This is a genomic window from Marinomonas profundi (genome assembly GCF_020694005.1).
In the GTDB taxonomy this organism is placed as follows: Bacteria; Pseudomonadota; Gammaproteobacteria; order Pseudomonadales; family Marinomonadaceae; genus Marinomonas; species Marinomonas profundi.
In genome coordinates, this window is the sequence record NZ_CP073013.1 from 2823696 (window position 1) to 2881366 (window position 57671).

General features: G+C 46.3%; 55 protein-coding genes, 1 pseudogene and 1 riboswitch (2 of these 57 cut by a window edge). Of the genes and pseudogenes, 47 read left to right on the forward strand and 9 right to left on the reverse strand.

The genetic code is table 11. The annotated features are described in order from the left end of the window. Positions 1-134: the 5' end (the start) of an AAA family ATPase gene (locus tag J8N69_RS13185; protein ID WP_168823053.1), read on the reverse strand. The gene continues 835 nt to the left of window position 1, outside the view; the window shows 134 of its 969 coding nt (coding positions 1-134); it begins with the start codon at positions 132-134; its stop codon lies beyond the left edge, outside the window. A gap of 129 nt (positions 135-263) precedes the next feature. Between J8N69_RS13185 and J8N69_RS13190 the strand changes: the two genes are divergently transcribed. From J8N69_RS13190 to J8N69_RS13265, 16 genes and pseudogenes are all read left to right on the forward strand, one after another. Further along, positions 264-485 (forward strand): DUF2835 domain-containing protein, encoded by a 222-nt coding sequence (locus J8N69_RS13190; RefSeq protein WP_168823055.1) that lies wholly within the window; start codon positions 264-266, stop codon positions 483-485. A 38-nt stretch (positions 486-523) separates the two neighbouring features. Further along, positions 524-1564, forward strand: coding sequence for a quinone-dependent dihydroorotate dehydrogenase (locus tag J8N69_RS13195; RefSeq protein WP_168823057.1), 1041 nt, complete (start codon positions 524-526; stop codon positions 1562-1564). 120 nt (positions 1565-1684) lie between these two features. Continuing rightward, a complete protein-coding gene (gene rlmKL / locus J8N69_RS13200) occupies positions 1685-3853 on the forward strand; it encodes a bifunctional 23S rRNA (guanine(2069)-N(7))-methyltransferase RlmK/23S rRNA (guanine(2445)-N(2))-methyltransferase RlmL (RefSeq protein ID WP_168823059.1) in 2169 nt (722 codons plus the stop codon). Between the two features lie 117 nt (positions 3854-3970). Then, the gene (purU, locus tag J8N69_RS13205; RefSeq protein WP_168823061.1) at positions 3971-4828 is read left to right on the forward strand and encodes a formyltetrahydrofolate deformylase; all 858 of its coding nucleotides are present in this window, start codon (positions 3971-3973) and stop codon (positions 4826-4828) included. Between the two features lie 154 nt (positions 4829-4982). Beyond that, the gene (locus J8N69_RS13210) at positions 4983-5243 is read left to right on the forward strand and encodes a formyltetrahydrofolate deformylase (protein ID WP_168823063.1); all 261 of its coding nucleotides are present in this window, start codon (positions 4983-4985) and stop codon (positions 5241-5243) included. A 434-nt stretch (positions 5244-5677) separates the two neighbouring features. Continuing rightward, a complete protein-coding gene (locus J8N69_RS13215; RefSeq protein ID WP_168823065.1) occupies positions 5678-6289 on the forward strand; it encodes a LysE family translocator in 612 nt (203 codons plus the stop codon). Between the two features lie 430 nt (positions 6290-6719). Then, positions 6720-7327: pseudogene (locus J8N69_RS17220) on the forward strand (transposase); the annotation flags it as partial. A 329-nt stretch (positions 7328-7656) separates the two neighbouring features. After that, positions 7657-8712: an SH3 domain-containing protein gene (locus J8N69_RS13225; RefSeq protein ID WP_168823071.1), complete on the forward strand. Its 1056-nt coding sequence runs from the start codon at positions 7657-7659 to the stop codon at positions 8710-8712. Positions 8713-8895: 183 nt separating this feature from the next. Continuing rightward, positions 8896-9177 (forward strand): type II toxin-antitoxin system Phd/YefM family antitoxin, encoded by a 282-nt coding sequence (locus J8N69_RS13230; protein WP_168823073.1) that lies wholly within the window; start codon positions 8896-8898, stop codon positions 9175-9177. After that, on the forward strand, positions 9174-9473 hold the full coding sequence (locus J8N69_RS13235; RefSeq protein WP_168823076.1) for a type II toxin-antitoxin system RelE/ParE family toxin: 300 nt from the start codon (positions 9174-9176) through the stop codon (positions 9471-9473). Before J8N69_RS13230 ends, J8N69_RS13235 begins: the two co-directional genes overlap by 4 nt. Before the next feature lie 85 nt (positions 9474-9558). Next, complete coding sequence (locus tag J8N69_RS13240) at positions 9559-10053, forward strand: AAA family ATPase (protein ID WP_168823078.1); 495 nt, start codon at positions 9559-9561, stop codon at positions 10051-10053. 137 nt (positions 10054-10190) lie between these two features. Continuing rightward, positions 10191-10448, forward strand: a complete 258-nt coding sequence (locus J8N69_RS13245; protein WP_168823080.1) for a type II toxin-antitoxin system Phd/YefM family antitoxin — start codon at positions 10191-10193, stop codon at positions 10446-10448. Continuing rightward, positions 10436-10738: a type II toxin-antitoxin system RelE/ParE family toxin gene (locus J8N69_RS13250; RefSeq protein ID WP_168823083.1), complete on the forward strand. Its 303-nt coding sequence runs from the start codon at positions 10436-10438 to the stop codon at positions 10736-10738. The genes J8N69_RS13245 and J8N69_RS13250 overlap by 13 nt, the downstream gene beginning before the upstream one ends. Before the next feature lie 89 nt (positions 10739-10827). Continuing rightward, the gene (locus J8N69_RS13255) at positions 10828-11226 is read left to right on the forward strand and encodes a GFA family protein (protein ID WP_168823084.1); all 399 of its coding nucleotides are present in this window, start codon (positions 10828-10830) and stop codon (positions 11224-11226) included. Between the two features lie 492 nt (positions 11227-11718). Then, positions 11719-12204: a DUF3015 domain-containing protein gene (locus tag J8N69_RS13260; protein WP_168823085.1), complete on the forward strand. Its 486-nt coding sequence runs from the start codon at positions 11719-11721 to the stop codon at positions 12202-12204. A 118-nt stretch (positions 12205-12322) separates the two neighbouring features. After that, positions 12323-14203 (forward strand): Lnb N-terminal periplasmic domain-containing protein, encoded by a 1881-nt coding sequence (locus tag J8N69_RS13265; RefSeq protein WP_168823087.1) that lies wholly within the window; start codon positions 12323-12325, stop codon positions 14201-14203. Positions 14204-14397: 194 nt separating this feature from the next. Here the strand turns inward: J8N69_RS13265 and fdhA are convergent, their stop codons facing one another. Together fdhA and J8N69_RS13275 are read right to left on the reverse strand one after the other, a co-directional pair. Continuing rightward, a complete protein-coding gene (gene fdhA, locus J8N69_RS13270; protein ID WP_168823089.1) occupies positions 14398-15591 on the reverse strand; it encodes a formaldehyde dehydrogenase, glutathione-independent in 1194 nt (397 codons plus the stop codon). Between the two features lie 250 nt (positions 15592-15841). Further along, positions 15842-16774: a LysR substrate-binding domain-containing protein gene (locus J8N69_RS13275; RefSeq protein WP_168823091.1), complete on the reverse strand. Its 933-nt coding sequence runs from the start codon at positions 16772-16774 to the stop codon at positions 15842-15844. A gap of 107 nt (positions 16775-16881) precedes the next feature. Here J8N69_RS13275 and J8N69_RS13280 point away from each other — a divergent pair, with 107 nt between their 5' ends. After that, on the forward strand, positions 16882-17790 hold the full coding sequence (locus tag J8N69_RS13280; protein ID WP_168823093.1) for a DMT family transporter: 909 nt from the start codon (positions 16882-16884) through the stop codon (positions 17788-17790). Here the strand turns inward: J8N69_RS13280 and J8N69_RS13285 are convergent. Further along, entirely contained in the window at positions 17776-18378 is a 603-nt protein-coding gene (locus J8N69_RS13285) for a TetR/AcrR family transcriptional regulator (RefSeq protein WP_168823095.1), read from the reverse strand. The two genes, J8N69_RS13280 and J8N69_RS13285, sit on opposite strands and share 15 nt — an antisense overlap. A gap of 119 nt (positions 18379-18497) precedes the next feature. Here J8N69_RS13285 and J8N69_RS13290 point away from each other — a divergent pair, with 119 nt between their 5' ends. Further along, the gene (locus J8N69_RS13290) at positions 18498-20519 is read left to right on the forward strand and encodes an oxidoreductase (protein WP_168823097.1); all 2022 of its coding nucleotides are present in this window, start codon (positions 18498-18500) and stop codon (positions 20517-20519) included. 102 nt (positions 20520-20621) lie between these two features. Here the strand turns inward: J8N69_RS13290 and J8N69_RS13295 are convergent, their stop codons facing one another. Further along, on the reverse strand, positions 20622-21146 hold the full coding sequence (locus J8N69_RS13295) for a hypothetical protein (protein WP_168823099.1): 525 nt from the start codon (positions 21144-21146) through the stop codon (positions 20622-20624). 317 nt (positions 21147-21463) lie between these two features. On the opposite strand from J8N69_RS13295, the gene iscR reads away from it, so the two are divergent. The 21 genes from iscR to J8N69_RS13400 all read left to right on the forward strand — a co-directional run bounded on the left by iscR (position 21464) and on the right by J8N69_RS13400 (position 41767). Beyond that, on the forward strand, positions 21464-21952 hold the full coding sequence (gene iscR, locus J8N69_RS13300) for a Fe-S cluster assembly transcriptional regulator IscR (protein ID WP_168823101.1): 489 nt from the start codon (positions 21464-21466) through the stop codon (positions 21950-21952). Between the two features lie 74 nt (positions 21953-22026). Further along, a complete protein-coding gene (gene sufB, locus J8N69_RS13305) occupies positions 22027-23463 on the forward strand; it encodes a Fe-S cluster assembly protein SufB (RefSeq protein ID WP_168823103.1) in 1437 nt (478 codons plus the stop codon). A 31-nt stretch (positions 23464-23494) separates the two neighbouring features. Further along, the gene (gene sufC / locus J8N69_RS13310) at positions 23495-24262 is read left to right on the forward strand and encodes a Fe-S cluster assembly ATPase SufC (protein ID WP_211084887.1); all 768 of its coding nucleotides are present in this window, start codon (positions 23495-23497) and stop codon (positions 24260-24262) included. A 3-nt stretch (positions 24263-24265) separates the two neighbouring features. After that, complete coding sequence (gene sufD, locus J8N69_RS13315; protein WP_168823107.1) at positions 24266-25525, forward strand: Fe-S cluster assembly protein SufD; 1260 nt, start codon at positions 24266-24268, stop codon at positions 25523-25525. An 11-nt stretch (positions 25526-25536) separates the two neighbouring features. Next, entirely contained in the window at positions 25537-26754 is a 1218-nt protein-coding gene (locus tag J8N69_RS13320; protein WP_168823109.1) for an aminotransferase class V-fold PLP-dependent enzyme, read from the forward strand. 9 nt (positions 26755-26763) lie between these two features. Beyond that, the gene (locus tag J8N69_RS13325; protein WP_168823111.1) at positions 26764-27114 is read left to right on the forward strand and encodes a HesB/IscA family protein; all 351 of its coding nucleotides are present in this window, start codon (positions 26764-26766) and stop codon (positions 27112-27114) included. A gap of 4 nt (positions 27115-27118) precedes the next feature. Beyond that, positions 27119-27649, forward strand: coding sequence for a putative Fe-S cluster assembly protein SufT (gene sufT, locus J8N69_RS13330; protein WP_168823113.1), 531 nt, complete (start codon positions 27119-27121; stop codon positions 27647-27649). A gap of 115 nt (positions 27650-27764) precedes the next feature. Beyond that, complete coding sequence (locus J8N69_RS13335) at positions 27765-28190, forward strand: SufE family protein (RefSeq protein ID WP_168823116.1); 426 nt, start codon at positions 27765-27767, stop codon at positions 28188-28190. Positions 28191-28210: 20 nt separating this feature from the next. Continuing rightward, the gene (locus J8N69_RS13340; RefSeq protein WP_168823118.1) at positions 28211-29365 is read left to right on the forward strand and encodes an IscS subfamily cysteine desulfurase; all 1155 of its coding nucleotides are present in this window, start codon (positions 28211-28213) and stop codon (positions 29363-29365) included. A gap of 157 nt (positions 29366-29522) precedes the next feature. After that, entirely contained in the window at positions 29523-29930 is a 408-nt protein-coding gene (gene ndk, locus J8N69_RS13345; protein ID WP_168823120.1) for a nucleoside-diphosphate kinase, read from the forward strand. Between the two features lie 145 nt (positions 29931-30075). After that, on the forward strand, positions 30076-31191 hold the full coding sequence (gene rlmN, locus J8N69_RS13350) for a 23S rRNA (adenine(2503)-C(2))-methyltransferase RlmN (protein WP_168823122.1): 1116 nt from the start codon (positions 30076-30078) through the stop codon (positions 31189-31191). Between the two features lie 41 nt (positions 31192-31232). Further along, complete coding sequence (locus J8N69_RS13355; protein WP_168823124.1) at positions 31233-31958, forward strand: hypothetical protein; 726 nt, start codon at positions 31233-31235, stop codon at positions 31956-31958. 1 nt (position 31959) lies between these two features. Then, positions 31960-33042 (forward strand): RodZ domain-containing protein, encoded by a 1083-nt coding sequence (locus tag J8N69_RS13360; protein WP_227803895.1) that lies wholly within the window; start codon positions 31960-31962, stop codon positions 33040-33042. 8 nt (positions 33043-33050) lie between these two features. Further along, positions 33051-34163, forward strand: coding sequence for a flavodoxin-dependent (E)-4-hydroxy-3-methylbut-2-enyl-diphosphate synthase (gene ispG / locus J8N69_RS13365; RefSeq protein WP_168823127.1), 1113 nt, complete (start codon positions 33051-33053; stop codon positions 34161-34163). A gap of 9 nt (positions 34164-34172) precedes the next feature. Beyond that, complete coding sequence (hisS, locus tag J8N69_RS13370; RefSeq protein ID WP_168823129.1) at positions 34173-35447, forward strand: histidine--tRNA ligase; 1275 nt, start codon at positions 34173-34175, stop codon at positions 35445-35447. Between the two features lie 109 nt (positions 35448-35556). Further along, complete coding sequence (locus J8N69_RS13375; protein ID WP_168823131.1) at positions 35557-36198, forward strand: YfgM family protein; 642 nt, start codon at positions 35557-35559, stop codon at positions 36196-36198. After that, on the forward strand, positions 36198-37334 hold the full coding sequence (gene bamB, locus J8N69_RS13380; protein ID WP_227803896.1) for an outer membrane protein assembly factor BamB: 1137 nt from the start codon (positions 36198-36200) through the stop codon (positions 37332-37334). Before J8N69_RS13375 ends, bamB begins: the two co-directional genes overlap by 1 nt. 113 nt (positions 37335-37447) lie before the next feature. Continuing rightward, positions 37448-38785: a ribosome biogenesis GTPase Der gene (der, locus tag J8N69_RS13385; RefSeq protein WP_168823133.1), complete on the forward strand. Its 1338-nt coding sequence runs from the start codon at positions 37448-37450 to the stop codon at positions 38783-38785. Between the two features lie 197 nt (positions 38786-38982). Continuing rightward, positions 38983-39888: a 30S ribosomal protein S6--L-glutamate ligase gene (rimK, locus tag J8N69_RS13390; protein WP_168823135.1), complete on the forward strand. Its 906-nt coding sequence runs from the start codon at positions 38983-38985 to the stop codon at positions 39886-39888. Further along, positions 39888-40931: a succinylglutamate desuccinylase/aspartoacylase family protein gene (locus J8N69_RS13395; RefSeq protein WP_168823137.1), complete on the forward strand. Its 1044-nt coding sequence runs from the start codon at positions 39888-39890 to the stop codon at positions 40929-40931. Before rimK ends, J8N69_RS13395 begins: the two co-directional genes overlap by 1 nt. 239 nt (positions 40932-41170) lie before the next feature. Beyond that, a complete protein-coding gene (locus J8N69_RS13400) occupies positions 41171-41767 on the forward strand; it encodes a hypothetical protein (protein WP_168823140.1) in 597 nt (198 codons plus the stop codon). A gap of 143 nt (positions 41768-41910) precedes the next feature. Here J8N69_RS13400 and J8N69_RS13405 read toward each other — a convergent pair whose 3' ends face one another. Then, the gene (locus tag J8N69_RS13405) at positions 41911-44145 is read right to left on the reverse strand and encodes a YgiQ family radical SAM protein (RefSeq protein ID WP_168823142.1); all 2235 of its coding nucleotides are present in this window, start codon (positions 44143-44145) and stop codon (positions 41911-41913) included. Between the two features lie 145 nt (positions 44146-44290). Continuing rightward, positions 44291-44929 carry a thiopurine S-methyltransferase gene (gene tmpT, locus J8N69_RS13410; protein ID WP_168823144.1) on the reverse strand — a complete coding sequence of 213 codons (639 nt, stop codon included), beginning with the start codon at positions 44927-44929 and terminating at the stop codon, positions 44291-44293. Positions 44930-45100: 171 nt separating this feature from the next. Between tmpT and J8N69_RS13415 the strand changes: the two genes are divergently transcribed. Both J8N69_RS13415 and J8N69_RS13420 read left to right on the forward strand, forming a co-directional pair. Beyond that, the gene (locus J8N69_RS13415) at positions 45101-45256 is read left to right on the forward strand and encodes a DUF2496 domain-containing protein (RefSeq protein ID WP_168823146.1); all 156 of its coding nucleotides are present in this window, start codon (positions 45101-45103) and stop codon (positions 45254-45256) included. Between the two features lie 150 nt (positions 45257-45406). Next, entirely contained in the window at positions 45407-46648 is a 1242-nt protein-coding gene (locus J8N69_RS13420; RefSeq protein WP_168823148.1) for a leucine-rich repeat-containing protein kinase family protein, read from the forward strand. A gap of 100 nt (positions 46649-46748) precedes the next feature. Here the strand turns inward: J8N69_RS13420 and J8N69_RS13425 are convergent, their stop codons facing one another. Further along, the gene (locus J8N69_RS13425) at positions 46749-47240 is read right to left on the reverse strand and encodes a 6,7-dimethyl-8-ribityllumazine synthase (protein WP_168823150.1); all 492 of its coding nucleotides are present in this window, start codon (positions 47238-47240) and stop codon (positions 46749-46751) included. A gap of 118 nt (positions 47241-47358) precedes the next feature. Continuing rightward, a riboswitch (FMN riboswitch) is annotated at positions 47359-47520 on the reverse strand. A 200-nt stretch (positions 47521-47720) separates the two neighbouring features. Between J8N69_RS13425 and J8N69_RS13430 the strand changes: the two genes are divergently transcribed. The 6 genes from J8N69_RS13430 (at position 47721) to J8N69_RS13455 (ending at position 56333) form a co-directional block, all read left to right on the forward strand. Continuing rightward, positions 47721-48086, forward strand: coding sequence for an MliC family protein (locus J8N69_RS13430; protein ID WP_168823152.1), 366 nt, complete (start codon positions 47721-47723; stop codon positions 48084-48086). 118 nt (positions 48087-48204) lie between these two features. After that, complete coding sequence (gene cobJ / locus J8N69_RS13435) at positions 48205-48981, forward strand: precorrin-3B C(17)-methyltransferase (RefSeq protein WP_168823153.1); 777 nt, start codon at positions 48205-48207, stop codon at positions 48979-48981. A gap of 44 nt (positions 48982-49025) precedes the next feature. Next, a complete protein-coding gene (gene cobM / locus J8N69_RS13440; RefSeq protein ID WP_168823155.1) occupies positions 49026-49805 on the forward strand; it encodes a precorrin-4 C(11)-methyltransferase in 780 nt (259 codons plus the stop codon). Between the two features lie 15 nt (positions 49806-49820). After that, on the forward strand, positions 49821-50903 hold the full coding sequence (gene cobW / locus J8N69_RS13445; RefSeq protein WP_168823157.1) for a cobalamin biosynthesis protein CobW: 1083 nt from the start codon (positions 49821-49823) through the stop codon (positions 50901-50903). Positions 50904-51110: 207 nt separating this feature from the next. Beyond that, positions 51111-54992, forward strand: a complete 3882-nt coding sequence (cobN, locus tag J8N69_RS13450) for a cobaltochelatase subunit CobN (RefSeq protein WP_168823160.1) — start codon at positions 51111-51113, stop codon at positions 54990-54992. An 81-nt stretch (positions 54993-55073) separates the two neighbouring features. Beyond that, positions 55074-56333 carry a sirohydrochlorin chelatase gene (locus J8N69_RS13455; protein WP_168823161.1) on the forward strand — a complete coding sequence of 420 codons (1260 nt, stop codon included), beginning with the start codon at positions 55074-55076 and terminating at the stop codon, positions 56331-56333. Positions 56334-56406: 73 nt separating this feature from the next. Here the strand turns inward: J8N69_RS13455 and J8N69_RS13460 are convergent, their stop codons facing one another. Further along, positions 56407-57671: the 3' portion of a hypothetical protein gene (locus J8N69_RS13460; protein ID WP_168823163.1), read on the reverse strand. It continues 28 nt past the right edge of the window; the window shows 1265 of its 1293 coding nt (coding positions 29-1293); its start codon lies beyond the right edge, outside the window — the gene reads right to left on this strand; the stop codon is at positions 56407-56409.

Genomic DNA, 57671 nt, shown 5'->3' on the forward strand with positions numbered 1-57671 from the left:
GCAATCCCCGGCGGTCCTTCTAAAAGCACATGACCATTAGCGATTAAAGCGACGAGTAATTCGTGGGTTAAATCTGGCTGGCCAACAACGGCGTGATTTAGATGATCTTTTAATTGCTCAATTACAGTTACCATCGAACCTAGGTTCCTTATACTTCTGTCAAAAAAAGTGTCAACGCAATATAATAGTCTTCATCTTATCGGATTCAAATCTTTACGCACAGAGCGATCTTCGTAAGAGTAACGTAAGCACAGGACGAAAAAATGGCGAAAATTGTATTGAATGTGGCCTTGTCTGCGTTTAAATATGAAGCTATGTATACGGGGGCGGCAAAAAACCTCGTCGCGAGTAGTTTAGATGGGCGTAAAGTTCAGTTGCCTTTGTCGGCTTTTCAGCGTTTCGTGACTCACCAAGGCATTTACGGTTTTTTTGAAGTAGAATTTGATGATATGAATAAATTGATTGCTGTCACGAGAATTAGATAGCACATTTACCTGACTTTAACCGCCTAGGGGCCCTAACAATGTACCAACTTGCTCGCTCGTTACTTTTTAAATTAGACGCTGAAGTGTCCCATGAGTTGTCATTGGATCTTCTTGCGGCAAGCAGTCGGTTGGGGGTCAATAAGTTGCTAGGTGGGTTACCAGCCACCAAACCGGTCGATGTGATGGGCTTACGTTTTCCTAATGCCGTTGGTTTGGCCGCGGGTTTGGATAAAAATGCCGATGCTTTTGAGGCGTTGGGCGCGCTAGGTTTTGGTTTTGTTGAAGTCGGAACCGTGACACCAAAAGGGCAAGCAGGCAACCCTAAGCCGCGTTTGTTCCGTTTGCCTGAACATGAAGCCATCATCAATCGCATGGGTTTTAATAACAAAGGCGTCGATCATCTGGTTTCACGGATTAAAGCTCACCGCTATCCAGGCGTGCTGGGGGTTAATATTGGTAAGAATTTAACCACCTCGGTAGAAGACGCGGCAGCGGATTACTTGGCTTGTTTAGACGCCGTTATTCCTTACGCCGATTACATTACCGCCAATATCAGCTCGCCAAATACACCGGGCCTTCGTAGCCTGCAGTTTGGGGAAAGCTTGGCGCAATTGATTGCGCCCTTGGTTGTGGCGCGTGATCGTTATGAAGCGGAACATGGCAAGCGTGTGCCATTGGCGGTGAAAATAGCCCCAGATATGACAGACGACGAAATCAAAATGGTCGCCGATACCTTAGTGGAGCAGGGCGTTGATGGTATTATTGCCACCAATACCACCTTGTCTCGTGATGCTGTTTTAGGGCATCAGTATGAACACGAAGCGGGTGGTTTAAGTGGCGCGCCAGTTCGTGACGCCTCGACTCATGTGGTAAAAGTATTGGCGGAACATTTGAAAGACACGCTGCCGATTATTGGTGTGGGTGGTATTTCAAGTGGTGCTGATGCGGTAGAAAAACTGCAAGCCGGTGCGCGTTTAGTGCAGATTTATTCTGGCTTTATTTACCATGGCCCAGAACTGATAAAAGAAGCCATTACCAGCACAGACGCCTATTATCGAGAGCGTGATCTTGGTATTTAATCTTATCGAATTGAAAACAGTGCGCTGGTTTAAAGTGTACTCATAAGAAAGCGGAATGTAGGTTCCGCTTTCTTTTTACGTTTCGCAACATTCATTGAAATTTAAAAAAAGTATTTAAAAATGAGCACGATATTACAGACAACCGATTCAACCAGTCAGGTTTACGCATTAGAAATAACCTGTCCTCTTGGATTAGAAAATGTCTTAGAAAAAGAATTACATGGCGAAGGCCTGACACAAACACGATTGGGTGAGGCGCAGGTTAAGCTGACCACAAACCTAGAAGGCGTGTACAAAGCCTGTCTTTGGTCTCGCGTTGCGACCCGCGTTATGTTGCCGATTGCCAATTTTAAAATGGAATCTGCCGACGATTTATACGATGGCGTAAAAGCGATTCAGTGGTCAGATCACATGAAAGCCACCAACACCATGGCGATTGATTGTCACGGCACTAATCATCATATTCGCAATACGCAATTTGGTGCAGTACGCGCTAAAGACGCCATTGCCGATTATTTTGTCGCCTTGTCGGGTGAACGTCCTAACGTTGAAAAAGAGCAGCCAGAAGTTCGCATTGCCTTGCGCATTAAACGCGAAGTCGTGACGGTGAGTATCGACTTGTCTGGCGAAAGTATGCACCGCCGTGGTTACCGTCAACAAGGCGGCATGGCGCCGCTGAAAGAGAACTTAGCCGCTGGCCTTTTGTTACGCGCTGGTTGGGGAACGGATTGCGGCTTGACGCAGTTGATCGACCCTATGTGTGGTTCGGGGACGTTTCTGGTAGAAGCAGCGATGATGTCGTTGGACATGGCGCCAGGTTTGCGTCGTCAATATTGGGGATTCAAAGGCTGGAAACAGCACGATCACCGTATGTGGCAACAATTAATGGATTTTGCCAAGAATCGTAAAAAAGACCCTGCCACATTGGGGATTCGTTTCCAAGGTACGGATCGAGAGCAAAAAGCCATTGCGTCGGCACGAGAAAACATCAAGCGCGCAGGGCTAACCGATGTGATTGATGTCAGCATGTCGTCATTCCAAGAGCACGAATTTGATATTAACGCCGAGGCTCCGGGCTTGGTTATCACCAACCCTCCTTACGGTGAGCGTATCGGTGATGAAATGGCCTTGATTGCCTTGTATCGTCAACTAGGCGAGTGGGTGGTCAATCATGTACGTGGTTGGCAATTCATGATGCTCACCAGCAACGACCATTTGGCGCGTCAAATTCCGGTACGACCCGAGAAAAGCACGCGTGTGATTAATGGCGGCATTGAATGTCGCGCTTACCAGTTTCCATTGTTGGCGGGCAGCATAAAAGAAGACGTGGTCGCACAATCAGTGATGACACCGGGCGCACAAATGTTCGCCAATCGTCTGCAAAAAAATGCCAAAAAACTGAAAAAATGGGTCGAGAAGAACAAGATCCAGTGCTACCGCGTTTATGATGCAGACATGCCAGAATATTCGGTGGCCATCGACATATACCAAGATTGGGCACACGTTCAAGAGTATCAGGCACCCAAAAGTGTCGATCCAGAAAAAGCCAAACAACGCTTGTTTGAAGTCATGTCTGCGATTCCAACAGCATTGAACATCGCGGAATCCAAAGTCATTTTAAAACAGCGTCAAAGACAATCGGGTAAAGAGCAATACGAAAAGCTGGATCAGTCTAAACACGAAATGATCGTCGAAGAATACGGTTGTGAATTCATCGTTAACCTGAAAGATTATCTGGACACAGGATTGTTCCTTGATCACAGACCCGTGCGCAAACTGATCCAAGACAAAGCCAATGGTAAGCGTTTTTTGAACCTGTTTTGTTACACCGCGACCGCATCGGTTCACGCCGGGCAGGGCGGCGCACACAGCTCCTTGAGTGTCGACATGTCGAACACCTACACCGAATGGGCGCGTCGTAATATCGAGCTGAATGAATTCTCTGATCGTTACCATCAGGTAGAACGCGCAGACTGTATCGAATGGCTAAAACAAAGCCGCGACACCTTTGATTTGATCTTTATGGATCCGCCAACCTTTTCCAACTCAAAAAAAATGGCCGACATATTAGACATTCAGCGTGACCATGGTGAACTTGTGCGTTTGGCCATGGCGAGATTGGCAAAAGGCGGTGAGTTAATCTTCTCCAACAACTACCGTCGCTTTGTGTTAGATGAAGCGCTAGAGCAAGAGTTTGACGTGCAAAACATCACCCGTGACACGCTCGACCCTGACTTTGATCGCAACGATAAGATTCACCAATGCTATGTCATTAAACACAAATCATAAGTGACTAAGCATACGTGAGTAAATTCGGTATAATTCGCAGACATTTTAAAGGCTAGACGCGTTGTCTAGCCTTGTTTTTTTAGGTTTTATAAGTTTAAAGGTTTATAAGTTTTTAGTATGAAAAAAACATTTCGACTTGTGATTAGTTGCCCCGACAGAGTGGGCATTGTAGCGGCGGTGAGTCAGTTTTTGAACGAACGTCAAGGTTCGATTCTGGAAGCCAGCCATCACACAGATTTAGAGCAAAAATGGTTCTTCATGCGCCACGATATTGACGCAGAAAGCTTGTCGATTGACGTAGAAACCTTCCGCCAAGAATTCGCGCCGATTGCAGAAGAATTCAACATGCGCTGGTACGTGAAAGACAGTGAAGACCGTCCTAAAGTCGTCTTACTAGCGACCAAAGAATCCCATTGCCTAAATGACATCATGCACCGCTGGCACACCGGTGAACTGAACTGCGAAATCGTTGGCGTTATCGCGAACCACGAAGACCTACGTTCTATGGTCGAATGGTACAAAATTCCGTACTTCTGCATTCCCGTGCCGAAAGAAAACAAAATGCCCGCCTTCCAAGAAATTGAAGCCTGCATCGATGCGTCTGGCGCTGATACCATTGTATTAGCCCGTTACATGCAAATCTTCCCTGAATACCTGTGCGAGAAATACCGTCATAAGGTCATCAACATCCACCACAGCTTCTTGCCGTCTTTCATTGGTGCTAAACCTTATCACCAAGCCGCAGTGCGTGGTGTGAAATTGATTGGCGCGACCTGTCACTACGTCACCGCCGATTTAGATGCAGGCCCTATTATCGAACAAGACGTGATTCGTGTTCGCCACAGCCATGCTGCAGAAGACATGGTTCGCCTAGGCAAAGACATCGAGAAACTCGTCTTGTCTCGCGGACTGCGCTACCACCTAGAAGACCGCGTGTTAGTACACGGCAACAAAACCGTGGTGTTTGCTGAATAACGCCAGCACGACAAGGTTTATGCAAAGGGAAGGCCACGGTCTTCCCTTTTTTATTCGACATCTTAGAGCGGTAAAATTTTTGTTCTTGGAAAAAGTGTCTATAGTCTATAGTTAATAGAACAATCAAATTAAGAGACGGCTAGTGAGGTGACGAATGAAACTCAAATTAACGCCAACTCAAAACTTATGTGTTGGCTACCTAGAATCTGGTTTTAAGTTGATCCAATTGGGCGAACAATTCTACTTTATCAAAGGCGAACGCCGCCAAAAGGTATTACCCAAAACCCTAGACGCACTCGTCAACCGAGGCGCACTGGCGCATACCGAACAAGGCGACTACATGCTAAGCGACGCATTTGTAGCGCACCGCAAACGCATGCGCGAAATGAACGACCCAAAACAAACGCGACATTAAAAAGCCGAAAAGCTCATTATTCCCTCCCCTTATGTCTTCCAAGGGGAGGGCTAGGGTGGGGTTATTTGTTGTTATCACCTTTCCGCACTACCAAATTGTAGGCCTGCATAAGGGAGGCACGACCGCAATCAGGCGTTAATCATTGGCGTCCACATCATGCCTCTTCGAAGCGCTACATGACTTTCCGCGACCCTCAATTGTCATTATTCCCCCCCCTTATGTCTTCCAAGGGGAGGGCTAGGGTGGGGTAACAAACCACCTTTGAAGCCTGTAATAACAAGGGATTCTAGTTTCTTTGTGTTGTATATTAACTTAAAGTCTACGCCTTGATATCGGCTTTGCTGATACGCTTTTAAATGTCGAGAAGTCAATAAAAGAGGGTCAGCAGTCGACTGCTTTAAACTCATTTAGAAAGACTATAAGGTTTCCAATTAATGTTTATGTTTGCGCTAATATACGCCTCTGTGGTGATTATTCCTGGGCCTGGGATTATGACCGTTATTACACAAGCCGGGCGTCTCAGTCGTTCACGTATATTTTTTCTGATTGCGGGGTTTGTTGTCGGCGACCTGATTTGGTTTTTTGCCGCGCTACTTGGGTTAAGTGCCGCGCTTAGAGCGACTCCGATGTTACTGACGCCGATTCAGATTCTTGGTGCCGGTTATCTTATTCTCTTATCGGTTCGGCTCTGGAAGGAGGGCATCAGTCTCAAGCCGGTAGTGGGGGCTAAGAGTGCCGGTAGCTCCTCTCACACGTTGTTTTTCGGCTCCTTGCTGTTAACGCTGTCGAACCCTAAGGTGCTGATTTTCTATGTCGCCATTCTTCCGATTGCCTTAGATACTCAGGCTTTATCCGCATTACAAGTTTTTCAAGTAATAGCGATTATCGTGACGGTGCTTTCAGTAATCAAAGTGCTGTATGCGCTTGCTGGCTCCTATTTAGAAAAATACTTATCAGGTAAGCCAGTAGAAGTTTGGCTATATCGGTGTTTCAGTCTCTTAATTTTTTTGCTGTCAATCTCTATGTTGTATGAAGCGATAAGCTAAAGAGAATCAATGCTTTCCCCAAAAATAAACAAGCCACCCACCGTTGAAAGCCAGTTGTATCAAGGGGGTCGAGTTGCTGTCTACTAAATTGCACTTGAGGCACGGTATGCTACTACTGTGACTTTTCTGGAAGTTAAGAGGCCGTAAAGTGGGTGTCTTGATAGGCGCTTTGAGATAGCGCTTTTTCTACCGCTTGCACTTTAAATTCTTATGTAAATTTATGACCCATTTGATCCACCTCTTGTTAAAAATTAGAGGCGACAACTACTCTGACACAGGGGGTTGTTCCCTCCCCTTATGTCTTTCAAGGGGAGGGCTAGGGTGGGGTTATTGCTTTCATCCTAACTCGTCGAAAACCCAACATCCCCGTAGGCCTGGATGAGGAAGGAACGACCGTAATCAGGCGTTAGAAACTCGCAGTTACTGATGTCAACTAAGAGCGGCTTTTGGCGAAGGGTTACTTCCAGAGTTATCCCAAACGGAAGTGAGTCGGCTACTGAATGTTTTGATGCAAAAGCCTTGGGTGGTCTATTGTAAATCAGCGCTTGAGTATCGCTCATCATTAGTCAGTTACTTAGCGCGGTACAGTCACCGTATTGCCTTATCTAATAATCGTTTCCAAGTGTGGAATAACAATAAAATCAGCCTTCAATATCGAGACTATCGTTCCGGCAAGCAGTCTCTTTTAACACTCACGCCACAAGAGCTGGTAAGGCGCTTTTTACTCCATGTATTACCAAGGGGCTTGCGTCGCTCCTGAACATCCTGTTCCCGCGACATTCGTGCGTCCTGCACATCATGCGCATCCGACATTATGGCTGTTTGTCTAATGCCATAAGAGCCAAGGTGAAGAAGCGGGTAGATAAGCAGTTAGACATGTACGAGCCACGAACCAAGGAAGACAGTGAAAAGACAGCTGAATCAAGTTGTTCATGCCCTGCTTGTGGAAAGCGTGCCGTTGTTTATCTTGGCGATGTATCTGAGAGTAAAGTGACAAAACGGCTTTGCATTCTGCTGCCATGGGACAATGGTAGTTAGCGTTAGCACACGGTGAGATCAGAGTATAAAAACAGATCAGGTCATAAGGTCTGAGGGAATCGCTTGCCTCTTTGGTTAAATCGCGCTACAAAAGAGCAAATAAAGAATCAATATAGCGGCAATCAAAGACGATCTGAAGCGGCATAGTCCAAACAGGCTTTGATATCTAGCGAGTTATATAACAGGGAAGTCCTACCATGAAAAAAGCAAATCCCCTATATAGACAACGCAGCCGTTCAACAGTGGGTTATAACCGCAGCTACGCTGCCGTATAACCCTTAATTGTTAGATTCCTAGGCTCCTGCTAAGACGGAAGATCATATAGAACCATGGATAAAAGTATCGAAAATATCATCAATCCACCTTGGCTGGAGTCAATAAGGAAGATGGAAAAGCAATTGAGCCTTGCTGCTTCAGTGTTTCAGGAATCTGAAACAATACGAACAATAAGAAAGCTCAGTGAAACCACAAGGCTGGCATCCTTAGCTTTTAACGAAACAGAATTTATGCAATCCGCTCGGATTGCAGCCGACAGTAGCAGAATCGCTTCGCTTGCCTTCCACGAATCGGATGCCATGAAGTCTATTAGGCAATTCACAGAATCAAGTCGGCTGGCAACGTTAGCTCTACAAGAATCAGATGCTATGAGGTCTTTTAAGGCTGTAGCTGAATCGGTTCGACTATCCTCTCTAGCGTTTCAGCAGTCTGAAATTGCTAAGCAGCTGGAAAGTTTTGCAAAAACAAGCCAGCTTGCATCAATTGCCTTGCAGCAATCTGAAGCATTTAAACAAATATCTCAAATTAGTAACTTAGAGTCATTTAAGGCTTTAGCTAGTCTAGATAACAGCCCATTTCCGAAAAGTGCAGCCTTGGCCTTCGCCTTCGCATCGGAAATGGGTAGTACCGATATAGTAGATGATTCTCTTAAAGAGATAGATGCTCAAATAAGCGCAGAGATATATTCACAAACAGACTTTAATGCGCTATCTGAAAAAACTAAGAGCATCTTGCTCTATCTATATCACTATTATTTTTTGCCGATCTTACTAAGTTGCTTATCTGCTTACATGATGGCCAACGCCGTCCAAGCAAGAAAAGAGCTAGATTTAATATCTACGCCTACCGAAGTCAGGCAATTTACTCGCGCACCTAATCATAATTTTGATCGATCTTCGTTAAAAGGGTTTCGTGTCACAACAGTACAATCTCTTAATTTTAGAGAAGGCCCCAGTATGAAATCCGAAATAATAACGACTTTGCCTATCGGTTCGTTAGTTGAGGTAATAGATAAGTCACACCGCTCATGGCTTTTAGTCGAAGTAGAGATTGATGGAGTGCTTGAGCAGGGCTGGGTATCGAGACGCTATACAGCATACTTTAAATGAATCTAACAAACGGCTGCACCGGACAAATTTCCGCTGTCACCTTTCGTGCAAAAAGACGCACAAAAGTCGCCATCAAAAATTTGCTCGGTGAGCCGGGCGTTATGTTTACCAGTCCTTACCTTGCCCTCCCCCGGCTTCTGGCGTACGCTAAGCGGTACAAGTAAACGTACGCAGGTGCCCACCATGTCACGAGTCCATGTAGATGAAGATATACGCCCCCTCTCTGAGTTCAGAGCGGGCGTAGCCACATTTGTAAAACAGATCCATGAAACCCGCCGCCCCATGGTGCTAACGCAGAGAGGGCGCGGCGTTGCCGTTCTGGTCGATGTCCAGGTGTACGAGAGGATGCAAGAACGCCTGGAGGTACTTGAAGAGGTCTATAAAGCCGAGGAGCAAATTGCCAGCGGGGCAGGTATTTCCCATCAAGATGCAAAATCCTGGGTCCTGAGCAAGCTGTCCCGATGAAAATCGTCTGGTCTCCGCTTGCGTTGGAGCGTGTAGAAGATATCGCTCAATACATTGCCGAAGACAAGCCTGCTGCTGCAGTTGAATGGGTCGATGGGCTATTTGCCACAGTAGAACGCCTGGCGGACTTTCCGGAAAGTGGCCGCATGGTTCCTGAGGTGGGTGCACATCGCATCAGAGAGGTAATGTTTGGAGCGTATCGGGTTATTTATAGTGTTAGAGATCAGATTGATATTTTGACAGTGCGGCGCAGCAACCAGCTATTACGAGCCTCCGAACTTGATGATGAAACATAACAACTGGTTCAAATCGTTCGCTGCGCTCGCTAGGACGGGCTAAAGCCCGCCCCTTAACCAAACGTTATGCAATACGAGGTAATAAATGAATAAAGGCGTTCTGACGTTTTTCTGCGGGAAAATGGGAGCAGGAAAAACTACAAAGTCTCGTGAAATATCCCAAGAGCGAAACGCCGTACTACTCTCAGAAGACGAGTGGCTTTCGTCCGTGTATCCAAATTGCATCAAGACCTTAGATGACTACATTGAATATTCTGGCCGTCTTAAGCCTCAAATGAAGAAATTGGTTCAATCGATCTTAGCGTCTGGAACCAACGTGGTAATGGATTTTCCGGCAAATACAATTCCACAACGAGAGTGGTTTAAAAGCATTTTTTCAGAGATCCAGGCTCCACATGAATTAATCTATATCGACCAGCCAAATGAGGTTTGCTTGGGACGAATCGCACAAAGACGGATAGAAGAGCCTCAGAGGACGGCAACTGATACGGAAGAGATGTTTGAGCTAGTCACAAAGTACTTTGTTGCACCCACATCTGATGAAGGGCTCAATACAACTGTAATTGCGGCAAATGCATAACCAGGCGCAACCACTACGCAGCCTTCGGCTGCCGGACGCTCCCTTCGGGTGTGGCTGAGCGCAGCGTTAGCTGTGATTGACCCTCATTCAAAAAGTGATACTATAGTGGTACTTTTAGTCTGATTTTGGGTGAACCCATGAAAGTTGAGCTAGTTACGAACCTCAAGCGCCAAGCCACAAAGATTCTCGCAGATCTGCACTTGTCTAAAGAGCCGATACTGATCACGGAGCATGGTCAGCCATCCGCATATCTTGTCGATGTTCAGGATTACGAGTTCATGCAGCGTCGCCTTGAGCTGCTTGAGGGGCTCTCGCGGGGAGAGCGCGCTGTACTTGAGGGAAGAACGTACAGCCAAAGCGAGGCCAGGGAGAGAATGAGTAAATGGCTGAAGTAATCTGGACAGAGCCGGCCCTTCAAGAACTTGATGCCATCGCTGAGTACATTGCTCTGGATAATCCTGGTGCCGCAAGTCATCTGGTCCGGGAAGTTTTCGATAAGACCGAGCGTTTGGAAAATTTCCCCCAATCCGGGCAGATTCCTCCAGAGCTCCCGAATTCGGTATACAGGGAGGTAGTGCTTCCACCGTGTCGTATTTTCTATCGCGAGGATGAGAAGCGAGTTCTCGTCCTCTACGTCATGCGAGAGGAGCGGCAGCTTCGTGCGTACATGCTTGGAAACAGCTAACCAGGCGCGTCACTCGGATGCCTTTGTCTCCGCTTCGCTACGTCAAAGTCACCGGTGTGCTTCGGCCTTATCACTCAGGGAAATAAATTATGAAACAATCGGGAAGCTGCCTTTGTGGTGGTGTTCAGTACGAGATAACAGGGGCTTTGAGTGACGTATACAACTGCCATTGCTCAATGTGCCGCAAGCTCCACGCATCAGCTTTTCGAACCTGCGCAAAGGTACGAGTTGAGGGTTGGGAGACTGTCAAAGGGCAGGATCTGCTAACAAGCTATGAGTCCTCGCCGGGGGAGTACAAAGTTTTTTGCTCGGTCTGTGGCTCCAGTATTCATACAAGATTCGACGCAAAACCAGAACTGTATGCCTTTCCACTCGGAACACTCGATACTGATCCCGGCGTGCAAGTGGAACGCCATGTCTATGTTGGTAGCAAAGCCCCGTGGTTCACGATTACGGATGATCTACCTCAGTATGCTGAGAATGAATGAGGCTGTGATAACAAGGCCATCAAATTCGTTCCGGCCTTCGGCCTCCACCATTTATGCTTGAGAAAATAAACAAGCCACCCACCGTTGAAAGCCAGTTGTATCAAGGGGTTCGAGTTGCTGTCTGCTAAATTGCACTTGAGGCACGGTATGCTACTACTGTGACTTTTCTGGAAGTTAAGAGGCCGTAAAGTGGGTGTCTTGATAGGCATGTTGATAGGCACTTGTACTGATAAGCACCTGATGGATCAGGCTAGCCGAGAGTTTATCTTTGAAGCAGTACAATAAATAATCAATGGAACGTTTTAAGGCGTCAAAATAAAAAACTAAGCGTATCTTGCTTATTTTTTATGCTTTATTTGGCAATAACATGCGTTATTCGTCATTAATGCAATGGCCTAACTGTACTTCCGCTTAGATGCAATTATAATAAGAAAGTCTTAATCGACTTAATTCGTTTAAGTAAATACTTCAAATTATATAAAGGATATATATATGAAAAAGTTAGCATTATCAATTGTTCTTGCCGGTATGTCAGCAACCTCTTTTGCAGCAGGTGGTCATGGGCCAGCTGGTTGTGGTCTAGGTACTGAGTATGTTTTTAAAAACGCAGATGCTTGGTATGAACATGTACTGGCAGCAACGACAAACGGTACGTCTGGTAACCAGTCTTTTGGTATGACTTCTGGTACGCTGGGTTGTGAAGATGCAAATGGTCCATTGTCTGGTAGCCTTGCTGTATTTATGAACGAGAACCTTGAACCACTTGCTGTAGACATGGCAAAAGGTGATGGCGAAACATTGAATGCTCTTGCTGCGCTTATGGGCATTAAGTCTGAAGATAAGGCATTATTTAATACTGAAATGAAGCAGAATTTTGATAAGATTTTTGCTTCTGCGCAAGTTACTCCTACGACTGCGCATGAAGGTATTATGGATGTTATGTCTAATTCTCAAGAATTGACTAAGTACCTAGGTTAATTTTAATCGAATTATGTAAAATGAGAGTGAGCGTCTGTAAAGGGGCTCACTCTCATTTTTTTTATCTATAAAACGGTGATTTTGCAATTTCGTTCACCGACCTCAAAAGTAAGTTTCTATGCGCTTTTTAGTTCTTTTATGGCTTATGCTGTTATGTGGTTTCGCCTCTGCGGGTGATGTTAGGGTGATGTCTGCAAACGACGACAGTATGATCACAGAGTTGGCACAAAATTCGTCTTGGTTAGATCTTTTGCACTATCATCAAATTGGCGTTATATCGCCCTATGAAAGTCAAATTGATGACGCTGCGTTTTTCTTATCGCCTCTAGGACAGTCTGATCCTAAAGCTGAGTTACTCGCAACTATCGTGGCTTTTCAAACGCCTTATGAAGGAAATGACCTCAACCAAGCCGCACAATGTCTGTACCCTGCAAGACTTAGTTGGTTAAAAAAACAGTCTCTTGGCATCGATTTCATTGAGCCTGAATGCCCTGAGTTTCAAGATTGGTTCAATAGGATAAATGGCGAAAGTATTTATCTTGTTTTTCCTGCCGCCTACTTAAACAGTCCTTCCTCTATGTATGGGCACACCCTATTGAGGGTTAAAAAGAAAGGTAATGACTCTCCTTTATTAGATTACGCCGTGAATTATGCTGCGAACGCTAACCCAGAGGATAATTCGTTGGTTTTTAGCTATAAAGGCTTAACTGGTGGCTATCCTGGTGTGGTGTCCGTGACGCCTTATTATGAAAAAGTGAAAGAGTACAACTTTTTAGAAAGCCGTGATATTTGGGAATACAAATTGGATTTCACTCAGCAAGAGGTGAATCAATTTATCCGGCATGTATGGGAAGTCCGTAATACTTACATTGAATATTATTTTTTCTCAGAAAATTGCTCTTATCAGTTGTTGGCTATGTTAGATGCGAGTAGCGATCGTCTGAACACTACCAGAAACTTTAATTACTGGGCGATACCAGCAGATACGGTTCGCGAGCTGAAAGAGGCCGGTGTTTTATTGGAGGTAAGTTATCGTCCATCGGTAGTGGCGCAGATGGAGCATATGCTTGAATCACTTAATGACGAGCAAGTACGTGAAGTTAAAGCACTGGTGTTACATGAAACGCTTTCATTGGATGGCTTATCTGACTTTACCGAACATGAGCAAGCCCAAATACTGGAGGTGGCATATCAGTATAGTCGTTACCTTTCTGCTCGAGAGAAATCCACTCTGGCGTATTTGAATAATCGCTCTATCAGGCTTCTTTCATTACGCAGTAAGTACGATGCAACGAATGTATTTACGCCCGTTGATACGCCACAAATTAGAGATGATGAAGGCCATAAAACGCAGCGTATTGGTGTTACTTTCGGCGAGACCGAAGGGAATACTTTTGGTTTGCTTGAGTATCGTCCGTCTTACCATGATTTGTTGGACGCCAAAGGGGGTTACCTCGAAGGAGCCGAATTGTCTATGTTTAGTGGCAGCTTGGGAGTGAGTGAAGATAATAGCCTTCGTATTGAAGAGATATCTTTCATTAATATTCGCTCTTTAGCGCCGTCAAATGCGCTAGTAACACCGAAGTCTTGGCAGATAAATGGTTCCTTAATTAGAGATTTTGTTGTCGATGATGCGCTGGTTTTTCGCCTAAAAGGTGGGGCAGGGATGACCGAAAAAGTCTCGAACCATTTATTTACCCTGTTGATCAATGGCAGTGCTTCCGTTGGTGATCAATATCAAGAAAGCTACCAACAAAAATACAGGCTTCAGTTTGGTCCACAGTTGCAGTGGTTATATTCAGGCGATACCCATCGGGTGATGGCTTCCTACGAGTATTTGGATGATGTTGACCAACACGCCGCCACACTCAAAGTGGCTAAGATTGAATGGTCTTACTTGGTTGATCCTGATTGGCAGATTCGTGTCAAGCTTGAGCAACAGAAGCAAGACAGTATGAAACAAAATACGAGCCAAGTATCACTATTGCACTATTTTTAATTCGACTATAACGCTAGGAGTCCGTTAAAAAATGTCTAGGGTCTATTGGCTAAATTGCACTTGAAGCGCTGTGCGTCACTGCTGTGATTTCTTTGGAATAAGCGGCTAGAAAAAAGGCTTTGCCCTACTGAGTCAGTGAGGCAAGGCCTTTTTTGTGTGTCATTGCAGATTATAAATGTTAGCTGGTAGCGCTATTAACTTACCATTTTGTGTGGATCAATAACGAATTTCTTCGCCGCGCCACCGTCAAAATCGGCATAGCCTTGTGGTGCTTGGTCAAGTGAAATCATTTGCACGTTTACGGCTTTGGCGATGTCGATTTTATCAAACAAAATGGCTTGCATTAGGGCGCGATGGTATTTCATCACTGGGCATTGGCCGGTATGAAGCGAATGAGATTTCGCCCAACCAAGACCAAAACGCATGCTCAAACTGCCTTGTTTTGCCGCGTCATCGGTTGCCCCTGGGTCTTCTGTCACATATAAACCCGGAATACCAATTTGTCCACCAGCGCGTGTCATTTGCATGGCGGAATTTAACACCACCGCTGGAGATTCTTGATGGTGATTACAGCCACAAGCGTGGGCTTCAAACCCCACACAATCGACAAACGCATCCACTTCACGGTCACCAAGAATGGCTTCAATTTTATCTTGAATATCACCTTCTTGAGTAAGGTCGATTGTTTCGCAACCGAAAGAACGCGCTTGATTGAGACGATCTTCCACCATATCACCGACAATCACACAGGCTGCGCCCAACAAATGTGCAGAAGCCGCTGCCGCTAAACCAACCGGGCCAGCCCCCGCGATATAAACGGTAGAGCCTGGGCCAACGCCCGCCGTGACACAGCCATGGAAACCAGTAGGGAAAATATCAGATAGTAACGTGAGGCTTTGGATTTTCTCACGGGCTTGATCGGCATCGGGGAATTTAAGCAAATTGAAATCGGCGTAAGGCACCATCACATAATCCGCTTGGCCGCCAACCCAGCCGCCCATGTCCACGTAACCATAAGCCGCACCGGGGCGAGCAGGGTTAACGTTGAGACAAATACCGGTTTTGCCTTCTTTACAGTTACGACAGCGACCACAAGCAATGTTAAACGGCACAGACACCAAATCGCCAACCTTGATAAATTCTACATCGCGGCCGCACTCTATGACTTCGCCAGTGATTTCGTGACCTAGCACCAAGCCTTTTTCTGCGGTTGTACGACCCCGAACCATGTGTTGATCACTGCCACAAATATTAGTGGTAACGACTTTTAGAATAACGCCATGATCACAACGGCGCTTGCCAATAGCGAGCTCAGGAAAGGGAATGGCTTCTACCTTGACCGTGCCATTACCTTGGTAAATAACACCGCGATTTGCATATGTACTCATAAGACATCCTTTTTTGCTGTTGTTTTTGTTTTTAGCTATGTCTGGTTATTTTGTCACCAGTGGTAAAAAGAATAGTCCTTTATGCGACAGAAAGTCATGCTGAAAACGACTTCATGTAACAGATATTGATCCTTCCTTATTTTGTTCGTAATGTTGCGGTCAGGCGTAGGTGTTCATCAGCACACCTTCTCCACCGTATAGGTGACTTAGACATCGGTTGTGTTGTTTGCTGTATTTCATCGGAGGGTGTTTAGGGGAGGGATTTTGCTTCTTCTTTTAGCCAGTGCTTTAGGTGTCTGATGGCGTCTTCATTTTTGCGGCTTTCTTTGTAGGCGAGGTAGAAGCTGTCGCCTGTTTTGAAGGCTTTGCAGGGGAGTCTTTTGAGTGTGGTCTCTTCGTATTTTTCATTCATCATGTAGTCGTTAACTAGGGCGATGCCGAGTGAATGTTTGGCGGCTTCGCAGGCGAGCATGAGGTGGCTAAAGTGGTGGAACTGTGTGGTGCTGGGGAGCGGGTGGTTGAGATTTTCAAACCAGTGTTTCCAGTCTTCTGTGTGTTTGTCGTAGATGCTGTTTGAGGTGATGAGTGGAAATTGTGCGAGTAACTCGGGTGTTGTGTTGAGTTTGTGTTCTAACTCTTGATTCGATGTGGCGTTCAGGCGATTTTTTAAGGCATCAAAGTAGGCATGGCTACAAACCGGGAATAGCTCTTCTTGGTAGAGCGGTTCAAATGAAAAGCCTCTTTTCTGTTTTTCGACTGTGATAAAAAAGTCTGCAGTGCGATCCGATAGGTCAGGAGAGCCGTGGCTCATTTCAATGCTGAGCTCGAGGCTTGGGTGTAATCGCTTCAAATCAGGCAGCCTTGGTATAAGCCAATAGACGGCAAATGAGCTGTATACCGCTAATCGAATGTGAGTTTTGTGTTGGCCTTTTATTTGGTTGGTGGCGCTTTCTATTTGCAGTAAGGAATGGCTAATGGAGTCGAAGTAGAGTTTGCCTTCTTTTGTTAATTCAAGGTGTCGCCCTTGGCGGTGAAAAAGGTTTTCTCCTAGGTAGTTTTCTAGCATTCTTATTTGGTGAGAAATGGCACTTTGGCTAACACTGAGTTCGTTGGCGGCCAGTGAAAAACTGTTGAGTCGTGCGACGGCTTCAAAAACGGGCAGTGATTTTAGGGGTGGCAGCATTCTCTTTATCCAAATAACTAATAGTTAGGCTGAATATATCATTTTATCTAATGGATTAAACGGATTAATCTACTGCGAATTGTGTGTGTTTTATAAGGAGAGAGGCCGTGTCGGGACGTACCGTAAGCAGTGCTATTTTGATACTGGTGTTGGGCAGTTTTTTTGCCACCTTGTGTGATGTTTTTATTAAGATGGCCGGTGCCGATGTGGCTATTTTTCAGTTTACCTTTTTGCGGGCAATGTTTATGTGCCTTATTCTTTGCCCTATCGCGGTGACAAGATACCTTCGCTCTGCTCGTACGTCTGCTACGTTGGGCTTAAAGTTGCATTTTGTTCGTGGAAATTTATGGGTGCTAGCCGCCGTGCTTTTGGTGGTTTCATTGGCGGAATTGTCTTTGGCCACGGCCAATGCGGTCTTTTATACGGCGCCTATTTTTATCATGCTGTTTGGTGCGTTTTTTTATAAAGAGCGCTTGACGCTTGAGGTCGTGCTGGCGGCTTTGCTGGGTTTTGCGGGTATTTTGATTATTTTAAGGCCCACTGAGGTGACGTTCTCCATGATTAGTGCGGTGCTTTTTGCGGTTGTTTTGGCGGTGAACAGTTTGCTGATTAAAAAATTACCTCAAGAACAAAGTATGCTGTATGGGCTGTTTATGACTCAACTGTTTGCTTTGCCATTATCTGGGGTGTTGGCGTTTTGGGAAGGTGGCGTGTTTGAGGTCGAGGTGCTGATTTATGCGGCTTTGTCTTCTATTTGCTCGATTCTGTACAGTGTGTCTTGTTTGGTTGGTTATCGTTATGTGGCTTCTAGTCAAGTAACCAGCGCGGAATATTCGGGTTTGATTTTTGCCTTTTTGATGGGGTGGTGGGTGTTTGGTGACACGCCAGATTTAGGGGTATTTATTGGTTCGTTTTTTGTTATTGTGCCACTGTTGTATTTGAGTCATCGAGATATTAGAAGGCTGCGAAAAGAGCAGTTATTATCCAATACTCGATCCAATCTAGGGGCGGGTTGAGCTGAGGTTTTTGATCATTTGCTCTACCATGTCTGCGCGGTCTTCGGGGTCTAGATAAATGCCATCTAGGAACAGTCTGGTGAGGCCGTGAAGACTTGCCCAAGTTGTTTGTCCAATTCTTAGTGCTGTGTTGTTATCTGGCAACACGTTTTCCGCTTGCAACACTTCTACCCAGTCAATCCAAGTTTTAAAGGTTTGCTTGGCGGCTGTTTTTAATGAGTCGCTTGGTGTGCCGGCTTTCCATAATGTTCTTCCATACATGAGGTCGTAGGTTTCGCTGTGCTGGAGGGCATACTCAAGATAGGCGTAAACATAGTTTCTGAAGTTTTCTTCGGTGGTGTTGGTCTGTGCTTTTAATGCCTCCAGCCTGTCTTTTTGTTCACCAAAGCCTTTTTCTGCTAAGGCGCAAAGTAAGGCGTTTTTGTCTTTAAAGTGGTGATATGGCGCGGTTCTGGAGACACCTACCGTGTCTGCGAGTTTGCGCATGCTGAGGCTTTCTACACCTTCTTCTTTGATGATTAAGGACGCGGATTCGAGCAGGGATTTTGTGAGATCACCGTGGTGATAGTGTTTTTTTAGTGTCGACATTGGGCAATTAAATACTTGTATCTTGACAATGTCAAAATGAAAATCTATCTTGACAGTGTCAATATTGCGGGTGGGCAACCGCAAAAATAAAAAAATAACACATTAAAGTGGGTCACATTATGAATCAATCACCGTTTCCGCACCTTTTTCAACCATTGGATCTGGGCTTCACGCAGTTAAAAAATCGCATCATCATGGGGTCCATGCATTTGGGTTTAGAGGAAGTTAAGGGCGGTTTTCCTCGTATGGCGGCGTTTTATGCGGAACGTGCTAGAGGGGGGGTGGCTTTAATTGTCACCGGTGGTATTGGTCCGAACGCCGAAGGTGGTGTTTACGCTGGCGCGGCGTTGATGGTAAGTGAGCAAGATGTTGACAATCATCGGCAGGTAACAGAGTCGGTTCACGCTGAAGGCGGCAAGATCTGCATGCAGATTCTGCATACGGGGCGCTACGCGTACAATCCTAAGTTGGTTGCGCCATCGGCGTTGCAGGCGCCTATTAACCCTTTTTCTCCCCATGCTTTAACCGACGACGAAATCTCCCAGCAAATTGATGATTTTGTACGCGCGGCGGTGTTGGCGCAAAAGGCCGGTTATGACGGTGTGGAAGTGATGGGCTCGGAAGGGTATTTGATTAATCAGTTTGTTGTTTCTCGTACCAATCATCGTGATGATGAATGGGGTGGCGATTATGATAACCGTACGCGCTTGCCGCTGGAAATTGTGCGCCGTATTCGTGAGGCGGTAGGCGAGCATTTTATCATTATTTATCGTTTGTCTATGCTGGATTTGGTTGAGCAGGGCAGTACGCTGGAAGAAGTGATTCGTCTGGGGTTGGGCATCGAAAAAGCGGGCGCAAGTATTATTAATACGGGGATAGGTTGGCATGAAGCCAGAGTGCCGACGATTGCGACAAAAGTGCCCAGAGCGGCGTTTACTTGGGTGACAGCAAAGCTAAAAGAGTCATTAAATCTTCCCTTGATCACTTCTAATCGCATTAATATGCCAGAGGTGGCTGAGGCGGTTTTAGCGCGCGGCGATGCAGATCTTGTTTCCATGGCGAGGCCATTTTTGGCTGACCCTGAGTTTGTGATTAAGGCACAACAGAATCGTGCCGATGAGATTAATACTTGTATTGCTTGTAATCAGGCGTGTTTGGATCATGTTTTTGATCATAAGATGACGTCTTGTTTGGTCAACCCAAGGGCGTGTCATGAGACAGAGTTGCTCATTACGCCGACGGATTCTCCAAAACGTATTGGGGTGGTTGGCGCAGGTCCTGCTGGGTTGGCGTTTGCTACGACGGCGGCGAAGAGAGGCCATGATGTTACCTTGTTTGATGCGGCGGGTGAGGTGGGCGGGCAGTTTAATATCGCTAAGCGGATTCCCGGAAAAGCGGAATTTTACGAAACCTTGCGTTATTTCAAGCGTCAATTGGAATTGACTGGCGTTAAATTGCAGCTAAATACTCAGGTCGATAGTGCATTGGTGGCGCAATATGATTTTGATGAATGGGTATTGGCGACGGGTATTGTGCCAAGGCATTTAGACATTGAGGGAATTGATCACCCTAAAGTATTAAGTTATCTGGATGTTATGAATGGCCATCCTGTTGGCAAGCGTGTCGCGGTGATTGGCGCTGGCGGGATTGGTTTTGATATCAGTGAGTATCTGATTCACGACGCGAATCAGGCTCAACAAAGTACCGCCGATTTTATGAAGCAGTGGGGTGTCGATATGACGTTTAGCGCCAGAGGTGGAGTGGAAGGTGTTAAGGCGAACTTTGCGCCCGCGGCAAGAGAAGTTTTTTTGTTGCAACGAAAAGCATCAAAAGTCGGTGCCAACTTGGGGAAAACCACCGGCTGGATTCACCGTACCGAATTGTTGAAAAAAGGTGTGACTATGCTGCCTGGCTGCGAGTATCAGAAAATTGATGATCAAGGGTTGCACTTATTGGTGGCGGGCGAATGGCAATGTTTAGCGGTCGATAATGTGGTTATTTGCGCGGGTCAACAGCCCAATAAGGCGCTGGGTGAGAGTCTAAACTGCGCGGTGCATTTTATTGGTGGTGCGGATGTTGCGTCCGAGCTAGACGCCAAGCGGGCGATTAAGCAAGGCACGGTGTTGGCGGCAGTGCTTTAGTTTGGTGTTGCCATGACATTAAAATCGGACGCGGTTTAGAGCGGTTTCCGTTTTTAGCGTTGTTGAGCAAATAATGTCGTTTTAGAAAACAAAGCCCCGCCATTATTGCGGGGCTTTTTCATTGGGTTCGCCAGTTTTGAGCAATTCTAATAAATCTTCTCTTTCTAGGCTGCCTTTTAGAGCTAAGTCCAACTGATATTGGTATTCGTTATTCCAGCTGGTGATTCTTGGGCTAAGTGTTGATAGCTCTTTCATGGCGGATTTCATGATTTGTAAATAGGCTTGGATGTTTTGCTCTTGATTGATGAGGATGTTTTTTAGTGCTGTTGCGCTACTGTGTCTAAGGTAAAGTGCGAGCGTTTCATTTTGTGCTTCAATGGCGTTGATCTTTGCGGCTTGTTCGGTCAGTGTTTTTTGTAATTTAGCAATTTTCTGATCCTGTGCCGTTAATTTGTCATTGCTTGCGGCGGCATCTTTTGTGGGTAAAAGCAGATAGGTGATGCCAGAAGACGCACCGACACTGAAAGCAAAGCAGAGGAAAAGAGCGAGCCAATAGCCTGTGCTTTTTTGCTGTGGTGCGGGCTCTTTTATTTCAAGTGTTTTATCACTTTTGGGCTTTGGTGGCATGGCGTTACTCTCTTCAAAAGCTGTGTGAATTTGATTATCGCAAATTGCTGTAAAATAAAAAGCCATTCTTTTATCGGCTGTTGGTGTTGGCAAACCACGGTCTATGATCTCATATTCGTGGTCTATGCTCTCATATTATAGTCATCATGTCTTTTAAGAGGGATTCAGCGGTTTAGTTTTTGCCTCAGTACACGTAAAATACGCGCCGACGATGGGATAAGATTAATAACCTACTAAAATACTCGGGTAAATACTTGATCAAAACAGTAGGTTTTGTGTATCATCTGTGCTTACAGAATAATCTAATTGGATAGCCTATGCGCCTGACAACAAAAGGTCGTTATGCGGTCACTGCTATGCTTGATCTGGCATTGCATTCGGATCAAGGTCCTGTGTCTTTAGCGGATATTTCCCATCGACAGGGAATCTCCTTATCTTATCTTGAGCAACTGTTCTCTAAACTTCGCAAGAAAGCATTGGTAACCAGTGTCAGAGGGCCAGGTGGTGGCTACCGTCTTAGTCGCTCAAATAACGATATTTTTGTTGCGCAAATCGTCGATGCAGTGAATGAGTCCGTTGACGCGACAGGGTGCAAGGGGCGCAGTGATTGTCAAAGCGGTAATACGTGCCTGACTCACCATTTATGGTGTGATCTGAGTGATCAAATACACGATTTTTTAAATCGAATTAGTCTCGAACAGCTGGTGCGGCGCAACGACGTGCGACAAGTGGCAGAACGACAAGATTTCGAAAGCCGACAACGTGGCCTTGTCAATGACAAGATTAGTGCGGCGATTGTTGATTAAGTAAAGAATAAATTAGTTGAGCGATGTGCGCTGATTGACAGTGCGTTTGTTCGCTATGATGAGTGAGTGTTTATATGACTGAGCAGATAGATAAAGCGCTGGCACGGGAATACGAAGCAGGTTTTGTGTCTGATGTAGAATCAGAAACATTTGAGCCCGGCTTGGATGAAAATGTTATCCGACGTATTTCTGAAATGAAAGGCGAGCCTGAATGGATGCTTGAATGGCGCTTGAGCGCATTTCGTGAATGGTTAGAAATGGAAGAACCGGAATGGGCCTTAGTGGATTACCCAAAAATAGACTTTCAGTCCATTTCTTACTATTCGGCACCCAAAAGTATGAAGGACAAGCCTAAGTCCTTGGACGAGGTGGACCCTGAATTACTGCGGACTTATGAGAAACTTGGCATTCCTCTGATAGAGCAACAAATGTTAGCGGGCATTGCGGTTGATGCGGTGTTTGACTCTGTCTCTGTGGTGACCACATTCCGTGAGAAGTTAGAAGAGGCTGGGGTTATTTTTTGCCCTATTTCTGAAGCACTGCACAAATATCCAGAGCTTGTTAAGAAGTACATTGGCAGCGTTGTTCCGAAGAAAGACAACTACTACGCGGCGTTGAACTGCGCTGTCTTTACCGATGGCTCCTTTGTTTACATTCCTAAAGGCACTCGCTGTCCAATGGAGTTGTCGACTTATTTCCGCATTAACGAACAAAATACCGGTCAATTTGAACGTACTTTGATTATCGCCGACGAAGGTAGCCATGTGAGTTACCTTGAAGGTTGTACTGCGCCACAGCGTGATGAAAATCAGCTGCATGCTGCGGTTGTTGAGCTGGTTGCCATGGACAACGCTGAGATTAAATACTCTACAGTGCAAAACTGGTATCCGGGCGATGAAAACGGCAAAGGCGGTATTTACAACTTTGTGACCAAGCGCGGGATTTGTCACACCAATGCCAAAATCTCTTGGACGCAGGTTGAAACAGGTTCTTCGGTTACGTGGAAATACCCAAGCTGTATTTTGAAAGGCGACAACAGTGTGGGTGAGTTTTACTCGGTGGCCTTGACGCGCGGTCGTCAGCAAGCCGATACCGGAACCAAGATGATTCACATTGGTAAAAACACCAAGTCGACCATCATTTCTAAAGGTATCTCGGCGGGCAGAAGTAACAATAGTTACCGTGGTCTTGTGCGCATGAATCCCGGTGCAGAAGGGGCGCGTAACTTCACTCAGTGTGACTCTTTATTGATCGGCGACCAGTGTGGTGCGCATACTTTCCCTTATGTGGAAAGCCGTAATCCTTCTGCGATTGTGGAGCATGAAGCGACGACGTCGAAAGTCAGTGACGAGCAGATGTTCTTGTGTCGTCAGCGTGGTCTTGATCCTGAAAAAGCCGTGTCCATGATTGTGAATGGCTTCTGTAAGGAAGTGTTTAAAGAATTACCCATGGAATTTGCCGTTGAAGCGGGCAAGTTACTAGAAATAAGCCTTGAAGGCTCAGTAGGTTAAGGAATTGTTGAAGATGTCGAACACCAAAAGTATGTTGACGATAAAAGATTTGCACGCCAGCGTTGAAGAAAAGCAGATCATCAAAGGGCTAGATTTAGACATTAAGCCGGGTGAAGTTCACGCGATTATGGGGCCAAACGGTGCCGGTAAAAGTACCTTGGGCTATGTTTTGTCAGGTCGAGATGGCTATAGCGTAGACAGCGGTAGCGTGACCCTTGATGGTGAAAATTTGCTCGATATGGAAGTCGAAGACCGTGCTCGTGCAGGGTTATTCTTAGCGTTTCAATACCCAGTCGAAATTCCGGGCGTTAGTAACTTGGAATTTTTAAAAGCTTCGGTTGATGCGCAACGTGAAGCGCGTGGTGAAGACGCCATTACGTCTGCCGACTTCTTGAAAGAAGCCAAAGCCGCTTGCAAACAAGTTAACCTACCGGTGGCTTTTTTGAAGCGCGGTGTTAACGAAGGTTTCTCAGGTGGCGAGAAAAAGCGTAACGAATTAATGCAAATGTTATTGCTCAAACCCAGACTTTGTATTCTAGATGAAACCGATTCTGGTTTGGACATCGATGCGTTGCAAGTGGTAGCGGAAGGCGTTAATAGCCAGCGCTCTGCGGATCGTAGCTTTATCGTAGTGACGCATTATCAGCGTCTTTTGGATTATATTAAGCCTGATTTTGTGCATGTGTTGTCTGACGGGAAAATCGTCAAAAGTGGCGATGCTTCTCTTGCTCATGAATTGGAAGCACAAGGTTACGCTTGGTTGCAAAAAGAGCCAACTGAAGACGAACTTGAGGGGTAATGCATGAGTGAATGGTTAGAAAGCGCCATTACTCGAGCGCAAGGTATTGATGATTGGCTGGCACCAAAGCGAACGCACGCACTGGATCTTTTAGCCAATACCAAATGGCCAACGCGCAAAACCGAAGCCTGGCGCTATACACCGCTTCGTCCTGTTGAGCGTTCGCCCGCCAAGGTAATAAAGGAAAAAGTGGCGTTATCGCCTGTTGCGATTGCGGACTTATCTGCCATTGAATTGGTGTTTGTAAACGGCCAGTTTGATCAAACACAATTGCCTAACGTCTTGCCAGCAGGTTTATCCATTGCCTTAGGCAGTGGTTTAGATTCGGTCAAACAGGCGGACGCGCTCAGTGTTTTTTCGACGATCAAACCTGAGCGTCATGTTTTTGGTTTGGTGAATGATGCCCTCGCGCAAGACGTCGTGATTGTGTCGGTTGCAGAAGGGGTTGAGATTACTCAGCCGATTCGTATTAGTTCTTTGTTGAGTCAAGGTGCAGAATCTCATACGCGGGTTCAAGTGATGCTTGCTGCCGGTTCTCGTCTGGCGGTGATTGAAGATGTACAGGCGCAAGGCGATAGCTTAAATACCGCCTTTGTAGAATACAATGTGGCGGCCAACGCACGTCTAGAACATTATCGTTTTGCCTTACAGACAGGGACTAATGTTGCCATCGGTGGCAGCCATTTTAATCTCTATGACCATGCAAAAATGCACAGCACCATCGTGGGTTTTGGCAGTGATTTGTCGCGTCTAGACACCGATATTATTCACGCTGGTGAGTTTGCTGATGCCAAGTTAAATGCCATGTATTTGCTGGATGGTAAAGAGCTGTTTGATCTGCATGCGACGGTTGAACATGCCAAGCCAAATGGCAAAACCGAAGAAAACGTTCGCTGTATTGTCGCGGATCGTGCCCGCGCTATATTTAATGGTCGTATACACATTCACCGTGATGCACAGAAAACCTTGGCAGAGTTGAATAACCGCAACTTGTTGCTATCGGATAAAGCCGAGATTAACACCAAGCCTGAGTTAGAGATTTACGCTGACGATGTGAAGTGTGCCCATGGCGCAACGGTCGCTGAAACGGATAAACAGGCTTTGTATTATCTGCAAACGCGTGGTGTAAGCCGTTCCAAGGCGCAAGTAATGCTGAATTTTGGCTTTATTAACGAATTGATTGATTTAATGCCAAATGCCGCGTTAGCGGAGTGGATTCGTCCTATTATCCGTGAGCGTTTTGCGCAAATGGAAGTGAAGTAAGCGAGAATCTGATGAATTTTGATGTAGCGGCTATCCGCGAGCAATTTCCGATTTTAAAGCGTGTAATCGACGGTAATCCGCTTATTTATCTCGATAATGCGGCGACGACGCAAAAGCCGCAATGCGTGATTGATGCTTTGGTGGATTACTATACAACCTGTAATTCCAATGTGCATCGTGGCGCCCATCGTCTTGCGGATGAGGCGACACGTCGTTTTGAAGGCGCGCGTGACATCGTAAAAGAGTTTATCAATGCGCCAAAACGCGAAGAGGTCATTTGGACCACAGGCACGACCGAGGCCATTAATATTGTGGCTAACGGTCTGAGCCAGTTATTGTCAACAGGCGATGAAGTGATTGCGACGGGGATGGATCATCATGCTAACCTTGTGACTTGGCAACAAGCTTGCAAAGCCTCTGGCGCCATTTTAAAGATCGTTCCGGTGACGGATGAAGGTGAGTTAGATCAAGCCGCTTATGCGGAGATGTTGAACGAACGCACTCGATTTGTGGCTTTTCCTCATGTATCTAATGCATTGGGAACGGTGAATCCAGTCAAAGCCATGACGATAAAGGCGAAGCAATTTGGTGCTTGGGTTTTGGTCGATGGTGCGCAGGGTGCGGCTCATGGTTGGGCTGACGTGCAAGATATTGGTTGTGACTTTTATGCTTTTTCGGGTCATAAAGTCTATGGGCCAATGGGCATAGGCGTATTATGGGGGCGAGCGTCGGTACTTGAGAATTGGCCTGTTTGGCGCACCGGTGGCGAGATGATTGCGACGGTGACTTTGCAAGACGCGACGTGGAATGTGCTGCCTTATCGTTTTGAGGCGGGTACGCCTAATGTGGGCGATGCCATTGCGATGGGTGAAGCCATTCGTTGGTTTAGTGCCTTAGACCAAGTCGCCGTCGCGGCCCATGAAAAAGCTTTAATAGATCGAGCAACAGAGTTGGCAGAGGCGTTCGAAGGCTTAACCATTATTGGCAATGCGAAAGACAAAATTGGTGTGTTGAGCTTTGTGATGGACCATGGTCATCCAGCGGACATTGGTTTTTTATTAGATCGCCAAGGGATTGCGGTTCGCACTGGGGATCATTGCGCGCAGCCTCTGATGACACGTTTTAATGTGCCTGGTACGGCACGCGCATCGTTTGCGATTTATAATACATTAGAAGAAGTTGACGCTTTGTTTGTGGCACTGAAAAAAGTGCGAACAATGCTGGCTTAGGAGGTTTCAATGACAGTTACAACGTTTGATCCTGTCTCTAGCGTGTCTTTAACCGCTTCCGCACAGAAATATTTTGCTTCAAAACTGGTAAAGCAACCGGGTAAGTTGATTCGATTAAGTACCAAAGAAAGCGGTTGTACCGGCTTTTCTTATGTACTGGACATTGTCGAGGCGGCTTTAGAAGGTGACACTGTTTTGGCGTTTGGCGATGTGAGCCTTGCGGTAGATTCGCAATCGGCTGCCATGCTAAAAGGCACAGAGATTGACTTGGTGCGCGAAGGTGTTAACGAAGTTGTGAAGTTTAAAAACCCTAACGTTGTAGCAGAATGTGGCTGTGGCGAAAGCTTTAGTGTGAGTTAACTTCATGCAAAAAATGGTAGTAACAAATCGTGCTTGTCCAGCGAGACGAGTGCCAAGCGGTGAGCCGGTTAGTATTCCTGAAGGTCAGTTTATTACGATTAATCAGAGCTTGGGTGGCAACTACACCGTTACTTGGCAAGGTAATATGCTGCGTATTGACGGAACGGACGCTGAGGCAATTGGCCAGCAACCTGAAGTGTTGAATTTTGACGATCTGGGTACTGGTGATATCAGCGAAGAGCAAGTCTGGCAGGCGCTAGACACTATTTATGACCCAGAAATTCCGATCAGTCTGGTGTCACTCGGTTTGGTGTATAAAGTGACGCTGGATCAAGAGGCAAAATCGGTTCTGATTGATATGACGTTAACGGCTCCCGGTTGTGGTATGGGGCCTGTTCTCGTAGGCGATGTGAAGTATCGCGTTGCCAAAGTGCCCAATGTTGAAGTGGTGAAAGTGGATTTGGTGTTTGATCCGCCTTGGTCACGAGAAATGATGAGTGAAGAGGCGCAATTAGAGGCGGGGCTTTTTTTCTAATGGCGGCCTCTTGATCGCTTCGGCGCTTCGGTAAAATCGAATACAATAGGAAACGGTCTTGGTGTTTAGCCAATGCCGTTTTTGTTTAATAGGCTTGATGTAAAAGAGGGTGGTCATGGCTTTACCTAGTACGGAAGACATAGTGGACGATCTGTCGTTTTTTGACGATTGGGAAGATAAGTACAAGTACATTATTGATTTGGGTAAATCTTTGCCAGCGTTTGATGAAGCGTGGCGCACGCCTGAGCGCTTGGTGAAAGGCTGTCAGAGCAGTGTTTGGATTCAGCCAGGTTCAGAGCAAGACGCTACGAAAGGCGAAGTGCTGACGTTTTCGGTAGACAGCGATGCCATTATTGTTCGTGGTTTGCTTGGTTTGGTGTTGGCGGCGTTGGACCATAAAACGCCAGAAGAAGTTTTAGATTTCGATATTACGGCCTATTTTGAAGAGCTGGATCTTGAGCGGCATTTGAGCCCGACCCGTGGCAATGGTTTGCGTTCTATTGTTGGTCGCATAAAAGGCATCGCACAGGCGGCGGCTTAATTTTTATTGGAGAGCATTGAATGAACACCCCGGTTTACCTAGATAATTCTGCTACCACGCCAGTCGACCCAAGAGTGGCGGAAAAAATGATGGCGTGTTTAACGCAGGACGGTAATTTTGGTAACCCTGCCTCACGCTCGCATCTTTTTGGCTGGCGTGCAGAAGAAGCGGTTGAGGAAGCTAGGTTGCAGGTGGCCAGTTTAATCAAGGCAGACTCTCGTGAGATTGTTTGGACCTCTGGCGCGACAGAAGCCAATAACCTAGCGTTAAAAGGTGTCGCGCAGGCGTATCGTCAAAAAGGCCGTCATATTATTACCTCGATGATAGAGCACAAGGCGGTGTTGGATCCTTGCAAGCAACTTGAAAAAGAAGGCTTTGAAGTCACTTATTTACTGCCAGATTCTCATGGCGTAATTTCCCCCAGTCAGGTTGAAGACGCGTTGCGTGAGGACACGATTTTAGTGTCCTTGATGCATGGCAATAATGAGCTGGGTGTATTGACGGATATCGCCGCGATTGGCGAGTTGACCCGATCTCGTGGCGTGTTTTTCCATGTGGACGCCGCGCAAACGACAGGCAAAATTGAAATTGACGTTAATGCCATGAAAGTAGATTTAATGTCGCTGACAGCCCATAAAACCTATGGTCCAAAAGGCATTGGTGCTTTGTTTGTGCGTCGCTCGCCGAAGGTTAAATTAGCGGCACAAATACACGGAGGCGGTCATGAGCGTGGTATGCGTTCTGGCACCTTGGCAACGCATCAAATTGTCGGCATGGGCGAAGCATTCCGTTTAGCGGGTGAAGAGATGACGCAAGATTGTGCTCGTATTCAAACGCTGCGTGAGCGTTTATGGTCGTCTCTTAATGCGTTATCTGGTGTGCATCTTAATGGCGACTCCGCTAATCGTGTTGCTGGCGTGGTGAATGTGGGGTTTTCGGGGGTTGATGGTGAGGTGTTGCTGATGTCACTGAGTGATATTGCCGTGTCTTCTGGTTCTGCTTGTACTTCAGCAAGCCTAGAGCCGTCTTATGTTTTGCGCTCAATTGGTTTGCCGGACGATTTAGCCCATAGCTCATTGCGTCTTTCTGTTGGCCGTTTCACGACCGAGGAAGAAGTCGACTTTGCCGCTGAAACCATTAAAAATGCCGTGACGCGTCTTCGGTCAGTTGCTTAGGGGTGAGAATTCGAGCTTTTATGCTTGTTAGATTAAATAATCTTCATTGGATCGTACAATTTTAATGAATTGATGCGTATAATACGCGCGCTGAACTTTTATGTCCTGGGCCATGCAAAAGGCATCGCCCCTTTAAAATTAATTTGGAGTTATACCCATGGCGTTAGAACGTACTCTATCTATCATCAAGCCTGATGCGGTTGCAAAAAACGTAATTGGCGAAATCTACACTCGTTTTGAACGTGCTGGTTTTAAAATCGTTGAAGCGAAAATGATTCAACTAGACGACGAATTGGCTGGCGGTTTTTACGCTGAGCACAAAGAGCGTCCTTTCTACAAAGACTTGGTTGCTTTCATGACGTCTGGTCCTGTTGTGGTTTCTGTTCTTGAAGGTGAAGGCGCAGTACTTCGTCACCGTGAACTAATGGGCGCGACTAATCCTAAAGATGCGACAGCTGGTACGTTGCGTGCAGATTACGCTACGTCTATCGATGCTAACGCTGTTCACGGTTCTGATTCTGTTGAATCGGCAACTCGTGAAATTGCTTACTTCTTCGGTAAGTAATTGACAGCTAGGACCTTTATGTCCGATCTGTTTTTAAAAAGCGGGCGCTAGCCCGCTTTTTTACAGAGGCTTCTGAAAAGACTTTTCTTTTCAGAAGCTTTTTTCGTTTACACTTAATGCTCACCACAGCAAGCGATATTGAATTATGACTGACATCAAAAAAGTAAACCTGTTGGGTTTATCCCCTGACAAGCTGATTGAATTTTTTGAATCCATTGGCGAGAAAAAATTTCGCGCCACTCAAGTAATTAAATGGATTCATCAGAAAGGCGCTGAAAGCTTTGAGGAAATGACCGATGTCAGTAAAGCGCTGCGGGCAAAATTAGAGCAAATTTGCGAGATTCGTGGGCCGGAAGTGGTATCACAAAATATTTCGACTGACGGTACCCGTAAGTGGGTTATTCGTACCGAAGGGGGCAAGAACGATTGCGTTGAAACGGTTTTGATTCCCGATGGTGATCGAGCGACTTTGTGTGTCTCCTCCCAAGTGGGCTGTTCGTTGGATTGCAGCTTTTGTTCGACTGGTAAGCAGGGTTTTAATCGTAATTTAACGCCCGCGGAGATTATTGGGCAGGTGTGGATTGCGATTAAATCGTTTGGCCCTATGGATCCGAATGGCCCTCGTCGCGTGACTAACGTGGTAATGATGGGCATGGGCGAGCCCTTGATGAACTTTGAGCCAGTGGTCGATGCGATGATCCTGATGATGCATGATCACGCGTACGGTTTGTCTAAGCGTCGCGTTACTTTGAGCACTTCTGGTGTGGTGCCTAAAATTTATGAACTGGTCAAGCGAACCGATGTGTCGTTGGCCATTTCGTTGCATGCGCCAAATGACGCCTTGCGTAATGAGCTGGTGCCCATTAATAAAAAATACCCCATTGCGGAACTGCTCGAAGCGTGTCAGTTTTATTTGGCAAATTTGCCGGATAAGCGCCACATTACGATTGAGTACACGTTAATGTCAGGTGTGAATGACAATGAAGAGCAAGCCCATGAATTGGCTGAGCTTCTTAGTGTGTTGGAATGTAAAATCAACTTGATTCCATTTAATCCATTCCCACATTCGGGTTATGAAAAACCGTCTAATAATCGTACGCGCCGCTTCCAGAAGATTTTGGCGGATGCGGGTTACACGGTGACGGTTCGCACCACTCGTGGTGATGATATTGATGCGGCATGCGGTCAATTGGTGGGGGATTTTCATGATAAAACACGCCGTAGTCAGAAATACATCGAATTGCGTGAAGTAAAAAGCTAATCTCTTAAATTATTGAATTTTGGTATGACAAGGATGTCATTATGCGATTGTGGTTGCTGCTGTTTTTATTGTGTTGTGTGCTTAGTACATCGTGTGCTTACCAGACTGTTTCACCGTCACGACCCGCTATTTCCGAGTCTAAACGCTTATCGATTATTCAAGCGCATCTCTTGTTGGGGCAGTTGGAGGTGGCGAAAAAGCAGCTTGATAAAGTAAGTGAAGCGAATCAAGGGCGAGATTATTGGCGCCTACTAAGCTTATACTGGTTAAGTATGGAAGAGTCCGAGCAAGCCCTTTCTGCGCATAAGCAAGGGCTTGAAATGTACCCAAATGATAGCTTTATGTGGAATAATTATGGCGTGCTATTAGGGGTTCAAAAACGCTGGGGAGAAGCGTGTGACGCATTTGATAATGCAGAAAAATACGCGCAGTTTAGGCGTCAATCTGTGCAAATAAATCTTTCTCGATGTGCATTACGTCAGAATGACGTAAAATTCGCTGGAATCCACCTAAATCAAGCAAAAGAAATTGCAGATTTGCCACTGATAGGTTTGATGACAGAGCTCAATCTTGTTTTAATACAAGGTAATAATGACCAAGCTCGCTTAATTTTAAATAATATCCAGGCTACGAAAAAAATTGCCCGAGGATCGGTGCATTTTGATGAATACAACTGTCTGTCGTGGCACTTAACTGTACACGAGACTGACCCTACACTGTATTCGTTTGCGAGTAATTTTACATGCCTGAATGGCTCAAGGTATTGACATGACAACTGAATTTCAAACGGACGCTTCTGTAAACACAATGAACCAAGACTCCATTAATATTGGTAAGCGATTAAAGACTAAAAGGATAGAACTTGAGTTTGATGAAAGGCATGTAGCCACCGAACTGAAAATCACCATAGATCAAGTTCGTGCGCTTGAGGCGAATAATTTTACATACTTCCGCTCGGTGACTTTTGCGCGTGGCTTTTTGAAGAGCTATTGTCGGCTCTTAGGAGTTGATCATACCGAAATGCTGGGGGCGTTTGATAGTGAACGGGTAAATGCCGAATCGACGATTAAACCGGTTGATAAGGTGAATAAACAGACGCATTTAGGCGATCCTATTGTTATTTTAATTTCGATTGTGATTGTCGCCGTGTTGGTGTTTTTAGTGTTTTGGTGGCCCTCTCAAAACGCGGCGTCGGATATCGCTGACGAACAAAGACGTGGTGACAACCATGAACTCACCGAGTCAGAAGCAAGTGAACGCGCGGCCGAACTTGAAAATATAACCGCGCCTTCCGCTGATGCCCCTGTTGAACGTACTGCTGACGACGCCATCGAGTCGGCTGACAATAATCAATCAGACAGTAATCAATCGAACAACAATCAATCAGACAACAATTTATCTGACAATAAAGCACCTGAGATAGCCGATAATACGCTTGATGAGCCTTTGCCAAGTCAAAATGCTGGAGGGGAACAAGATGTTCAAAATAGTGAGGTTGCCACCGGCCTTTCTGCTGAGACAATGGCTATTTTGGAAGAAGCGGGTGTGACACCTAATGACGTGGTAAGGGCGAAAAAAGAGGTCGCCTCAGTAGAATCCCTGCCGTCTTATGTCGACGAAGTTGAAATGGTATTTGATGCGGACTGTTGGACCGAGGTAAGGGATGCAACGGGTAAAATCTTGTTTTCTGGCGTCAAAACAGCCGGAAGTCAGTTGTCATTAACCGGCAGCGCACCGTATAGAGTCGTGTTGGGTTACGCCAGAGGCGTGTCATCTTTGAAGTACAAGGGTGAAAGCTTCGATTTTTCTTCTTTTATTCGTAATGATTTGGCTCGATTTGAGCTCAAGTAGAGACACTTATGCATTTTGAATCCCCGATTAAACGCCGTCACTCTCGCCAAATTATGGTCGGTAATGTGCCCGTTGGCGGCGGCGCACCGATTAGTGTTCAGAGTATGACGAACACAGAGACCTGTGATGTTGATGCTACCGTTGCGCAAATTCGTGCAATTGCTGAGGCGGGAGGGGACATTGTTCGTGTGTCTATTCCGTCTATGGACGCGGCAGAGGCCTTTAAAAAAATACGCCAAGCCGTTTCCATTCCTTTGGTTGCCGACATACATTTTGATTATAAAATTGCCTTAAAAGTAGCCGAATATGGTGTTGATTGCTTGCGGATTAATCCCGGCAATATTGGTAATAAAGACCGTGTGCGGGCTGTCGTTGATTGTGCGCGTGACAAAAACATTCCGATTCGTATTGGTGTTAACGCTGGGTCTTTGGAAAAAGACCTACAGAAAAAATATGGCGAGCCAACACCAGATGCACTAGTCGAATCCGCTTTTCGCCAGATTCAGTACTTTGATGAATTGGATTTTCATGAGTACAAGTTGAGTCTAAAAGCGTCTGATATTTTCATGACGGTTGAGGCGTATCGTAAAATTGCTAGCCAAATAGACAACCCATTGCATTTAGGGATTACCGAGGCGGGTGGCTTACGCTCTGGCACGGTGAAATCGTCTATTGGCCTAGGTTTATTGTTAATGGATGGTATAGGAGACACCTTACGGGTTTCTTTAGCCGCTGATCCAGTGCAAGAAATTAAAGTCGGTTGGGATATGCTGCGCAGTTTGAAATTACGTAACCGCGGCATTAATTTTATTGCTTGTCCAAGCTGCTCGCGCCAGAACTTCGATGTTATTAAGACCATGAATGAGCTAGAAGAGCGACTTGAAGACATTGTCGTTCCCATGGATGTTGCGGTGATCGGTTGCGTGGTGAATGGCCCAGGTGAAGCAAAAGAAGCGGACATCGGGTTGGCTGGTGGATCGCCCAACAATTTGATTTATCAAGATGGTAAGCCAAACAGCAAAACCAAAAATGCAACGCTTGTCGATGATTTAGAAAGAATGATTCGTCAAAAGGCCCTCCTAAAAGAGCGGGAACTGGCCAACATTATTGTTAAAAATTAAGGATCCATTGTGGCGCAAAAAATTCAAGCAATCAGGGGAATGAATGATATTTTACCTGATCAGTCTTCTGTCTGGCTCTACTTAGAAAAAACCGTAGCAGACGTGGTTAAGTCTTATGGATATCAGCAAATTCGTTTTCCTATTGTCGAAAGTACGGATTTGTTTAAACGTGGTGTGGGCGAAACCACCGATATAGTTGAAAAAGAAATGTACACCTTTGACGATCGTAATGGCGAATCGTTAACGTTGCGCCCAGAAGGGACAGCAAGCTGTGTTCGTGCGGCGGATCAAGCAGGCTTATTGTTTAACCAAGTGCAGCGTTTATGGTACACAGGGCCTATGTTTCGTTATGAGCGCCCGCAAAAAGGTCGTTACCGTCAATTTCATCAGATTGGTGTCGAATCTTTTGGCATGAGCTCGGCCGATATTGATGCAGAGTTGATCGTGTTATCCGCGCGTTTGTGGCAGCAGCTGGGTCTTTTAGAGCATGTTGAGTTGCAGTTAAATACCATTGGCTTGGCGTCTGAGCGGGAAGCCTATAAAGCCGCATTGGTTGTGTATTTAACGCAATTTAAAGATCAGCTAGATGAAGACAGTCAGCGTCGCTTGTCGACCAATCCACTGCGGATTTTGGACTCTAAAGACGAGGCGACTCAAGCGCTATTAAAAGACGCGCCAAACTTAGAAGAATTTATTGGCACCGAGTCGCAGGCGCATTTTGATCGTTTGCAGGCAATTTTACAGGCCAACAACGTGCCGTATGTGATTAATCGACGTTTGGTTCGAGGTTTGGACTATTACGGAAAAACGGTGTTTGAATGGGTGACTTCACATCTTGGTGCACAAGCCACCGTTTGTGCTGGTGGACGTTATGATGGTTTGGTTGAGCAACTCGGTGGCAAACCGACTCCGGCTGTCGGTTTTGCGATGGGGATTGAGCGTTTAGTGTTGTTGCTTGAAACGCTGGATCTGGTGCCGAGTGAGGCGAAGTTTGCCGCTGACGTTTTTGTTGTCAGTATTGGCGATGAGGCTGAAATAGCGTCGTTTGTCTTGGCTGAGCAGCTTCGTGAAAGCCGCCCGAATTTGGTGGTATTACGCCATTGCGGTGGCGGTAATTTTAAGAATCAGATGAAGAAAGCGGATCGTTCCAGTGCCCGATTTACCATTATTTTAGGTCAAGACGAGCTGGAGCAGGGCATTTGTCAGATTAAAGACATGTCGACGGGTGAGCAGAAAACTTGTGCGTTGGATAAGATTGGTGCTTATTTTGCTGCCAATTCGTGATGTCTTGGTGCGATTTTTTGTCTTAGCGCAATAAACGAGATGATAATTTGATTTAACAGTGTATCGTTGCTTTTAATAGTTTGACGATACTTTGAACGAGGGAATAAGCGTGTCTGAATTAAAGACTGAAGAAGAACAAATTGAAGCGTTTAAAACGTGGTGGAAAAAAAACGGCATCGCTTTGGTTGTGGTTATTGCGGCGGGTGTCGGTGGTTATTTTGGTTGGCAAGCGTGGAAAACCAGTCAAGCCAATTACGTTAGCGAAGCGTCTGCATTGTATCAAAATTTACTTCAAGCCTCGGCTGATTTGAGTGATGAAAATAATCAGAAAACAGTGAGTTTTATCGCAAAACAGCTCACAGATGATTACGCTGATACCGGTTATGCGATGTTTGGGCAGTTGTTTTTGGCCCGTGTAGACGCTGAAAATGGTTTGTATGATGATGCTATTCAAGCATTGGATTTGGCCATAGCGAATACAGACGATGTGACCTTTACGGCGGTTGCCAATCTGCGTGTTGCGCGTTTATTGCTTCAGAAAGAAGATTACACTGGCGCTATTGCCCGTGCAGAGAAAGTCACCGCGGAAGAGTTTGCAGCACAGCAACAAGAATTAATTGGCGATGCTTTAATTTTGCAGGGTAAGCGTGATGATGCCCGTCTTGCGTATCAAAAAGCCAGTGAGGCGTTAGGTGTTGGTGTGAATCATCCGCTGCTGGATATTAAACTCAAGGATTTGGTGAAAGGCTAATGATGAGCAAGTTTATTTTTCCTCTCATACTTTTGTCTGTGTTAGTGCTTCAAGGGTGCTCTAATTCTCGTCCTGCGTTATCTGAGCTTCCTGCGCTAGAAAATAAAGTGGCTCTAAAAACCGTATGGAAAACGGGTGTAGATGGGGACTTTGGTGAAACGAGTGAACGTTTTAATCTCGTTGCTGAAGACGGTGCGGTGTTTTTTGTCACGGATGAAGGAACGGTTTATCAGCTTGGGCAAGAAAAAGGCGCAAAGCAAAACACAATCTCAACCGACTATAAGCCAAGTTCTGGTGTCGCACGTTATGGTGATACTCTGTACTTTGGGACCTATGATGCTAAGTTAGTGGCGGTTTCTTTGGCGACTAAGTCTGTCTTGTGGGAGAAAACCTTAAGTTCTGAAGTCTTGTCTGAAGCTTATTATGCAGCCGGTAAATTAGCGGTTCAAACCGCCGATGGTTGGTTAAACTTACTTGATTCAGCCACTGGGGATACTCTATGGCGGGCCAAAGAAGATTTGCCTTCTCTAACGGTACGTGGCACCAGCGCTCCGGTTATCTCTGAGGGGAAAGTGGTGGCTGGCTTCGCGAATGGGAAGTTAAAAGCATTCTCTTTAGACGGTGGTAATTTACTGTGGTCTTATGATGTTGGTAAGCCAGAAGGGCGTTATGAAATTGAGCGATTAAGTGATATTGATGGCCGCTTGGTGGTAGAAAATGGCATTGTTTACGCGGTGGCTTATAATGGAACACTTGCGGCTCTTGCGCTTGAAAGTGGTCGACCATTGTGGCAACGGAGCATTTCAAGCTCGGTGGGTGTTGCCGTGCAAGGGGATGTATTGGTTGCGGTTGATATGACGAGCAAGGTGATTGCTCTGAATGCCAAAAATGGAAGTGAAGTGTGGGAGAATGCAGCACTGTTTGAACGTGACCTGATTACTCCTGAGTTTTTCCGTGATTATGTTGCGGTAATGGATCGTGCTGGCTACGTGCATTTGCTTGATGTCGCTACGGGTGATATTGCAGCACGTAAAATGGCGGACAATAATGAGCCATCGGGAAGTCGTATGGTTGCGAATGATAAACGCTTGTTTATTCTTACGCCGAATTCGAATGTGACGGCATTGAGCTATTGAGATCCCGTTTTTTGGGTTTTTTAATAGACGGTTCTTTTAATAGACGATTTTTGAAGAGGCTGCCATCCCAGTAAAAGGGGTGGTGGCCGCTTTGTATTTTTATAGGTAAAAAAATGATTCCAGTTATTGCATTGGTAGGTAGACCCAATGTTGGCAAATCAACGCTTTTCAATCAATTGACAAGATCGCGTGATGCTTTGGTTGCTGATTATCCCGGCTTAACCCGTGACCGTAAATACGGCGACGGTAAGCTTGGTGAACATGAGTTTATAGTGATTGATACCGGTGGTATCAGTGGTGACGAGCAGGGCATTGATGAAAAAATGGCACGTCAATCTTTGTTGGCGATAGAAGAAGCCGATACGGTGTTGTTTCTTGTTGATGGTCGTCATGGTTTGAATCCTGCGGATGAAATGATTGCGAATCATTTACGCCGCTCGAACAAATCGGTTTCTCTTGTGGTCAACAAGACGGATGGCATTAACGAAGACATTGCCTTAGCGGATTTTTATTCGTTAGGTTTTGGTGAGTTGCACCCTATCGCGGCGTCTCATGGTAAAGGGGTGCATGTCTTAATTGATAAAGTGATGCTGCCATTTGCTGAGCGAGTTGAAGAGGCCAAAAGCCAAATTAGCTTAGAGTCTCGCGGTATTCGTATTGGCGTGGTGGGTCGTCCAAACGTGGGTAAATCCACCTTGGTAAACCGTATGCTAGGCGAAGATCGTGTTGTGGTTTATGACTTGCCTGGCACCACGCGTGACAGTGTTTACATTCCTTATGTGCGCCATGAAAAAGAATATACCTTAATTGATACGGCGGGTATTCGCCGTCGTAAGCATGTTAAGGAAGCGGTTGAGAAGTTTTCGATTGTTAAGACTCTACAGGCTATCCAAGACGCCAACGTGGTGATTGTGGTGATCGATTCCCATGAGGATTTGGTTGAGCAAGACCTTCACATGATTGGCTATGTGTTAGATGCGGGTCGTGGCGTGATCATCGCTATTAATAAGTGGGACGGTCTTAAAAAAGACGATCGTGAACACATTAAGAGTGAAGTGGAGCGTCGTTTAGGCTTTGTGCCTTACGCTAAGGTGCATTATATTTCGGCACTACACGGCACGGGTGTGGGTGATTTATACGACACGATTGAAAGCACTTATGAGTCTTGTTATGCCAAGTGGACAACAAACCGTTTGACTAGAATTTTGGAAGACTCCATTGCCGAACATCAGCCTCCCATGGTGAACAGTCGTCGTATTAAACTAAGATACGCCCACCAAGGTGGGTCTAATCCGCCGCGTATCGTAGTGCATGGTAATCAAACGGATTCTTTGCCGGGAAGTTACAAGCGCTATCTTGAAAATAAATTTAGAACCGTGCTAAATATTACTGGTACACCGATTATTTTTGAGTTCAAATCGTCTGAAAATCCATTTGCACCAAAGAAATAATTTTATTATTTCATTGGTCATATAAAGGTCTCTAAATGCTCCTACTAGATGGGAATGTTTGGAGACTTTTTTTATGCGGTAGCGCTAAAATCGCTTTCTAAAAGTGATGTTATTTACTATGCTCGCGCCAATGGTATTGGTTTTTAAATAAGCTCACTGCTTCTAGTGGGCTTTCTATTTTTGTTCAAAGGACATCTATGAAAATCGCAATTCTTTCTCGCAATCCTCGTCTTTACTCGACTCGTCGTTTGGTGGAAGCGGGTGAAAAGCTTGGTCATGAAGTGGATGTTATTGATACGATGCACTGCTATATGGATATTACCAGCAGCAACCCTTCTGTCCGTTATGATGGCAAGCCTTTGCCGAAATACGATGCTGTGATTCCCAGAATTGGGGCGTCTGTTACCTTTTATGGCACCGCGGTTGTTAGGCAGTTTGAAATGATGGGAACCTATAGCATCAATGAATCGGTTGCTATTAGTCGTTCCCGTGACAAATTGAGATCTTTACAGTTGATGTCTCGTAAAGGTTTAGGCTTGCCTAAAACGGGCTTTGCTCATCACCCTGATAAGATTGGCGATTTGTTGAAAAATGTGGGTGGCGCGCCAGTGGTGATTAAGCTGCTAGAAGGCACCCAAGGTATCGGTGTGGTGTTGGCCGAATCCAATAAAACCGCCGAATCCATCATTGAAGCCTTCATGGGCTTAAAAGCCAATATTTTGGTACAGGAATACATTAAAGAAGCGGGTGGGGCGGATATTCGTTGTTTAGTGGTCGGTGGTAAAGTCATTGCGGCGATGAAGCGACAAGGTGCTGAGGGTGAATTTCGTTCTAATCTTCATCGTGGCGGCACCGCGTCTTTAATTCGCTTGTCGCCAGAAGAGCGACGCACGGCGGTCGAAGCGGCAAAAGTAATGGGGTTGAATATGTGTGGTGTGGATATTTTAAGATCGCATAATGGCCCGCTTATCATGGAAGTGAATTCCTCTCCTGGTTTAGAAGGTATTGAAGCCGCAACAGGCAAAGATGTCGCCGCTATGATTATTCAGCACATTGAGAAAACGGCGTCATTGGGGACAACAAAGACAAAAGGAAAAGGCTGATGGGTAAGGCGCTATTAACAATAGATGGAGTTGATATACCGTTAGGTGGCACGGTGAGAATCAAGTTGCCAATGGTGAAGCTCTATACCGATACCAATATGTCAATGCCGGTGTTTGTGAAACGTGGCAAGCGTACGGGACCCACTTTGTTTATTAGTGCTGCTATTCATGGCGATGAGCTCAATGGGATTGAGATCATTAGCCGTATTATCCAGAGCAAGTACCTCGAAAACTTAAAAGGCACCTTAATTGCGGTGCCGATTGTGAATGGCTATGGGGTGCTCAATCAAAGCCGTTATTTGCCAGATCGCCGAGATTTAAACCGCTCTTTTCCAGGTTCTAAGCGAGGTTCTTTGGCTGGGCGTGTGGCAGATCGTTTTTTGAACGAGATTGTCGCAAAAGCCGACTATGGTATTGATCTTCATACGGGTAGTTTACACCGAACTAATTTGCCGCAAGTACGAGCAAACCTTGATGACCCTGAAATATTGGCGATTGCTAAGGCGTTTGGGGTGCCGGTTGTGCTGAACTCAAACCTTCGCGATGGATCATTACGCGAATGCGCGGAGGATGTCGGCGCCAAGGTGATTCTGTATGAAGCAGGAGAGGCATTACGCTTCGATGAGCTATCAATAAGAGCCGGGGTGAAAGGCATTGTTGGTGTGATGAGGCACTTGGGTATGCTGCCTAAATCTCGTAGTAAAAAGTCACTCTCTGAGCCGCGCATCGCTCGCAGCAGTAGCTGGATACGCGCCACCGACAGCGGTTTCACCACGCACATTAAAGAACTGGGTGACCTTGTTGAAGAAGGCGATGTACTGGCTGAAATTAAAGACCCTTACGGTGATATTTTAGATCAAGTGCTTTGTAAAAATGGCGGTATTATTATTGGAAAGCAGAATATCCCGCTGGTTCAAGAGGGCGAGGCTATGTATCACATAGCGCATTTTTTGGCGCCCGATGAAGTGGCTGGGTATGTTGAAAGTATGCAAGATGAACTCATGGACAGTGGTGCTTCTTCAGACTTGATTGACTATAAATAGTACTGTTTCCAGCGACGCTTTTTAGCGCTGATTTTCACTGCTTATTTCCAGTCACGATAAAACCCCGCATTTAGCCAATGCGGGTTTTTATTATCATAATTAATTCATATATAACGATTGTGTTATAACTAATATGACATAAGTTCTAAACAAGTAATGATAGTGTCATCTTCTTGTGTTAAGTCGTTTTTTCACTTTTTTTTCATTACAATCTTGAGCTCAAAAACTCGAGGTTGGTCATGTTTATTCTCCGTTGTGTTGCTTATTTGTTGGCGGTTGCTGGTGTCGCACAGTTAATCTCTTTAGAAGGTTATGCTTTGTTGTCTGCTGCTCAGTACAGTGAGAATACGTTGACCGAGCACTTGCAAGATAGCTTGTCTTTCTTTAGTTGTATTTTGTTTCTTTATGCCGCGCGTTTAAATGCCAAGCTCAATATAGCAGCGACCTTGCTTGGGGCTTTGTTGGCGATGATGTTTGTGCGTGAGTCTGATTCGCTATTGGATATTTATGTATTTGATGGCGCTTGGCAGACGCTTGTTTGTGTTATTTTTGCTTGTGTTGTGGTTTCTCTGTGGGGGCGTTTTTCACAGATTTACGCGTCGTTGAAAGAATATTCTCAGCAGCCTAGCTTTGGTACTTTTTTGGCGGGTTTTGTCACCATAATTGCGTTTTCTCGCTTAATGGGGCGAGGCTCGTTTTGGCAAGCAATAATGGGTGATGCCTATATGCGCCTTGTTAAAAATATCGTGGAAGAGGGGATTGAGACCTTGGGTTATACCCTAATCTTAATCTCAGCAATCGAGTTGGTTTTAGCGTGTCGTAGACGTAATAAATGAGCGTCATCAAGATGATTTAGCCGAATGACGTTCGCCTAATAAAGATGTTCGCCCAATAAAAAGCGCCATGTTGAATAAACATGGCGCTTTTTGCTTTCTATAACCCGAACGCTTTATAACCTAAACGCGCTATAAGTTTGGTTTTATTGGCGAGACTTTACCTTTGTCTTGCGTCGCTTAGTGGGCGTGGAGGGTGCGCCATTGGCGTTTTTGCGGCGTGCTTTTTCGGCCACGGCATTCTTTTCTATGGTGGGGCGATTGGATGTATGAGACGCCCCAGTCGCTTGCCCGGGCTTGGCTTTTTGTGGTCGACGATGCACTTGCTTATCTTTGTCTTCAGCAGGCACCAGTTTGTTATCGCCATGGCCGATAAGGTCAGGTCGACCCATTTTGATCAGCGTGTTGCGCAGGTCTTGCCAGTTACTTGGGTCGTGATAACGTAAGAAGCCTTTTTGTACCGTACGTTGCTTGGCGTCTTTGGGGGTATAAACGTCTTCGCTTTTATAGGTAACCGGTTTAAGTGGGTTTTTACCAGAATGATACATGGCCGTCGCTAATGACATTGGCGATGGGTAAAAGGTTTGCACTTGGTCTGGTTTGAAGTCGTTGGTTTTTAACCATACGGCAAGATTAAGCATGTCTTCGTCTGAGCTGCCTGGGTGGGCGGCAATAAAGTAGGGGATCAAATGCTGTTTTTTACCGGCTTCTTTGGAGTATTTATCAAACATGCGTTTGAATCTATCGTAGGTTCCCATGCCGGGCTTCATCATTTTTGATAAAGTGTCTTTTTCGGAATGCTCGGGCGCGATTTTCAGCAAGCCACCAACATGATAAGTCACCAGCTCTCGTACATATTCTGGGTCTTCTACCGCAAGGTCGTAGCGTAAGCCCGATGCAATAGACACAGTGTGTATGCCTTCAACTGCTCTGGTTTTACGGTACAGCTCTGTGGTTGGGCTGTGATCGGTATTCAAATTAGAGCAAATGGTCGGATAAACGCATGATAATTTACGGCACGAGGCTTGTACTTCATCGTCGTTGCAGTTCAGCGTGTACATATTTGAAGTAGGCCCACCAAGGTCTGAAATATGACCGGTGAAACCTGGCACTTTGGCTTTTATGTCTTCAATTTCGTTCAGAATGGATTCGTGTGAACGAGACTGAATGACGCGCCCTTCATGTTCGGTAATCGAGCAAAACGTACAGCCGCCAAAGCAGCCACGCATAATATTGATCGAAGTTTTGATCATGTCATAGGCTGGAATGCGGGCTTTTTTGTATTTTGGATGAGGCACACGCGCATAAGGTAAATCAAATACGCCATCCATCTCTGGTGTTTCCAATGGAATCGGCGGCGGGTTGACCCAAATCTCTTTTTTGCCATGCTTTTGAATCAGCGCGCGAGCGTTATGTGGGTTTGATTCAAGGTGCAAAATGCGTGAGGTATGCGCGTAAAGTACCGGGTCTTTAGAGACTTTTTCAAAGGAGGGTAAACGAATATAGGTTTTTTCCGGATCCAGTTTTTCGCCACGACGAAGGGGCGCTGGAATCACGCGAATCGGCATGACGTCAGACTCTTCCTCGTCTTTGGTTTGGCATTTACCTTCAGGAATGTATTCGTAAGGGCTGTAGATTTGCTCGACCTTGCCTGGCCAGTCCACACGGGTTGAATCGATTTCAGTAAAGCCGCCAGGAGGCGCGTTACGCACAATGGTGGTGCCACGAATGTCAGTGAGCTCATCTAAGGTTTTGCCCATCGCCATTTGATGCGTGACTTCCAGCATGGCGCGTTCAGCGTTGCCGTACAGCAAAATATCTGCCGTGGAGTCGATCAACACTGAGCGGCGAACTTCATCGCTCCAGTAATCGTATTGGGCGATACGGCGCAGGCTGGCTTCAATGCCACCAATCATTACCGGAATATCATGAAAGGCTTCTTTGCAGCGCTGAGAATAGACAATCACCGCGCGGTCAGGACGCTTGCCACCGACGCCATAAGGCGTATAAGCATCGTCATTGCGGACTTTTAGATCGGCGGTGTAGCGGTTGATCAAGGAATCCATGTTGCCCGCGGTGATACCAAAGTACAGATTTGGGCGACCAAGGCGCATAAAATCGTCAGTATTACGCCAATCTGGTTGGTCAATAATGCCCACTCGGTAGCCTTGTGCTTCGAGTAAGCGACCTAAAACCGCCATCCCAAAACTCGGGTGATCCACATAAGCATCGCCAGAGACAATAATTACATCACAGCTGTCCCAACCCAGTGCGTCCATTTCTTCGCGGGTGGTGGGGAGAAAAGGCGAAACACCATAACATTCAGCCCAATATAATGGGTAAGAAAAAAGTTGTTTGGCGGTTTTATGTCGTTTGATCATTGTCTACTCTTGGTATCCCTGCCATCGCAAACACAATGCTTTGCGATGGCAGGGATAGATGGCTTATCAGGAAGTTAATCGCGCATTATCCCAGAAAACCCCTAGGGTAAACAGCCTAATCTAGACCCCGCATGAGCTTTATTATCTAGGGTTGAATACGCCAAACACTTTCTTCAAAAATAACGTGGCCTTGTTCTTTGTACGTGGGGTTGGTTTGCGCTAAATTCTCACAGGCGATTCTTTGAATTTGCTGGCCCCAGAGCGTGCTTATGCTGTCTTCATCAACTGAAAATGGTGGCCCTTGTTCCTCGCCGTCATAGCGTAATGAAATTAATAATAGGCAAGCCGAGAGGGTTAAACGCTCAAGGGTATGGGCGACATACTCGGCACGTTTTGAGTCTGGCATGGCAACCATGGCCGCACGATCGTAACAGGCATCAAATTCAGTTTCGTTGAATAGAAAATAGTCGCCTTCCACAATGCGCAGCGGTAAACCGTTGACAGTATGAATCTTCAACTCACCTTCTTGATGGGTTTCATAGGTCAAATCGTTATCGCCTAAAAACTGGATGACCGCCAAAGAGGACAATTCAACGCCAGTGACTTGATAACCTTGCTCGGCTAACCAAATCATATCGTTAGACTTGCCACATAAAGGCACAAGCACACGGCTGCCTTTGGGTAAGGTTGGCCAAAACTCTATTAGCTTCGGGTTGACGCCTTCTTGATGGAAACCAATGCGTCCGGTTTTCCATCGATCTAGCCAAAATTCGTTTGTAATCACGTTCACCTCATCAAGTTAGGCTTGTTTATGTTCGATGTGTACGGTATTAACTGTATTTTATATTGAGCTGGTCACGACAATAAACGCCATTATAGATGGCTGTGATGTTTTTTTATTGTCTGTTTTGCTTATTTTACACATAGATTACGGCATTTTAAGTAGGGAATTGTTATGTCTTTAGAGCTTGCCCCAGATCACGTTAAACTGGCAGTTGATCTGATTGAACTACTCGAAAGTCACCATATTGAGCCCGAGGTAGCGGTCAACGCCTTGGCGATTGCTCTGCGTGACTTTCAAGATAAGCTGAAATTAAAAGTAGACGCTTAAAGGTAGACGCTTAAAGGTAGACAGAGAGGCGCTTAAATAGTTTCGTTTTTTCTAACCAAACGAAGGCGTTAGCATAACCGACTTGATAAACCCCCTCCCTCGTATCTAATAGCTTATAATGCGTCTAAATTTTTAAGAAAGAGTTCTATTTTGCACACACTTGACCAACTTAATCGTGGAGAGTTGAAAGGCGTTGTTCGTCTACAGCTTGCTGAGAATTTAACGACCTTTCCTGAGGCGATTTTTAACCTTGCTGACAGTTTAGAAATTTTAGACTTATCGAATAATCAGCTAAGCGAGTTACCAGCAGACTTGTCGCGTTTAAAAAATCTGCGCATACTTTTTTGTTCTAATAACCGCTTTAGCCAATTGCCCGAGGTGTTGGGGCAATGTTCATGCTTAGAAATGATTGGCTTTAAAAGTAATCAAATCTCGATGGTGTCTTCCGCGTCGTTACCAACGCAAACCCGTTGGCTGATCCTCACCGACAATCAAATTGAATCCTTACCTGACGACATGGGAAGGTTAACTCATCTGCAAAAGCTGGCCTTGGCAGGCAATCGTTTAACCGCAATGCCAGATTCTATACGGGATTGTCATCGCTTAGAGTTGGTTCGACTGTCGGCCAATCAGCTGACAGCTTTTCCTGATGCGCTGTTAAGTTTGCCACGTTTAGCTTGGTTGGCTTTTTCAGGCAATCCATTTTGCGCAGCACGTGACCCTCATAATGAATTTCAAACGGTTCAGTTTGGTGATTTAGCCTTACAGCAGGTATTAGGACAAGGCGCATCAGGGGTGATTTCGCTGGCGACTTGGCAAGAAAATACCTTTGATTTTTCAGATCCTGTGGCAGTCAAAGTATTTAAAGGCGAGGTGACCAGTGACGGTTATCCGCAAGATGAGCTGGATGCCTGTTTGGCGGTAGGGAATCACCCTAATCTTGTTAAGCCATTGGCCAAAGTGACAGAGCCAGATTGCTCGGCGCTGGTGATGGAATTGATTCCTGCGCACTATATAAACTTGGGCCAGCCGCCGAGTCTTGTCACTTGTACGCGCGATACTTTTCCTGCTGAGCAGCGTTTTGCCATTGAAAAAATTGCTTATATTGTTGAGCAAGTAGATCAGCTGGTGGCGCATTTTTGCGAGAAAAAAGTCAGTCATGGTGACTTATACGCGCACAACATTTTAATCAATGAAACAGGGCATGTGTTGTTTGGTGACTTTGGTGCGGCCTCAAAATACGACAATTTATCCGCTCAACAGCAGCAAGGTATTGAGCAAATAGAGCGACGAGCGCTAGGCTTTTTTATTGATGATATGTTGGGCTTGTGTGCAGAAGAAGATCGGCAAGGCGAGTTGTATCACGAGTTAGCGAAGCGAAGCTTTTGTTAATACTCGTGCTCTGCATCAAAAAAAACGCCTCATACAATGAGGCGTTTTAATAAAGTTTTAACAAAGATCTTTCAATAAAAGGTCTTTTAACAAAGAGCTTTTAGCGCAATTGTTTGGCTTTCTCGGTCAAACGAATGGTTTGATCGCAAGCGTTTGCTAGCTCAATGCCTTTCTTAACGAAGTGACGGCTAAAATAGTCTTTATGCTCGTCATGCTCATGGAAGTTATGTGGTGTCAGTACGGCGGTAAGTACCGGTACTTCTGTTTCCAATTGCACTTGCATTAAGGCGTTACAAATTGCCTGAGCAACAAAATCGTGACGATAAATACCGCCATCAACCACTAACGCCGTGCCAGCAATCGCGTCGTATTGACCGCTTTTGGCAAGCAACTTAGCTTGTAATGGGATTTCGTAACCACCAGGAACGGGGATGATGTCTATCAAAGATGCATCGTAACCACGGGAAACGAGTTCTTTGGTAAAGCCTTCCACGCAGTTTAAGACAATGTCTGCATGCCAAGAAGCATGAAGAATCGCAATGCGTTTTGTTGCTGGAGTGAATTCAATGTTATTCGTTGAGCTCTGATTCATTTTTTAATCCTAAATGTCTAAGGTGAATCAGGGCGAACGGGCAGGCAAATACCTCATAAAATGAGGTACCTAAACAGTCAAACACAGCATCGCTATGAATGGCTTGAGGTCTTGTCTGACGCGCTCTCTATCATCCGGACTGTAACCGTCGGCTCTGGAATCACACCAGATCTGCTGACCCTAAAAGAAAGGTTTCTTAAAGGCGCTCGCGGGCTTAGACTTTGGTTTATCTAGCGTCTTTACCGCCGGTGGGGAATTGCACCCCGCCCCGAGAACGAAGTCGGATAAATCCGACGGGTGAAATATACTCGTTTTTAGCGTTGACTGTCAAAGTCTGTTTGACATTGGTTCGATGAAAAGGTGATATAGCGAGAGACTGAGTGAGGTGTTAGAATCTGTGTTGTTTTTTGGTGTATTTCATCTGCTGGAGTGCACCGAATTTGGATAGGTTTTGCTAAATTTGAATGGAGTCTTAGTAACATGAAAATCAATAAATTATGTCTGCAAGCTGTTGTTGTCGGTGTGTCTTTGTTTGGGTTGATGGCTTGTAGCACCCTTGATGACACGTTAGCGATAAACGAAAAAGAATACCAAGTAGAAGAGGTTATTCAAACCAATTCCGCCCTCTATCGTTGTGATGGTAAACCGTTAGCCATTCTTTTTCATGCTGAACAGGCTCAGGCGCGTTGGCAAGAAAAAAGTTATCAACTGACTCATGCGGTTAGCGCTTCAGGGGCATTTTACTTGGGAGAGGGTTTGTCTTTCTGGATTAAAGGCAACGAGGCCGAGCTTGAACTTCATAATATGAAAAAATTTTTGTGCCATCTTGTTCGCGTTGAATCTTAATTTTCTTCCTGAAAACCACTCATTTTGAATCTTGGTGTTTTCATCTCGTCAGATTTGTAATCCGTGTACAATGGCCCCATTCGCGCCTTGCGGCGCTTAATGACAATTAAGAGATGTAATGAGCAAATTATTTGTAATGGGCATGGGGCCTGGTGATTTAGGTTTGGTGGCGCCTAACGCGACCAAAGCCTTAGCGGTATGCAGCGATTGGGTGGCTTACGGCTATTATTTGGATTTACTGGGCGAACTTAGCGCCGGCAAGACCTTTCATAATCTGCCCCTTGGGGAAGAAATCGGACGAGCCCGTTTAGCGTTAGACTTAGCGGCGCAAGGCAAAAACACGGCGTTGATTTCCAGCGGGGATATTGGCATTTATGCCATGGCGACTTTGGTGTTTGAATTGCTGGATATGCAATTACAAGGCAGAGAAAGTCATCCTGAATGGCTCGACGTAGACATAGAAGTGATCCCTGGCATTTCGGCTATGCAAGCGGGCGCCAGTCGAGTCGGAGCCATGCTGGGGCACGACTTTTGTACCATTTCTCTTTCCGATCTATTAACCCCATGGGAAACCATCGATAAGCGTTTACACGCTTGTGGCGCGGGGGATTTCGTGGTGTCTTTTTATAATCCAGTCTCGAAAAAGCGCGATTGGCAACTGAACCATGCCCGTGATGTTCTATTGCAATATCGTCCCGCCAGCACGCCGGTAATGATTGGTCGTCAATTAACCCGTCCCGAAGAAGAGATCACCTTTACGACCTTGGGTGAATTAGACGCCAAAGACGTGGACATGTTTACCATGGTCAGTGTCGGAAACGCCGACACCAAACACATAGTGAATGGCGATAAACAGTGGATTTATACGCCGCGTGGCTACTCTAAAAAGCTTTAGCTTTTTAAGGTTTTAGCTCGGTATAAAAGTGATAAGGGAAATACATGAAGGTTTACTTTATTGGTGCCGGTCCTGGTGACCCAGATTTGATGACGATAAAAGCCGTCAAAACCATGGAACGCTGCCCTATTGTTCTTTACGCCGGTTCTTTGATCCCAACACAAGTGATCGACAGTGTCCGAGGCTGTGCTGAAGCGATTTATGACACGGCCGAAATGAACCTAGATGAAACCACCGCCGTGATTGAAAAAGCCGCCAAAGAGGGCAAAGATGTTGCCCGTTTGCAGTGTGGTGATCCCGCTTTATACGGCGCGATTGGCGAGCAAATTCGTCGTCTAGAAGCCTTAAATATTGATTACGAAGTGATTCCTGGTGTCAGTGCAGTTGCGGCCTCTGCTGCTTTATTGCGCAAAGAATTGACCTTATCCGGTGTTTCACAAACCGTCATCATGACTCGTTATGAAGGTAAAACGCCTTTTCCAGAAAGGGAGCGTTTGCCGGCGTTAGCACAAAGTGGCGCGACCTTGGCGATCCATCTTGGCGTCACTCGGATTCATAAAATCGTCGAAGAACTGATTCCGCATTATGGCGAAGATTGCCCCGTTGCTGTGTGTTATCGCACCAGCTGGCCAGACCAAGATTATGTCGTGGGCACCTTGGCGGATATTGTTGTCAAAGTACGTGAGAAAAAATTTACCCGAACCAGTCTTATTTTAGTGGGCCGTGTATTGGATACTGACGACTTCGCCGACTCGTATCTTTATGATAAAAGTCAGGCACACATTTTTCGCAAAATTCATCGTCAACGTGACGACAAAAAATAACCGCAAGGATTCACTATGCAGCTGAATAAAATCCCTACCACCATTGTGACTGGCTTTTTGGGCAGTGGTAAAACCACTTTATTGTCGAATGTCTTGAAACAAGCCGCTGGCAAACGTATTGCGGTGATCGTCAATGAGTTTGGCGAACTGGACATTGATTCCGATTTATTGCGTTCTTGTCCGCTTGATTGCCCCGAAGGTGAAGAAGAAAGTAGCCGACGCAGTGACGACGGTTTCTATGAATTAGCCAATGGTTGTATCTGTTGCACGGTAGAAGAAGAGTTTTTACCCGTGATGCAGCAGCTGGTGGCGCGCCGTGGTGACATTGATCATATTCTGATTGAAACCAGTGGCTTGGCGTTACCAAAACCTTTGGTACAAGCCTTCAACTGGCCGGGAATTAAAGAACATTGCACGGTCGATGCGGTGATCACCGTGGTGGATGGTGTGGCCGTCGCGGCGGGGCGTTTTGCCCATGATGAAGACAAGGTACAGGCGCAACGCCAAGCGGACGAAAGCCTCGATCACGATCCAAGCTTGCAAGAACTACTCGATGATCAGCTAAGCGCCGCCGATTTGGTTGTGGTCAGTAAAAACGATTTATTGAACGACGAACAGCGTGCCCGAGTGCAAGCGGTTATTGCTCATGAAGTGCCCAATACGGTCAAAACCGTTTACATCGAAAACGGCGAAGCGGCGCTGGATGTGCTGTTAGGCATTGATGCCGCGACGGAAAGCCGAATTGATGAAGTACACAATCATCACGACCATCATCATGCCCATGGCGCCCATCACGACCACGCCCATGATCACTTTGATTCTTTTGTGGTGACATTGGGGGAAGTGCAGTCTGATCTGTTGCAAGAAACCCTGACACAACTGGTTGAAACGCATAATATCTTCCGCGTGAAAGGTTTTGCTGCCGTGCATGGCAAACCGATGCGTCAAGTGTTTCAAGTCGTGGGGACGCGCTTGGACCGCTACTTTGATCGTTTATGGCAACCAGAAGAAGTACGTAAAACTCAGTTGGTGTTTATTGGTAAAGGCATCAGCAAAGAGATGGTTGAGAATGTTCTGCATGATGCCTTGAGTGCTTGATCACGTATTCTGATTGGCGAAATTTCGTGTTCCCTCCCCTTGTTTCTTTGAAGGGGAGGGTTAGGGTGGGGTTTTAGGGCTTTTAACCCCCTCCCAGCCTCCCCCTTGGCAGGGGGAGGCGCTAAGGGCTTTGTATTATTCCCTCCCCTTATTTATTTGAAGGGGAGGGTTAGACTTGTTAAGTAAAAGAAAGCAACTGGAGAAACCGTGCATTTATTAGCAGCCAAACCGGGTGGCTTTGTTGACGACGAAGGGATTGTCGATCTTGGGCAAACCCCAGCCGACTTAGTGGTTCTGGCGGCGGCTGATAGTGTGCTCGGCGCTCTGGGCAGTGCGCTGGATCAGTTGCCGACTGAGGGGGCGTTATTTCCCTCGGTTCGCCTTGCCAATTGGATGCAGTTGGTCAAACCGGCGGCTTATGACTTGTATGAACACAAGGTGCTCGATCACGCTAAAATCGTGGTGGTTTCACTGCTTGGTGGCGAGCATTATTGGGCCTATGGTTTTCAGCGTTTACAAGATTGGGCGCAAGCCAAAGCGGGTCGAACGCTGATTGTGGTACCAGGCGATGACTCGCCAGATCCATCGTTAATGAATGTCTCTACGGCCAAACCAGAAGATTGCCACCGAGTATGGCGTTATTTGCGTGAAAGCGGCCAAACAAACTCCCAGCAATTATTTTACTTCCTTTCTGACCGATATTTTGATCAGTCTTATCCTTGGCAAGAGCCAACGCCTTTACCCAGTGCGCTGATTTACCATGCTGGTCATTCGTCTGGCTTTGCCCAGTGGCAGCGTCATTATGCTGAGCGCTTAGCGCAAGGCTATCCTGTTGCGGTTTTGGCGTTTTATCGTTCTCATCTGCAAAGCGGCAACACCGCCATGTTTGATGGCTTGATTGAGATGTTAGAACAAGAAGGGCTGGTGCCGTTGGCGGTGGCGGTGAGTTCTCTCAAGGATGACGTATCGGTTGGTTTGATAGAATCGCTGGTGGATCGCACTCAAGCCAAGGTGATTTTAAACACCACGGGCTTTGCGGCGAATCGTGTCGGTAGCCCTGATTTAGCGTCTGAACCGACGGATTTTCAATCGGCTTTTGCCTCCCCCATTCCTGTTTTGCAGTTGATTCTGTCTGGCAGCACCGAAGAAGACTGGCAAGCGCAAACCCAAGGTTTACGCAGTCGAGATGTGGCCATGCAAATCGTCTTGCCAGAAATGGATGGGCGTATTATCACCCGCGCAGTGAGTTTTAAAGCATTAAGCCATTACAACGACCTTGCCCAAGTGGATTTGGTGCGTTATGAGTTACACCCAGAACGTGCGCGTTTTGTCGCTCAGCTCGCCAAGCGTTTTGCCAATTTAGCCAGCAAACCAAACCATCAAAAACGCATAGCCTTTGTGCTCGCCAATTACCCAACCAAAGATGGTCGGATTGGTAATGGGGTGGGATTGGATACGCCCGCTTCAGCGGTGAATTTATTAAAAGCATTAGAAGTGGCAGGTTATCCTATCAACAATATTCCCGATCATGGCAATGCCTTGATCGAAGCATTGCTTGGCGCGGTGACCAATAATCCCAACACTCTGCACGAACGCGGTTGTTGGCAAAGTCTCGCCTTGGAAGACTATTTACACTATTTCTATCAGTTGCCGTTGGAATGCCAACACGCGGTATGGGATCGCTGGGGGCCACCGGAAGACGATCATAAATGCCGCGAGCAAAATGGCCAGCGTCGCATTATGTTGGCGGGGATTCGCCTTGGGGAAACCTTCGTTGGCATCCAGCCTGCGCGTGGTTTCAATTTGGACCTCGCGGCAAACTATCATGATCCTGACTTGATTCCGCCCCACAGTTATTTGGCTTTTTATTTTTGGTTGCGTCATGTATATCAAGTGGATGCCTTTGTCCACGTGGGCAAGCATGGCAACCTTGAATGGCTGCCGGGCAAGGGTACGGCTTTGTCGGCGTCTTGCTGGCCGGATATTGCTCTTGGTCCCATGCCGCACTTTTACCCTTTTATCGTCAATGATCCAGGAGAAGGCGCGCAAGCTAAGCGTCGTACGCAAGCGGTGATTATTGATCATCTTATGCCGCCGATGACCCGCGCTGAAACCTATGGCGAGATGGCCGAGCTGGAAAACTTAGTCGACGAATATTACCAAGCCATGGGCATGGATGTGCGTCGAGAAACTTGGCTGCGGGAACAAATCCTCAAAAAAGTTCAAGGGTCTCATCTTTTAGAAGAACTGATTGGCGTTGAATTAGAGAATGACGATTCGGTACTGGAAGGGCTGGATACTTATCTTTGTGAAATCAAAGAAGCGCAAATTCGCCATGGTTTGCATCGTTTGGGGGAATTGCCCGAAGACGACAAGCTCGCTGATACGCTGGTGGCCTTGTTGCGCTTACCAAGAGGCAGTGACATCACCAGCCAAGGGGTTCTTCATTCCTTGGTTAATGACTTGGGTTTACAGCAAGACGATTTTGACCCAATGAAAAGTGAGCGCACGCCTTGGCTTGGTGTGAAACCTCAGGTTTTGTTATCGGTTAGTGAGGAAGATTGGCGAAGCCATGCCGACAGCAAAGAGCGTTTAGAGTTATTGGCCAAAAAACTGGTATTGAGCCATCTGATTGGTAACGAATCTACCGAACTGTTGGCGGATCAATTACCTCAAACGGCGGCTTTGCTTGCGCACAGTAAAAAACGCTTGTTGGTGGCCTTGCAACAAAGTGCCCATGACGAAATCCAAGCCTTAATCATCGGGCTGTCTGGTGGCTTTATTCCCCCTGGCCCAAGTGGTGCGCCAACCCGTGGCCGACTTGATACCTTGCCAACGGGACGTAATTTTTTCTCGGTGGATAATCGCGCGATACCATCGCCTGCGGCCTGGGCGATTGGCCAGCAATCGGCCGAAGCCCTGATACAACGACATTTGCAAGAGCATGGCGATTATCCGAGAGACTTAGGTTTGTCGGTGTGGGGCACGGCCACCATGCGCACCGGTGGTGATGACATTGCTCAAGCCTTTGCGCTGATGGGCGTTCGTCCGATTTGGGCACCGGGATCGAACCGGGTGACGGATTTTGAAATTGTGTCTTGCATGCAATTAGGTCGTCCACGGGTCGATGTGACCTTGCGCGTTTCCGGTTTTTTTCGTGATGCTTTTGCCAACGTCATGCGGCTCTATGATGCGGCCGTGCAAGCCATCGCAGCCTACCAAGAACCGGGCACAGGCAATGTGATTCGCGCTAATGTGGAAGCGCGAAAAAACACCCTGCTGGCGCAAGGCATGAGCGAAGCGCAAGCCAGTAGACAAGCCAGCTATCGTGTCTTTGGCAGCAAACCGGGCGCTTATGGTGCCGGTTTACAAGGTTTGATCGACGAACGTTGTTGGGACACCAAGGCTGACCTTGCCGAAGCGTATGTAAACTGGGGCGGTTATGCTTATGGTTCTTATAGCGATGATGTTGATAGCAAAGGCGCTCATAACCAAGGGACTGGCGGAGAAGGTGTTGAAGCAAAAGACGCCTTTGTGGCGCGTTTGTCACAACTGGATGCGGTGGTACAAAACCAAGATAACCGCGAACACGATATTCTGGATTCGGACGATTATTACCAATTCCAAGGCGGCATGACCAACGCGGTGACCGAGTTTCGTGGGCAAGCGCCCAGCGTGTACCATAGCGATCATTCGAACCCTAGTTCGCCAAAAATCCGTACCTTAAAAGAAGAGCTGAATCGCGTAGTACGTTCACGCGTGCTGAACCCGAAATGGATTGAGGCGATGCAAACCCATGGCTACAAAGGCGCGTTTGAAATGACCGCGACGGTGGATTATTTATTCGCTTACGACGCGACCACGGATTTGGTAGCCGATTATCAATACGAGCAAGTGACCGATCGATTGTTGCTTGATCCAGACAACCAAGCCTTTATGCGCGATAATAACCCGCATGCGCTGGAAGAAATGGGCGAGCGCTTATTAGAAGCCATACAGCGTGGCATGTGGCAAAATGCCGATGATTATAGAGACAAAATTCAATCCTTGTTGCTTGATTTAGATCAGCAGCAAGAGCAATCTCGGTGACCTTGGGCAGAAGGGCGCTTGTAACCTTGCTGGTAGCATTTACACTCACTAGCAGCTGAGACGATTAAGTAGAGAGAAATAATGAGCAATACAACACCAGCCAAAAAACAAGGCATTATGATTTGTGGTCACGGCAGCCGTGACAAAGACGCCGAGCGCGAATTTGGTCTAGTGGCGAAAGGACTCAAAGCGCGTTATCCTGATTTGCCAGTAGAATATGGATTTCTGGAGTTTTCTGCACCGAATATTCACATGGGTTTAGACAGCTTGGTTAACCAAGGCGTTGAAGAAATTTACGCGGTGCCGGGCATGTTGTTCGCTGCGACCCATGCGAAAAATGACATTCCTTCCGTATTGACCACTTACGAAGAAAAACACCCAGGTCTGCATATCACGTATGGTCGTGAGCTGGGCTTGCAAGATGACATGATTGAAGCCTTTCAAGCGCGCATTTATGAATCCCTTGGCCTTGATCCAGAAAATCCGCCCCAAAATCTATACGACACCCTGTTGGTCGTGGTGGGTCGTGGTACGTCAGATACCTCTGCCAATGCCGAAGCGGCGAAGTTAACGCGCATCGTTAATGAAAACATGGGCTTTGGTTGGGCGGATACCGTCTATTCTGGCGTGACTTACCCATCGGTTGGCGTGGGCCTTGAAAAGCTGATGAAGCTTGGCTTTAAACGCATTGTGGTGGCACCGTATTTCTTATTCACTGGCCGCTTGATCAAGCGTATTCAGGGTTATGTCGATAAAGTAGCGCAAGAGAATCCAGAAGTCACTTTTGTCCAGACGCCGTATTTGAACGATCATCCACGTGTTATCGATGCCTTTCAAAACCGCGTAGCAGAAATCATGCAAGGCGAATTACAAACGGGCGAAGAAACCCTGATGAATTCTTTTAAGCGTCGTCTTGCCGCAGGGGAAGTGGACGTTCACCATCACCATGCGGAATTTGTTGACCCACAAGATGACACTCAAGGCTTGTCTGAGTTTGATCTGAAGCACGCTGTGATTTCAATGGGAAATGTACCTAATGTCAGTGTGTTGAAAAAACACACTCAGGATCATGGACACTCTCACGACCATTCACACGACAGTCATTCACACGACAGTCATTCACACGACAGTCATTCACACAACCATAGCCATTCGCACGGTCACTCTCATGGGCACAGCCATGGCGTGTACAAACACATTGGTCACCCAATGGGACCACGCACCATGATTGGCGAAGGCATTTGCTGCTGTTTTATGAGTCAGTTCACTGACCAGATCTTAGAAGAAGAAAAACACAAAATCGAAGGGGATTGTAGCAAAACAGCCTTTGCTCACCGGTAGCGGATGGCATGTTTGGGCGAAAAAAAACCAGAGCCGATGCTCTGGTTTTTTTTGTCTATTTTATTCGAGCGTGTTATTGCACTGTCGTGTCAGTTTGTTCGGTCGTGTCAGTTTGTTCGGTCGACGCGTTCACTTCAGTGTCGGCCGTTTCTTCTAGTGCGGCGGTTACTGCGTTGGCTTTTGCGGTGTTGGCTTTTTCAGCCGCTTTTTCAGCCGCTTGTTTGTCTGCTAACGTCTCGGCAAGCGATTCTTTCATGTCGGCTAGGTTGGCATTAAGCGTGTCAATTTTTTCTTCTAAAAGCTCAGAGTAAGCGGTCTGATCTTTCAGTTCTTTGCGTAGCTGTTGCTGCGCTTGCAGCGATGCTTCTTGGTCTTTCAGGTTAGCTTCTATAAAGGCCACTAGTGCTTTACCTTGCTCTTCAAGCGCAAGATCGCGACGATCTTCAGCGTTGAGTGCATTAGTGATAGCAAACAAGGCTTTCTCGTAGCCGACGATGTAGTCTTCATAATCTTTTGGCTGGGTGGCTTTAAGCTTTTTAACGCTAAGGGCGATCTGTTCGGCTCGATTAATCGAAAATATCACTTCTTCGGCTTGACGCTTAATTTTATCAATGGCTCTTGGCTCGGCAGCAGCAAACGCCGTCGCGGAGGTTAAAGAGGCCGACGCTTGAGAAAGCGATTTTGGTGCATGCTGTGCGGTATCGGCTTTGATCAATGCGTCCAACGCATTTCTTGCATCAGCAAGATAAACGGTAATAACGGTTTTAATTTCTAAAGCGCGTTGTTTTGCAACAAGCTGGGGTTGTGCGGCAATCGCGGCGTCTGTTTTGCCATCGGCGATTTGATCAACAAGTGTTTTCAGATTGTTGTCTAGCTCTTGCACTGTCCCTGGGAAATGCTGTTTAGCGTCAATGTTTTTTAGTTGAGCGCGGTAATCAAATGCTTCGGATAGAGCGGATAACGCCGTCGTTTTTAAGCCGCTTGCTTTTGTCATGGCGCCATTAAAATTATCAAGGCTTTCATTGGCGGCTTCGATGTTGCTCATTGAGCTAAAAAAGCCCGTGCTGCTGTTTGCTTTGGAGGGATCGAACTCAAATTTGGCATAGTATTCTTTGGCTTCGGCCAAGGCTTTATTGGCTTCTTCTACGTTCTTGCTTGCAAACCAATTCAATTCGTCTTCTATGCCTTGGACAACTTGTTCATCAGCGGCGTCAATGGCTTGTTTCAGCTCGTTAATTTGAATCATCGTGGCGGATTGTTCGGCATCTGCAGCAAGGTTAGAGGCTGAGTCAGGGCTTGATGCACAACCAACGAGCGTTAAGGCCATGATGGCCGTCA

Excerpts from the sequence above, each read along its gene's own strand:
- J8N69_RS13190 (WP_168823055.1), top strand. The coding sequence starts at position 264 with ATGGCGAAAATTGTATTGAATGTGGCCTTGTCTGCGTTTAAATATGAA.
- J8N69_RS13195 (WP_168823057.1), top strand. The coding sequence starts at position 524 with ATGTACCAACTTGCTCGCTCGTTACTTTTTAAATTAGACGCTGAAGTG.
- rlmKL (WP_168823059.1), top strand. The coding sequence starts at position 1,685 with ATGAGCACGATATTACAGACAACCGATTCAACCAGTCAGGTTTACGCA.
- purU (WP_168823061.1), top strand. The coding sequence starts at position 3,971 with ATGAAAAAAACATTTCGACTTGTGATTAGTTGCCCCGACAGAGTGGGC.
- J8N69_RS13210 (WP_168823063.1), top strand. The coding sequence starts at position 4,983 with ATGAAACTCAAATTAACGCCAACTCAAAACTTATGTGTTGGCTACCTA.
- J8N69_RS13215 (WP_168823065.1), top strand. The coding sequence starts at position 5,678 with ATGTTTATGTTTGCGCTAATATACGCCTCTGTGGTGATTATTCCTGGG.
- J8N69_RS13225 (WP_168823071.1), top strand. The coding sequence starts at position 7,657 with ATGGATAAAAGTATCGAAAATATCATCAATCCACCTTGGCTGGAGTCA.
- J8N69_RS13230 (WP_168823073.1), top strand. The coding sequence starts at position 8,896 with ATGTCACGAGTCCATGTAGATGAAGATATACGCCCCCTCTCTGAGTTC.
- J8N69_RS13235 (WP_168823076.1), top strand. The coding sequence starts at position 9,174 with ATGAAAATCGTCTGGTCTCCGCTTGCGTTGGAGCGTGTAGAAGATATC.
- J8N69_RS13240 (WP_168823078.1), top strand. The coding sequence starts at position 9,559 with ATGAATAAAGGCGTTCTGACGTTTTTCTGCGGGAAAATGGGAGCAGGA.
- J8N69_RS13245 (WP_168823080.1), top strand. The coding sequence starts at position 10,191 with ATGAAAGTTGAGCTAGTTACGAACCTCAAGCGCCAAGCCACAAAGATT.
- J8N69_RS13250 (WP_168823083.1), top strand. The coding sequence starts at position 10,436 with ATGGCTGAAGTAATCTGGACAGAGCCGGCCCTTCAAGAACTTGATGCC.
- J8N69_RS13255 (WP_168823084.1), top strand. The coding sequence starts at position 10,828 with ATGAAACAATCGGGAAGCTGCCTTTGTGGTGGTGTTCAGTACGAGATA.
- J8N69_RS13260 (WP_168823085.1), top strand. The coding sequence starts at position 11,719 with ATGAAAAAGTTAGCATTATCAATTGTTCTTGCCGGTATGTCAGCAACC.
- J8N69_RS13265 (WP_168823087.1), top strand. The coding sequence starts at position 12,323 with ATGCGCTTTTTAGTTCTTTTATGGCTTATGCTGTTATGTGGTTTCGCC.
- fdhA (WP_168823089.1), bottom strand. The coding sequence starts at position 15,591 with ATGAGTACATATGCAAATCGCGGTGTTATTTACCAAGGTAATGGCACG.
- J8N69_RS13275 (WP_168823091.1), bottom strand. The coding sequence starts at position 16,774 with ATGCTGCCACCCCTAAAATCACTGCCCGTTTTTGAAGCCGTCGCACGA.
- J8N69_RS13285 (WP_168823095.1), bottom strand. The coding sequence starts at position 18,378 with ATGTCGACACTAAAAAAACACTATCACCACGGTGATCTCACAAAATCC.
- J8N69_RS13290 (WP_168823097.1), top strand. The coding sequence starts at position 18,498 with ATGAATCAATCACCGTTTCCGCACCTTTTTCAACCATTGGATCTGGGC.
- J8N69_RS13295 (WP_168823099.1), bottom strand. The coding sequence starts at position 21,146 with ATGCCACCAAAGCCCAAAAGTGATAAAACACTTGAAATAAAAGAGCCC.
- iscR (WP_168823101.1), top strand. The coding sequence starts at position 21,464 with ATGCGCCTGACAACAAAAGGTCGTTATGCGGTCACTGCTATGCTTGAT.
- sufB (WP_168823103.1), top strand. The coding sequence starts at position 22,027 with ATGACTGAGCAGATAGATAAAGCGCTGGCACGGGAATACGAAGCAGGT.
- sufC (WP_211084887.1), top strand. The coding sequence starts at position 23,495 with ATGTTGACGATAAAAGATTTGCACGCCAGCGTTGAAGAAAAGCAGATC.
- sufD (WP_168823107.1), top strand. The coding sequence starts at position 24,266 with ATGAGTGAATGGTTAGAAAGCGCCATTACTCGAGCGCAAGGTATTGAT.
- J8N69_RS13320 (WP_168823109.1), top strand. The coding sequence starts at position 25,537 with ATGAATTTTGATGTAGCGGCTATCCGCGAGCAATTTCCGATTTTAAAG.
- J8N69_RS13325 (WP_168823111.1), top strand. The coding sequence starts at position 26,764 with ATGACAGTTACAACGTTTGATCCTGTCTCTAGCGTGTCTTTAACCGCT.
- sufT (WP_168823113.1), top strand. The coding sequence starts at position 27,119 with ATGCAAAAAATGGTAGTAACAAATCGTGCTTGTCCAGCGAGACGAGTG.
- J8N69_RS13335 (WP_168823116.1), top strand. The coding sequence starts at position 27,765 with ATGGCTTTACCTAGTACGGAAGACATAGTGGACGATCTGTCGTTTTTT.
- J8N69_RS13340 (WP_168823118.1), top strand. The coding sequence starts at position 28,211 with ATGAACACCCCGGTTTACCTAGATAATTCTGCTACCACGCCAGTCGAC.
- ndk (WP_168823120.1), top strand. The coding sequence starts at position 29,523 with ATGGCGTTAGAACGTACTCTATCTATCATCAAGCCTGATGCGGTTGCA.
- rlmN (WP_168823122.1), top strand. The coding sequence starts at position 30,076 with ATGACTGACATCAAAAAAGTAAACCTGTTGGGTTTATCCCCTGACAAG.
- J8N69_RS13355 (WP_168823124.1), top strand. The coding sequence starts at position 31,233 with ATGCGATTGTGGTTGCTGCTGTTTTTATTGTGTTGTGTGCTTAGTACA.
- J8N69_RS13360 (WP_227803895.1), top strand. The coding sequence starts at position 31,960 with ATGACAACTGAATTTCAAACGGACGCTTCTGTAAACACAATGAACCAA.
- ispG (WP_168823127.1), top strand. The coding sequence starts at position 33,051 with ATGCATTTTGAATCCCCGATTAAACGCCGTCACTCTCGCCAAATTATG.
- bamB (WP_227803896.1), top strand. The coding sequence starts at position 36,198 with ATGATGAGCAAGTTTATTTTTCCTCTCATACTTTTGTCTGTGTTAGTG.
- der (WP_168823133.1), top strand. The coding sequence starts at position 37,448 with ATGATTCCAGTTATTGCATTGGTAGGTAGACCCAATGTTGGCAAATCA.
- rimK (WP_168823135.1), top strand. The coding sequence starts at position 38,983 with ATGAAAATCGCAATTCTTTCTCGCAATCCTCGTCTTTACTCGACTCGT.
- J8N69_RS13395 (WP_168823137.1), top strand. The coding sequence starts at position 39,888 with ATGGGTAAGGCGCTATTAACAATAGATGGAGTTGATATACCGTTAGGT.
- J8N69_RS13400 (WP_168823140.1), top strand. The coding sequence starts at position 41,171 with ATGTTTATTCTCCGTTGTGTTGCTTATTTGTTGGCGGTTGCTGGTGTC.
- J8N69_RS13405 (WP_168823142.1), bottom strand. The coding sequence starts at position 44,145 with ATGATCAAACGACATAAAACCGCCAAACAACTTTTTTCTTACCCATTA.
- J8N69_RS13415 (WP_168823146.1), top strand. The coding sequence starts at position 45,101 with ATGTCTTTAGAGCTTGCCCCAGATCACGTTAAACTGGCAGTTGATCTG.
- J8N69_RS13425 (WP_168823150.1), bottom strand. The coding sequence starts at position 47,240 with ATGAATCAGAGCTCAACGAATAACATTGAATTCACTCCAGCAACAAAA.
- J8N69_RS13430 (WP_168823152.1), top strand. The coding sequence starts at position 47,721 with ATGAAAATCAATAAATTATGTCTGCAAGCTGTTGTTGTCGGTGTGTCT.
- cobJ (WP_168823153.1), top strand. The coding sequence starts at position 48,205 with ATGAGCAAATTATTTGTAATGGGCATGGGGCCTGGTGATTTAGGTTTG.
- cobM (WP_168823155.1), top strand. The coding sequence starts at position 49,026 with ATGAAGGTTTACTTTATTGGTGCCGGTCCTGGTGACCCAGATTTGATG.
- cobW (WP_168823157.1), top strand. The coding sequence starts at position 49,821 with ATGCAGCTGAATAAAATCCCTACCACCATTGTGACTGGCTTTTTGGGC.
- J8N69_RS13455 (WP_168823161.1), top strand. The coding sequence starts at position 55,074 with ATGAGCAATACAACACCAGCCAAAAAACAAGGCATTATGATTTGTGGT.